The sequence below is a fragment of the Pseudomarimonas arenosa genome (genome assembly GCF_014841215.1).
GTDB classification, from domain to species: Bacteria; Pseudomonadota; Gammaproteobacteria; order Xanthomonadales; family Xanthomonadaceae; genus Pseudomarimonas; species Pseudomarimonas arenosa.
Genome location: NZ_JACYTR010000003.1, coordinates 114,062 through 171,732 on the forward strand (window position 1 = coordinate 114,062; position 57,671 = coordinate 171,732).

Genomic DNA, 57,671 nt, shown 5'->3' on the forward strand with positions numbered 1-57,671 from the left:
TTGGGGCGCTGGGTGGCGTTGATCCATCCGCGAGTCGCCGTGGTTATTCATGACCTGACCATGGTCTGGTTGGCCTGGATCATTGCCAGCCGGCTGCGCGAACCGCGCATGGTGCCTTGGTGGAGCGATGAGTTATGGGTGGTACTGATCGCCCAGGGGTTGGTGTTCTGGCGCACGGGTCTGTACCGCGGGCTGTGGCGTTTTGCCAGCCTTCCTGATCTTTGGAACATCGCCCGTGGGGCAGCCTTCGGCACCTTGGGTGTCACCCTCGGCTTGGTGCTGTTGAGTCGCCTGGAAGGCATATCACGTGGCGTGCTGGCACTGTATCCATTCATTCTGCTGGTGCTGCTCGGTACACCGCGAATGATGTATCGCTATTGGAAAGACAGTCGCTACGGTGGTGTTCGGGAGGCCGCCGAGCGCCGTGTGTTGATTCTAGGCGCTGGCCGCGCGGGCGAGATTCTGGTTCGCGATCTGCATCGTGAAGGGCGCTTCAAGGCGGTTGGGTTTCTCGATGACAATCGCGCCCTGCGCGGTGCGCGCATCCATGGCGTTCCGGTGCTTGGTGGCATCGACAAGGTGCGTGAGATTGCCAATGAAGTGGCTGCCGAGATGCTGCTGATTGCGATCCCAGGCGCCAGCAATGCGCAGATGCAGCGGGTGGTGGAATTGTGCGAGGCCTCTGAGCTGCCGTTCCGCACCGTGCCGCGACTGCGTGATGTGGTCGAAGGCCGCTCCAGTTTTGCCGAGCTGAAGGAAGTGGCGATCGAAGACCTGTTGGGGCGCGAACCAGTGGAGCTCGATTGGTCGGCGATTCGTTTGGCCTTGGCCGGCAAGCGTGTACTGGTCACCGGTGGCGGTGGATCGATCGGTTCTGAACTCTGCCGCCAGATTGCCCGGCTGGGTGTAGAACGGCTCACCGTGCTGGATCTTTCGGAATACAACCTGTATCGCTGCGAGCAGGAGTTGCGCGGCGCCTATCCTGATGTATTGATCGATTGCATCCTGGGTGATGTCGGTGATGCAGCCACGGTGGATCACGTGCTTGAGCTGGCACGCCCACAGCTGGTGTTCCATGCTGCAGCGTTCAAACACGTGCCCATTCTGCAGAATCAGGTTCGCGAGGCAGTGCGGAACAACGTGTTGAGTACGTACACACTGGCTCAGGCCTGTGTACGTCGCGATGTCGAGAGTTTCGTGCTGGTGTCGAGCGACAAGGCGGTCAATCCAGCCAATGTGATGGGCGCCAGCAAGCGTTGGGCCGAGCTGGTATGTCAGTCGATGGCGCAGACCAGCCCGACGCGCTTCGTCACCGTGCGTTTTGGCAATGTGCTGGATTCGGCCGGCTCGGTGGTGCCGTTGTTTCGCGAGCAGATTCGCAATGGTGGGCCGGTAACCGTCACCCATCCTGAGATCACGCGCTATTTCATGACCATTCCGGAGGCCTGTCAGTTGATCTTGCAGGCGATGACCCTGGGGCAGGGCGGCGAGTTGTTTGCGCTGGACATGGGCGAGCCGGTGAAGATTCGCTATCTGGCTGAACAGATGATTCGACTGGGCGGCAAGGTGCCCGATCGCGATATCGCTATCATTTATACCGGCCTGCGGCCAGGTGAGAAACTCTTCGAAGAAATCTTCCACGCCCAGGAAAGCTACAGCCAGACCAGTCATCCAAAGATCTGGTTAGCGCAAAGCCGGCCGGTGTCGTCAACGGCGCTGGAGCCGGCCCTGCAGCAGGCAGCGGTCGCCAGCCGCAAGTTTGATCAGCCTGGGTTGGACAAGCTGCTGGCCGAGTGGGTGCCCGAGTATCGCCCGGCGGCGGGCGAGGGCACGGTGTTGCCGTTTCAGCGCAACGTCTCCTGAGCCACCGCTGCAAGTTTCCTGTTAGAGAGTGTTGTTATGACTGACAAGCGCGTACGCACCGCGGTGTTTCCGGTTGCCGGACTGGGCACCCGCTTCCTGCCTGCCACCAAGACCGTGCCCAAGGAAATGCTGCCGATTGTTGATCGTCCGCTGATTCAATACGCGGTGGACGAGGCCATCGAGGCCGGTTGCGAGACCCTGGTCTTCATCACCAATCGCTACAAACATGCCGTGGCCGACTATTTCGACAAGGCCTACGAGTTGGAGCAAAAGCTGGAAAAGGCTGGCAAGTCGGAACTGCTGGCCATGATTCGCGATGTGCTGCCGGGTAATGTGCGTGCGGTGTTTGTCACCCAGGCCGAGGCCTTGGGCCTGGGGCATGCCGTGCTATGCGCCAAACCGGTGGTGGGTGACGAGCCGTTCGCGGTGCTGTTGCCCGATGATCTGATCTGGAATCGTGGCCGCGGCGCCCTCGGCCAGATGGTCGATGTGGCCCATGCGCGCGGGGCCAGCGTGATTGCCGTGCAGGACGTGCCGCGCGAACAAACGGGGAGTTATGGAATCGTCGATACCGGCGGCGATTCCAGCAACCCGGCGCCGATCAGGGCCATGGTCGAGAAGCCGCATCCGGAAGTCGCTCCCAGCACCTCGGCCGTGGTCGGCCGCTACGTGCTCGACTCGCGGGTATTCGGCCTGCTGGAAGAGACCAAGCCGGGCAAAGGCGGCGAGATTCAATTGACCGACGCCATCGCTCGTTTGGCTACCGAACAATCGGTGCTGGCCTACCAATTCGCTGGGCGCCGCTTCGACTGCGGCAGCCGCATTGGCCTGGTCGAAGCCACCATCCGCTTCGCCCTTGATCACGACGATCTGGCCGACGATGCCCGCGCCTATATGCGCGCGGCCCTTGCAGAAACGGCAAGCTAAGCTCACCCCAACCCCTCTCCCTCAGTAGGGTGGGCCTGTGGCCCACCGTCGTCCCAATATGATGGGACCAATTAAATACCAATAATTCGTAAAGTGTGAAGGAGTCCACATTTCACGCATACCAAAGTTGAACTGGTACTAGAACCAGTAGACGCTGTCTTCACATCGCGAGGGGCAGGGGGCCCCGCAGGTCAGCGCCAGTGGCTGGCCATCGCGATCTTTAGCTCATCAGATCTTTGAGCCGGGTGCATGCGAACAAGGGGATAGCGATGAAACGCGTGATCAGATGGTGCGTAGCGTGGGGAGCGCTGTTGCAGTGCTCAAGCCTATGGGCGGTGTCGTGTGCAAACGTGGCCGAATGGGATGCCAGCCGCGAGTATTGGAAGGGGCATCGCGTTCAATGGCAGAGCCAGGCCTACGAGGCCAATTGGTGGACCCGCAACCAGAATCCCGCTACCCATTCCGGCCAATGGCAGGAGTGGATGCGACTGGGCGCTTGCGATGGCGCAGGCGAACCGAATCAGCCGCCGACAGCGCGCAGCAACGGCCCGCTCACTGGAACTGTGGGGCAAGCCCTGCAATTTTCCAGTGCCGGCTCCAATGATGCCGATGGCCAGCTGGTCAGCTATCGTTGGCAATTCGGTGACGGCAACGAAAGCAGCCAGGCCAACCCCAGCCATAGTTACGCCAGTGCCGGGCTGTTCACCGTCGCCTTGACCGTCACCGACAATCAGGGCGCTACGGGTAGCGCCTCGACCACCGCCACCATCAGTTCCAGCGGTGGCGGAACGGGGTGCAGTGGGCTGCCGCGCTACCAGGCCGGCACCGGCTATGCTCAGGGCGCCCATGTGTACAACGTGGTCAGCAGCAGCGGCCAGTCGGTCGAGTATGTCTGCCAGATCGCTGGCTGGTGCTCGTCCAGCGCCGCTTGGGCTTACGAGCCCGGCAATGGCATGCATTGGCGTGATGCCTGGAGCGAAGTCGGTACCTGTGGCCCCGGCGGTGGCAATCAGTCACCGGTCGCGCAAGCCAATGGGCCTTATCAGGCTTTGCTCGGCAGTAGCATCGCCTTCAACAGCTCGGGGTCGGGCGATCCGGACGGCTCGATCGTGGCCTATCGCTGGGACTTTGGCGACGGCTCCACCAGTAGTTCCGCCAACCCATCGCATACCTATGGAACGGCCGGCCACTACACCGTTACCTTGACGGTCACCGACAATGAAGGGGCTACCGACAGCGCCGAGACAGCTGCGAATATCACCACCTCCGGCGGCGGTGGCGTACTGCCGCATCGGGTGCTGGTTGGTTATTGGCACAATTTCCGCAATGAGGCGGGTTACTTGCCGATCAATCAGGTCAGCGGCGATTGGGACATCGTTCAGATCGCTTTCGCTGAGAATTCGCATAGTGGGCCGGCCGGTAGCATGCATTTTTCCCCCGCCGAAGAATCCGACAGCAGTTTCCGCAACGGTGTCCGCCAACTGCAGGCACGTGGTCAGAAAGTATTGATCTCGATCGGTGGTGCCAATGCGCATATCCAGCTCAACACCACGGCACAGCGTGATGCCTTTGTGCAGAGCATGGGCGACATCATCGCCAGCTATGGATTCGATGGCATCGACATCGATCTCGAAGGCGGTTCGATGAGCATGAATGCCGGCGACACCGTGGCCAACCCGCAGACTCCGGCCATCGTCAACATGATCAGTGCCATTCGCAGCCTGAAACAGCGCTTCGGTTCTGGCTTCCTGCTCACCATGGCACCGGAGACCGCCTATGTGCAGGGCGGCTATGCCAACTTCGGCGGCATCTGGGGCGCCTACCTGCCGCTGATCCATGCGCTGCGCACTGACCTGACCTTGCTGCATGTTCAGCACTACAACACCGGTTCGATCACCGGCGCCGATGATCGCGTCTATCAACCGGCCACCACGGATTTTCATGTCGCTCTGTCCGACATGATGATCACCGGCTTTGCCGCCGGCCGTAATCCCAGCAACCACTTTCCCGGCCTGCGTGCCGATCAAGTAGCCATTGGCCTACCTGCATCGGCCGGTGCTGCCGGCAGTGGCCAGACCTCGGCAGCGGCGGTGCACGCCGCGCTGAACTGCCTGATCAAGCGAACCCAGTGCGGCAGCTATCAGCCCAGCTCGGCGCGCACCGACTTTCGTGGCCTGATGACCTGGTCGATCAACTGGGATGAGTTTGCTGGGCGCGCCTTCTCGGGCCCGCATCGCGCCTACTTGGACGCCAATCCTTAGCCGACTGTTCAGTCGTCATCCCGGCTTGCCCCGGGATGACGACTCAGGCGCGTCAAGTGTCACTAATCCAATCCAGTCAACGCGCCGGCAACCGGGACAGGCCTGCGCATGGGGCCGAATGCGCAGCTCTGCCCCACAGCACTGAATCATTGAGGTTTCCGCGTTGCGAGACAGGTTGCAGCTCATCGAGTTTCTGCCCCTCTCCCCTTGCGGGAGAGGGGCTCAACAGCGACCTGTTTCTCAATTCGGAAAGACAAATAGGAGATCCGCTCAATGGAAGAGCGATTGGAACATCGTCAGCCTGGCTGACCTTGGGAACTACCCAACAGCGCACTGAACGTCTGATTTGGACGCCACGCTGTCAAGCGCTCGGGGCTCATGCCCGCCACCTATCGGAGACTTCCATGTTTGCAACCGCTCTGCGAGTTCGTCCCTGGATCAGCGCACTGCTGATCTTCGGCCTCAGTGTCATCCCGATCAGCAGCCAGGCCGCCAGCTGTGCTGGTGTGGCGGCCTGGAATGCCAGCACTATTTACAGCGCCGGCGACAAGATGGTGCATAACAACCGGTTGTACCAGGCCAATATCGCCATTTGGAATGCGGCACCGGATTACTGCCCCAGCTGCGGCTGGTATCAGGATCTTGGCCCCTGCGATGGCAACCCGCCCAGCAATGTGGCGCCCACCGTAAGTCTCACCGCGCCCGCCGCCGGCCAGAGTTTCCAGGCCGGCAGCACCATCACCGTCAGTGCCAATGCCCAGGATAGCGACGGAACGGTGACTCAGGTGCAGTTCTTCCGCGGCAGCACTTCACTCGGCACCGATACCTCCGCGCCATACAGCGTCACCTGGAGCAACGCTCAGGCAGGCAGTTATTCGCTGACCGCCGTGGCCACCGACAATGGCGGCAAGTCGACCACCTCGGCCGCGGTGAACATCACGGTCAATCCGGTGAGCAATGACACCACGCCGCCCACCGTGCCGGGCAACCTGCGCTCGACCGGCAAGACCAGCAGCAGCGTCAGCCTGGCCTGGAATGCCTCCTCCGACAGCGGCAGTGGTGTCGCTGGTTATGATGTATACCGCAATGGCAGCCTGGTCGGCTCACCTGCTGCAACCAGCTACACCGATGGGGGCCTGCAGGCGTCCACCAGTTATAGTTACCGTGTGCGGGCGCGCGACAACGCGGGCAATGCCTCGGCCCAGACAGCAGCGATCAGTGTCACTACCGATTCGGTGCCACCGGTGAGCAGCCGACGCAGCATCGGCTACTTCGTGCAGTGGGGCATCTATGGCCGCAACTACCGCGTTCGCAACATCGAAACCAGTGGTTCAGCGGCGCGGCTTACCCACATCAACTATGCCTTCGGCAATGTGCGCAACAACCGCTGCGAAGTGGGTATTAACCAGCCAGCCGATCCGAACACCGGCGCCGGTGGCGATGCGTTCGCCGATTACACCAAGGCATTCAGCGCCGCCGAATCGGTGGATGGCGTGGCCGATACCTGGGATCAGAAGCTGCGCGGCAACTGGAATCAGCTGAAGAAGCTGAAAGCGCGCCATCCGGGCCTGAAGGTCTTGATCTCGCTCGGCGGCTGGACGTGGTCACGCGGCTTCGCCAGCGCGGCACGGCCGGAAAATCGTCAGGCTTTCGTTGCCTCCTGCATCGATGCCTATATTCGCGGCAATCTCCCTTCAAGTGACGGTGCCGGCGGTGCCGGGGCAGCGCTGGGTGTGTTCGACGGCATTGATCTTGATTGGGAGTATCCGAATGCCTGCGGGCTGAGCTGTGGTGGAGCGGAAGACCGGGCCAACTTCAATGCCCTGCTGGCCGAGTTCCGCCGTCAACTCGATGCGGTGCGACCGGGCCTGCTGCTGACGATCGCCTCCGGCGCCGGCATCGACAAGATCCGCGCCACCGATCCTGGCATCTATCATGCCTCGCTCGATTTCATCAACATCATGAGCTACGACTTCCACGGCGCCTGGGAACCACGCACGCACTTCCACTCCGCGCTGTTTGGCTCCAGTGATGATCCCTCCACCGGCGATGTGCGCTTCTACAACACCGATGATGCTGTGCAAGCCTTCCTCGACCGCGGCGTGCCGGCCAGTAAACTTAACATAGGCATCGGCTTCTACGGCCGCGGCTGGACGGGCGTGCCCAATATCAACAACGGCCTGTACCAGACCGGCTCGGCCGCGCACGGTACCTATGAGGCCGGCATCGAGGACTACAAGGTGCTGAAGAACCTCGGTTGGCCGAGCTTCACCCACAGCCAGGCGATGGCGCAGTGGATCTACAACGGCAACACCTTCTGGAGCTTTGACACGCCGGTCACCATCGCCAACAAGATGCAGTACGTTAAAACACGCGGTTTAGGCGGCGCCTTCGTCTGGGAGTTCAGCGGCGATGATGCCAGTGGCAGCCTGATGCGCGCGGTGCATGATGGCTTGCAGTAGCTGCAAGTAGTTCCCGCGCTTCGTTTCGCATAGGGACGTGAATCGAAGCGAGTTGAAGCCCCTCTCCCCCGGCGGGAGAGACCGATGCGCACTGATTCTCGCGCGCCGGCTGGTGCCCCGGAACTCCCTCCCCGATGTTCGGGGAGGGCCGGGGTGGGGTTAGGGAGCCGATCTTTTCCTGCCCAGCGGCCTCGCGAAGCGAGGTTCCTGGGTAGGGGTTGGGGAGAGGGGGACGCCCAGCGATTCGCGAAGAGGCTCCCTTCACGGCTACGATACCGTCTGGGGATTGCACCCTCTCATCGCCAGGTCGGACATGCCCCTATTCAAATTCCACCCCCGCTGGAAAGAGGAGCTGGTCTGTGAAGGGCCCGGTGGTCGATTCATCCTGCAACTGCCGATGGGCGTGCTCTCTGCCTATCTGCCCGGCGAGTCGGTCTGGCCTCGGGTAGCGCCTGACTGGGCGCGGGATCTCTGGCCGCAGCTGCATGCTGAACTGCAAACTTGGTGTCGTGAGAACGGCGCCGAGCTGTTGATCGACAATGACACGCCGGTACTTGAGTAGATTTCGTGTGGCTATTCGGTGCGCCAAGGCGCACCCTATCGGGCAAGAACTGTCCACGCAGAGGGGATTTCGTCATGACGCAGCACTTCGCAGGCGATGTCTACCCCAGCCTGACCTATGACGACGCGCCGCAGGCGATCGATTGGTTATGCACGGCGTTTGGATTCACCCGACGGTTGGTCGTGGAGGGCGAAAGCGGGCGCATCGAGCACAGCGAGTTGAGTTTCGGTCAGGCGGTGATCATGGTCAGCTCGTGCAAGCCAGAGTTTCGCCGGATCAGCCCGCGCCAGGCCGGCGGCTGCACGCAGGCGCTAAGTCTGTTTGTCGCCGACCCAGACGCGCACTATGCAGTCGCTCTGGCGGCGGGTGCCAAGCTGGAGCGTGACTTGCGCGATGAGGAGTACGGAGCGCGCGGCTACATGGTCAGCGACCCGGAAGGCCATCTCTGGTACTTCGGCGATTATCGCCCCGGTGCTCACTGGTAAGATTCAAACTCCCCCTGCCGAGCAATGTCATGCTGGAACTTCGCCCCAACTGCGAGTGTTGTGACAAGGATCTCCCGCCAGAATCGTCCGAGGCGATGATCTGCACCTTCGAATGCACGTTTTGCCGCGATTGTGTCGAGCAGCGGCTTGATGGCGTCTGCCCGAATTGCGGTGGCAATTTCGGTCATAGGCCGATTCGGCCGGCGCGACTGCTGGCCAAGTATCCGGCGTCGACCAGGCGCGTGCTCAAGCCAGAAGGCTGTCAGGCGCGCTAAGTGACATTATCGCGTTGCTGCGCACGCGGCGGTCACGACCCCGGTTGATGCGAATCGGGTGCGTGCAATCACATTCAAGGCCAGATCCATTCGATCAGACAGCCCGACAGGCCCGCCGCTACAATCACTTCGATCACTGAACGCCTGCGCCACAGCGCCAGGAAAGCCAGCGCTGCAATGACCACGGACCCATAGCGCAGGGTTCCAGCGAAACCCTGTGGCCAGAACGTGTGATAGGCAAAGAAGCAGGCTAGGTTGAGTATCACCCCGACGATGGCCGCAGTAATGGCTTTCAGCGGCGCCTGCAGTCGCAACTGGCCGTGCGTGGATTCAATCCAGGGGGCGCCGAGAAAGATGAACAGGAAGCTGGGCAGGAAGGTAAACCAGGTCACCACGCAGGCGGCCAGTACGCCGCTGAGCCAGGCCAGCTCAGGCCCGAACCAGGCTTGGGTGTGGCCGGCGACGAAGCCAACAAAGCTCACCACCATGATCAATGGGCCCGGCGTGGTCTCACCCAGGGCCAGGCCATCTATCATTTGCGCTGCGCTCAGCCAAGCATGGTGTTCCACCGCACCCTGATAGACATAGGGCAGTACGGCATAGGCGCCGCCAAACGTGAGCAGGGCGGCCTTGGTGAAGAACCAGGCCATGCCGGGCAGCGCATGCTGGGCATCCCACTGCTGTACCAGCAGTCCGATCGGCAGGCACCAGAGGAGCAGGGCGACGCCGCAGGTTCTAGTTGCGCGCCAAAGCGAAAAGCGCGCGTGCACGGGGGTTGGCGTGTCGTCGTCGATCAACGCCTTGGTCGGGGTTACAGCTTCTGCGGGCCCGTGGCTGCCGGACTCACCACTGAAAGCGCTCCGAAGCAGGAAGCCGATAGTTGCGGCGGCCACAACTACCACGGGGAACGGCACGTTAAGCCAGGCCAGCGCGAGGAAGGCAGCGCCTGCCAAACCCCAATGCAAGGGCGAAGTCAGCGTTCGCTGACCGATGCGCCAGCAGGCGTGCAGCACGATCGCCACCACCGCCGGCTTGATGCCGGAGAATGCCGCCGCCACCCAGACTTGATCGCCGAACCGCAGATAGACCCAGGATAGCAGGCAGAGGATCAGCAGCGAAGGCAGCACAAACAGGCCGCCAGCGATCAAACCTCCAGGCACTCTGTGCATGAGCCAGCCGAGGTAGGTGGCCAGCTGTTGCGCCTCTGGCCCCGGCAGAAGCATGCAGTAGTTAAGTGCGTGCAGGAAACGGCGCTCGGAGATCCAGCGCCGTCGCTCGACCAACTCCTGGTGCATGATCGCGATCTGTCCGGCCGGCCCGCCGAAGCTGATCAGGCCAAGTTTCAGCCAGAACCGGCTGGCTTCGCCCAGTCTAACGGCGGGTGCTGAGATCTGCGGCGAGCTGGGCGCTGAGGCAGAGGACATCAAGTTTCACCTGGCATCTGAAACTTGTAGCCCAGTCCGTACACCGCCACCAGCGGATCACAGTCCGGCTGCACAGCCTGCAGTTTGCGCCGCAGGTTGCGTACATGACTATCAACGGTGCGGTCTGATACCACTCGATGGTCTTCGTAGAGGTGAGCCACGATCTGTGCGCGACCGTGGACTATACCCGGGCGCTGACTCAAGGCGCGCAGCAGTCGAAACTCGACAGGCGTAAGGTCGAGACGTTGGCCAAACCACTGGGCAACAAATCGTGCTTCATCCAGCTGCAACACCTGCGCTTCGCTGCTTGAGGTCGGGCCAGGCCCGGAGCGGCGCAGAACGGTGCGCACTCGCGCCACCACTTCGCGTGGACTGAAGGGCTTGCAGATATAGTCGTCGGCCCCGAGGTCAAGCCCGAGCAGACGATCCATTTCCTCGACCCGCGCGGTCAGCATGATGATCGGTACCTCGCTGAAGCTGCGAATCTCGCGGCACAAGCTGAGCCCATCGCGTCCGGGCAGCATCAGATCGAGCAAGATCAAGTCTGGCGCCTGCTGCCGTACGCTGGAAACCACTTGGTTGCCGTCAGCCATCCAGCTGACACTTGCGCCATCGGCCTGCAGGTAGTCGCGCAGGACATGAGCGAGCTTAGCTTCGTCTTCCACTATCAGCACATGTCGCCCCTGCAGGCTCATCTGGGTAGCCCTCGAATCAGGATACGCAAACCGCCGAGCGGCGAGCGTGAGGCTTCGGCGCTGGCGCCATGCGCTTGGGCCAGACGTTGCACCAGGGCCAGACCGAGCCCAGCACCACCGTGTTCGCGCGAGCGCGAGGCATCGGCCCGATACAGTGGATCAAACAGCCTGTGCAATTGATCATCGGCTACACCAGGGCCGTCGTCTTCGACTATCAGGTCAACCGATTGCTTGTGCTCCACGAGTTGAATCCGAATGGTGCCTGGGGCAGGAACATAGCGCAGCGCGTTGACCAACAGGTTGTCGATCAACTGTCGCAACTGCCTGGCATCGGCATGTACATTCAACGCATCGGGTAATTCCATCTGGGCGCGCAATTCCGCCTGTTGGAAGGCCGAACTCTGAGCCTGGATGGCCTCTTGCAGCAAGCCGACCAAATCGAGTGTGCGCAGTTCTTGGTTCAGCGCTCCGGCATCGGCAGAAGCGAGCTGATACAGGTCGTCGATCAAGGCCGACAGACGGTCCACTTCGCTGGCCAGTGACTTCAGTGTGCTGCCGTCGGTGGGGCGCACGCCGTCTTGCATGGCCTCAATCTCGGCGCGCAGAATCGCCACCGGCGTGCGCAACTCATGCGATATCTCGGCGGTCCAGCGTTGCCTTGCCGTGCGCCCTTGCTGCAGGGCTTCTGCCATGCGATCAAAGCTTTGGCCGAGGGCTCCAAGTTCATCATTACGCTGCAAGTCCATGCGGGTTGCGTAGTCACCCGCGCCGACCCGGCGCGCACGTTCGGCAAGCCGAGCCAGCGGCGCTGCGAGGCGGCGCGACCACCACCAGGAAGCGGGCAACATCAGGAGCAGGACCAGTCCCGCCGCCATCGCTGCACTGCGTTGTTGGGTCTGTGCGAAAGCGAGATCGACCTGGTCGCGCATGCCGGGGCGGCTCAGGATCACCACATAACCCACCACTTCCTCGTCAACGTCGATCGCTATCCACTCGGCATCGGCCGGCGGCATGGGGGTGCCGCTGACCGAGGCCCGCTGTGCATCCATCAGGGCAAAGCGTGGCGGGCTGGCCGACGGCGGGCGCCGGCCTGCGGGGGGGCGCTGGTGGCTTCGCGGGTCGAGTTCGCCCTTGTCGTCGCCACCGCGTCTGGAGGGTGGACGCCCATCGCGCGGGCGTGGCGGTGGAGGTGGACGGTCCGAGAACTCCGGCACTGTGAGTTCGACCAGTTCATTGAAGGCATGTGGACGGTCGCGCAGCCGGTTCCAGCCAAACGTGCGGTACTCGCCACGCAGGACCTCGACCAATTTGTCTGCCGCTTCGCGGTCGCGCTGATTGATGTAGTCGACGAAGTTGCGAGTGAAAACCCACTGCTGCGCTAGCAGCAAGACGGCAACAGCGGCCAACACGGCGGCCGCGCTGGCGACAAAAACGCGATGCCACAGCTTTCCTTGGATGGTTGGGTCGGGCATACGGCGACTCTTGGGTCCTGCTCAATTCTGCCGGACTTGCCCTGCGTGGAGGGCAGTTTGCTGCGCAAATCAGGGATTTCTGCATCGTTTCTGCACAAAGGCGCGGCAAGCTGGGCCCTGTCGAGAGCAATGCTCGCGCCGCAGGACTTCAGGTGAGACCCATGAATACCCCATCGCTGATGCTAGCCGCCTTGCTAGCCATTGCAACGCCTATCGCTCAGGCCGAGCCGCCCGCCGCTCCTCCACCGTTCGGTCGGCCGCCCCTGATCGAACAGGTGTTGGCGGAACTTCGAATCGATGATCAACAGCGTGCTCAGGTTCGCGCCTTGCTGGAACGTTGGCGCACCGAGGCCGATCAGGAGCACAGCGCGCGTCGCGTGCGGCACCGTCAAGAGCTGAGCGCCATCCTGAATGACGATCAGGTCGTTGCGGTGCTGGCCGCATTGCCACCGCCACCGCACGGCAGCTCGCGTCCGACCGCACCGGCGCAATGAAAGAGGAAATGTCCATGTCTGGTTCAAAACATGCCGTTGCGTTGATGGGATTGTTGCTCTCCGGCCTTGTGGCGGCGCAAGCACCGCCGCCGGGTGGTCCGCCGCCGCCGCCCAATACCGCCCTGGGCGAGCCGCAGGCGCCCAGCGAAAACCCGCTGACGGAAGCCAAGATTCGGCTGGGCGGAATCCTTTTTTGGGACGAGCAGATCTCGCTGACCCAAACCGTCGCCTGTGGCACTTGTCACCGTGCCTTTTCCGGCGGCGGTGATCCGCGTCCGATCGTCGATGCCGATGGCAATCGCAACCCAGGGGCAGATGGCGTGTTCGCTACTGCGGACGATGTGCTGGGTTCGGCGGGTGTGCCGGCGCACGAGGCCCAGGGGCTGTACCTGCAAGATCCGACCTTTGGCACCGCGAACCAGGTCGGTGGACGCAATTCGCCCTCAGCGGTGAATGCCGGCTTCACTGAGACCTTGTTCTGGGATGGACGCGCCGGCTCGACCTTGCTTGACCCCAACGGTGGAGCGACCCTGATTGCTGACGGTGCTGCACTTGAGAATCAGGCCTTGGGCCCGATCGTCAATAGCGCTGAGATGGCGCGTCTGGGTGGCACTTTGGCCGATATCGAAGCCCGCATCGCGGCGGTCACACCGCTGGCACTGGCGACGGATGTACCGGCGGATTGGCAGTCATTCATCGCCGGTCGCGATTATGCGGCGCTGTTCAACGAGGCGTTTGGCTCCAGCGACATCACAGCAGCGCGCTTCGCCATGGCGGTGGCCAGCTACGAGCGCACCCTCAATGCCAACCAGACACCGTTCGATGCCGAAGCGTCCGGCACGCCTTCGCTCACGACGCAGGAGCGTGCTGGCCGTCAAGTGTTTGATCAGGCAGGCTGCAGGCGTTGCCACGGTGGCGCCTTGTTCAGCGATGACAATTTCCACTACATCGGCGTACGCGCACAGAACGCCGATCCCGGTCGCTTTGCCGTGACCGGCAACAATGCCCACCGCGGCGCCATGCGTACGCCAGGTCTTCGCAACGTCGAGTTAAGTGCGCCCTATATGGCTGACGGACGATTTGCCACCCTGGAGGAAGTGGTCGAGTTCTACGATCGCGGCGCTGATTTCACCGCGCCCAATCTGGCGCCGCAGATCGATCCCTTGAATCTCAGCACGCAGCAGAAAGCCAATCTGGTCGCCTTCCTGAAAAGGCCGCTGACCGACCCGCGCTCGGCTGCCGAGTCGGGCCCTTTTGCACGCCCGACCTTGTTTACCGAATCGACCAACGTGCCAGTCGAAGTTGCGCCTGGTCAGGCCGGGCCGCTGAGTGCCTTGGCACCGACACTGCGCGCCCAAGAACCTGCCATCGCCAGTGGTCGCGAGTTCACTATCGCCCTTGAGGGTGCACGTCCCGGTGCCACCGCCTGGGCGGTAGTCGATAGCAGCGACCCATCGAGTCTGGTCGCTCCCGAGGGGAACTCCTTGTTCGGCGATCAGACTTTCAGCATCGATAGCAATGGCATCGGCTCAATCAACCTCGCGCTGGGCGGCCATCAGAACCAGCTCGGCATCGACCTTTACTTGCGTGTCTACGTCGAAGAACAACCCGAACTCGGCAATGCCGGCTACGCCCTCAGCCCGGCAGTGCGATTCCGCTTGCTCGATGTTCCGCTGCCACCGGTGTTTCGCGGTGGGTTTGAGTAGGGAGGCTGGCGTAGGCGTGAAAGGCGGGCGCCAGTGGAACTTCGCAGGGCGAGACCCCGCTTTGCTCCCCTACCCAGGAACCTCGCTATGCGAGGCCCCTGGGCAGGCAAAGATCGGCTCCCTAACCCCACCCCGGCCCTCCCCGAACATCGGGGAGGGAGTTCCTGGGCACCAGCCGTCGCGCCAAAACCAGTGCGAATCTAAGAACCATGCTGCGCGAGGCCTTTGGTGGCCTACAGTCAGTCAGGTCGGTCCAGCGCTACCGCTGCCGGCTTTGCTTGATGCGACTCGCCCCCTATCTCCAGCACCTGAAGCAGCGGATGGCTCGCGCCATAGCGTTGTTGCAACGCAACCTTGTGTTCGGTGGTGAACGCCGGGGGAGCGGAGCAGTTTTGCTGGAACCAGGCCAGGGCCAATCGATCCCAGTGCTGGGGGTCAAGCAGCGGGGCCAGGATGGCATCAGCGGCCTGCGCGTGCTGGCAAGCGGACTGGTGCCGACCAAGGTGTCGCTCGATCAGGGCCAGATGGAACAGTGCCTCGCCAGCATCTGGATGCTTGGCGTGGGTGGCAGCGATCAGCGATTCGAGCGCCTGTTCGGCGGCAGCTGCATCGCATTGTCCCTGCAGGCAGCGCAGCAGCGCCGCGCGCATGCCGGCTTGCAGCACGAAGGGATGCGGCTTGTCAGCGGCACCTTCACGCAACAACTCGTCATTGAAGTGCTGGGCGGCATCGAAACGATGGGTGGTGAAGTACAGGGCGACCAGGTTTCGCAGATCATTCAACGTATGCGGATGCGAAGGACCCGCCGCCTGGCGATGGGTTTGCAGTGCTGCCAGCAAGGCCGTTTCGGCGGCTGCGTAGTCAGCCAGGGCGAACTGGTTGTAGGCCAGATTGCCGAGCGCGGTAGCGGTGGCCGGGTGCTGCTCTCCAAACACCTTGCGCCGTATATCCAGGGCCTGCTGTTGCAGCTGCATGGCCGCCTGCCAGTCACCACGCCGGCCCTTGACACTGGCCAGGTTGCCCATGGCGGCTGAGACGATCACGTGCTCATCACCAAGCATCTGTCTCATGATTTCCAGTGCCTCTTGGAACCCACGTTCGGCCTTCTCCATCTCGCCGCGGTCACTGGCGATCACCGCGAGGTTGTTCAGCACTTTTGCCTGACTCCAAAGGTCAGCACGGTTTTGCTGCAGCTGTTCAAGGGCGCTCTGGTAAATCGGCTTGGCCTTGTCAGGCTGACCTTTGTCACGCCATACGCTGCCTAAGGCCACCAAGGCCTCGGCCACTTCGCGCGAGGGTTCGCCGAACACCTGGCGACGCAGACGTACGGCCTCCTCCAACGGGGCAATGGCCTCGTCAAGACGACCTTGGCGCAGCGCAAGTTCGCCCTCGAAGTACGCGATGCGTGCTCGGGCATCGACGGCATTGGGTGCACCTTCGCGTTGTCTGCCTGCCGCACGGGTTAACACTTCGGTCCCGCGCTCGAAATTGCCGCGCTCGATCAGCAGGCCGGCCAATACCGCTTCGGCCTGCGACTTATCGGCGGCCAGCTGATCGGGAAAACCAGCGACCGCTTCGTCCAACAGCTTCTCTGAGTCTTCCAGCAGGCCAAGTTGACGATACACCTGTCCGATGGTTTGCATCATGTGGGCTCGCACTTCGGCGGGCAGCTGCGCATCGCGGCGCAGGCTGTCGGCACCGCGATCCAGCACCTCGCGCACGGTAATCGAGTTTCCGCGTGATTCGCTGGGATCAGCGATGCGGAACATTTCAGTCATGAATTCGGCGGCTCGACTGGCCTTGTCGCGTTCGACTGCGGTCTCCTTTAGCTGTGCCTGCATTGACACGATGAAACCAGCTGTTAGCGCTACAACGGCTGTGGCGGTGCTCAAAGCTGCCCAGTGTCTTCGAGCAAATACCCGCAAGCGATAGAACTGACTACCGCGTCTGGCCGAAACCGGCAGGCCGTCCAGGAAAGCTTCGAGATCCGAGACCAAGGCCTCCATACTGCTGTAGCGCTCGTTGGGGCGCTTGCGCAGGCACTTCATTACGATCGCATCGAGATCGCCTTTCAAACCGCGGGCGATCCGCTGACGGTTTGCCTGATCCTGATCCGCACTGCCGCCCGAGTGCGTGCTGGGCAGACTCGGTTGACTGTCGCAAATGGCTTGAGCCAGACGATGCGGACGCGATACCACGTCACCATACGGCGAGCGTCCACTCAACAACTCGTACAGGATGACACCCAGCGCATAAACATCCGTCGCTGTGGTGATGAGTTCGCCGCGAATCTGTTCCGGCGCGGCGTAGCGGGGGGTAAGCAGGTGCAGGCCGGTTTGGGTGTCGGCCTTGGTGACGCCTATATCGGCATCGCCGACCAGCTTTGCGATGCCGAAATCGAGCAACTTGGGCTCACCGTGGGCATCGACCAGGATATTGGTTGGCTTGAGGTCGCGATGCACCACCAGGCGTTGATGCGCTGACTGCACCGCGCGGCACACCTTGATGGCCAGGGTGACCAATTGCCGAATGGTTGGTTGTCGAGTTCGACACCAGCTATCGATGCGCTCACCCTCGACATACTCCATTACCAAGTATGGAGTTCCATCACTCGTGGTTCCACCATCCAACAGTCGCGAGATATTCGGATGGTCGAGCGTTGCCAGTATTTGCCGTTCAACCCGAAAGCGCCGCTCGGCCTCCGGATCATGCCGCGCGTGCAGGCTGAGCAGCTTCAGTGCAACGCGTTGTTGAAACTCGCCTTCGTTGCGCTCGGCCAGGTACACCACGCCCATACCGCCGCGCGCGATGGGGGAAACAACGCGGTACCCGGGTATTTCTGCCGGAGGTAGTTCCGCGCTGGCTGGAAGGTCGGCCGTATGTTCGCCCAACGAAGCTGCCAGCAGCGCTTCCACCTCGCCGCGCAAGGCATGATCATCAGCACAGGCTCGGTCGAGAAAGGCAGCACGGCTCGTGGTCGGCTGCTGTGCCGCCGACAGAAACAGCTGTTTGGCGCGACGATAGCGCTCCGACTCGCCGCTCATTGCAGCGCCCGCTTCAACCAGGCCCGTGCGTGGGCCCATTCCTTGCTCACCGTGGCTGGATGGATGCCCAACACGTCGGCGGTCTCATCCAGAGTCAGGCCCGCGAAGTAGCGCAGCTCGACGATGCGCGCCGCCTGCGCATCCAGGCTATCGAGCCGCGACAGAGCTTCATCCAGGGCCATAAGTTCGGTGACATCGGCCACTGGCAAAGCCTGCGCCAACTCCAGGCTGGTGAAATCGATGTCGCCGCCGCGCTTTTCGGACTGCTTGCGCCGAAAATGATCGACCAGGACCTGGCGCATCGCACGTGCCGCACTGCCGAAGAAATGCCGTCGGTCCTCGAATACCGAGGTGTTGCCGAGCAACTTGATCAGGGCCTCATTGACCACCGCGGTGGGCTGCAAGGTAACTGCGGCCGCAGCTCCAGCACCCATCAGGCTTCTGGCCAATTGACGCAATTCGGCATAGACCGAGTCGATCAAGCGCTCGCGTGCGCTGTCGTCGTCGGCCCATTGGGCGAGCAGGGCGGTGACATCAGGCGGCGCCTCATTCATCACGAATCCTCCACATCGGCAAAGGCTACCCCGCGGCCAGCCGGCTGTCACTCCGTCGTTTGCTGAGCCACTGGCAGCAAGTTCGGCGGTAACTCGTCGCCGTTTTGCGTATGAGCAGGTATCGAAGGGGAAGAGTTGTCGAAATGCGAGTACCTCATTGGGCGCAGATCGCCCTGCTGCTGATCGCGGGCCTCGGCTTGAGTCCGTTCTGTCAGGCCAAGACCAGCGTTGAATCCAGTGCTGTGCCGGTGCCATCCAATCAGACCAGCCGGCCACAGCTGCCACTGCTGTTCGAGCAGAACCAGGGTCAAAGCGACTCGAGCGTACGATTTCTGGCCCGTGGTCCTGGCTACCTGGTCTTCCTCACTGACAGCGAGGCCGTGTGGAAACTGCGTACTGCCGATGGCCAGCCGCGCGTGCTGCGGATGCGCTTGCAGGGCGGCCAGGCGGCTGAGGTCCTTGGCGAGCAACCCAGTACAGTGAGCGGGCACTACTTCGATATCAACCGGGCGGAGGCTGCTCCGACGGCGCTGATTCGCTTTGAGCAGGTGCGGCTAAAGAATGTGTGGCCTGGGGTCGATCTGCTCTACTACGACGGCGGTGGGGTGCTGGAATTCGATTTCGAGCTGCAGCCGGGTGCTGATCCGAGCGCCGTTGTTTGGCGCCTGGAAGGCGCCGATGCGGTGAAATTGGATGATGAAGGCGCGCTTGAACTGCGTGTAGCGGGTGAAGCCGTGCGTTTTCGTCCGCCGGTATCGTACCAACGCAAGAGCGGCAAGCGGGTCGCGATTGCGAGCCGCTATCGCCTGCTCTCTGAGCAACGAATCGGCATTGAGCTTGATGCGTACGATCAGCAGTTGGCACTCACCGTTGACCCTGTATTCGTCTACTCAACCTTGCTTGGCGGCAGCTTGGGTGAATTCGCAAGCGACATTGCCATTGATTCGGCCGGCCAGGCGGTGGTGGTCGGTTCCACCGAGTCGAGTGACTTTCCCTTGAGCAATGCATTGGATTCTACCTACGACGGTGACGGCGATGCCTTTGTAGCCAAGTTCAATGCGGACGGTAGCGCCCTGCTGTTCTCCAGCTTTCTTGGCGGGGCCAAGTTGCAGGCAGCTGATCAAGTGGAACTGGCTCCCAATGGCGACATCGTTGTCGCCGGGCGTAACCATCTGTTAGACGACGATGGCGATGCGTTTGTGCTGCGCCTGAACGGCAGCGCGAATAGCCTCATCTACTCCCAGACGTTCGGCAGCAGCTATGGCGATACCGCTGCGGGCCTGGCCGTTGACGGCAGCAATAACGCCTATGTGTTCGGCCATGCCGGCACCTCCGACTTTCCCAGCATCAACCCGCCACAGGCCAGCTGCAATGGCACCTCCAGCTATCTGCGCAAGGTCGACGCCAGCGGCAATGTGGTGTACAGCTGGTGCATGGGGGGCGGTGCCGGACCGGACATCGCCCGGGGCATGGCGATTGATCTGGCCAGTCGACTGCACATCGTCGGAATGAAGGCCAACAAGGCCTACGCCGCTCGTCTGAACAATGCGGCCACCAGCTTTCACTATCAAACGACGTTCGGAGGTAGCCACTACGATGAGGCAACCGCCGTCACCACCGATGGCGCCAGCAACCCCTACATCGTAGGCACCACGAGCTCCAACGATTTTCCGGTCGTCAATGGCATCCAGCCGAACAATGGTGGCGGCACCGACGCATTCTTCGCCCGGCTCAGCAGTGCCGGGGCTCTGGAGTATTCGACCTACCTCGGTGCCGCTCAGACCCAGCGCGCCAATGACGTGGCCCTGGGGCCCAACAACAGCGCCTTTCTGACCGGGGAGAACTATCTTGACTCGCCGTTCGGCAACGCCAACCTGTTTGTGCTCAGACTTGATCGTCTGGCCAATGGCACCTATTCGCTGGGCTATAGCACGACGCTGAAGCTTGACCTCTATGCACAGAGTGAATCTGCCGCAGCGATTGCAGTGGATGCGGCAGGCAACGCTTTCGTTGCCGGAAATGCCTTCAGCGGATTCGTGACGACCGAGGATGCGTTTCAGACGAGTACGGCTGGCGAACGAGGTGACGCATTCGTGTTCAAACTCTCGCCCGCCAATCCGACCTTGTCGATGCCCGATGTTCAGCTGAGCGAAGGTACCGGGAGTTCCACGCACTTCAGTATTCGGGTTGAGTTGTCTGCGCCCAGCAGCGAGACGGTCACTGTCGACTACACCACGGTGAACGGCACCGCGCTGAGTGGCGCTGACTATACCGCGAAGTCCGGAACCCTCACGTTTTACCCGGGCCTGCGCTACGCATGGATCTATCTGATCGCGAACGCCGACAGTCTTGTCGAAGCCGACGAAACGTATCAGGTCCAACTCAGCAACCCGAATGGTGTCACGATCGTCGACGCTACTGCGCAGATAACGCTGCAAAATGATGATGTAGGCGGCAGCCTGCGACTAGCCTCCGGCTCGTATGTGGTTGACGAAGACGCCGGCACCGCCAGCGTCGTGGTTCAGCGCATTGGCGGCGCTGCAAGCGGCGTTACCGTGCAGTACTCCACAGCCAACGGCAGTGCCACTGCGCCGGCAGACTACACCAGCAGCAGCGGCAGCTTGAGCTTTGCCGCCAATGAAACCAGCAAGACGGTCACCATTCCGATTGTCGATGATGCGATCGATGAACCCAACCAGACCTTTGTCTTGAGTTTGAGCTCCCCTGGCGGAGGAGCGAGTCTGGGAACACCCAGCTCGACCACCCTAACCATTCAAGACAACGATCCCAGCCCCAACATCTCGATTGGCGATGCCCAGGTCACGGAAGGCACGGGGGGCAGCAAGAGCATCGCATTCACCGTCGCATTGAGTCACGCATCGTCCAGTGCCATCAGCGTGGATTGGGCGACCGTCAATGGCACTGCAGTGGCGCCGGCGGACTACGCCGCTGGTTCCGGCACCCTGACGTTCAGCGCCGGGCAAACCTCCAGAACCATCACTCGATCCGTAGTGACTGATTCGATCGACGAGCCGGATGAGAGTTTCCTCATCAGGCTTTCAAATCCAGTCAATGCGGGCATTGCTGATGCAGAAGCGCAGGGCAGCATCATCGACGACGATGCGGCACCCAGCCTTTCAATTGACAGTGGCGGTTGCAGCGTCACTGAGGGCGACAGCGGCTCGACGGGCTGTGCCTTTGTGCTGAGACTTTCGAGCGCGTCCGGAAGAACGGTGAGCTTCAACACGGCGACCACCGGAGGAACCGCCACCGCCGGCGTTGACTTCAGCGCCCATAGTTCAACAGCACGTAGTATCGCTGCTGGTCAAACCAGCTTGACCGTGAATGTGCCCGTACTCGGCGACACGCTGGACGAGGCAGATGAATCGTTCGGGTTGACAGTCACTGGCATCAGCAATGCATCACCCGGCAGTCTGAGCGGGCAGGGCACGATCATCGACAATGATGCGGCCCCCGTACTCTCCATCGACAACGGTGGCTGCTCGGTGACCGAGGGCAATAGCGGCTCGAAGAACTGCACGTTTGTGCTGAGGCTTTCGAGCGCTTCTGGAAAGACGGTGAGTTTCACCACGGCGACCGGTAGTGGAACCGCCCTGACGGGTGATGACTTTAGCGCCCACAGCGTAACGCCACGAAGCATTGCGCCGGGACAGTCCAGTCTAACCGTGAATGTGCCAGTGCTCGGCGACACCCTTGACGAAGAGGACGAGTCGTTCGGCTTGTTCGTCACTGGCGTGAACAATGCAACGCCAGGCAGCCTGAACGGGCAGGGTAATATCCTCGACAACGATGCAGCGCCTGTGCTTTCGATCATCGATGGCGGCTGCACGGCAACCGAGGGAATGAGCCACGAGGAACGCAAGATCGATCTCGATCAGTGTGTCTTTGTGATGGAGTTGTCAGAAGCCTCCGGCAAGACTGTCAGTTTCAATAGCTCGACCCGAGACGGCACAGCGATTGCCGGAAGTGATTACACATCACATAGTTCAACCACGCGCAGCATCTCCCCGGGGCAGACCATGGTCGCGGTGTCGGTGCCGATCATCGGCGATCTCGAAGTCGAGAATGAGGAGCAGTTCTACCTCGACATCACTGCGGTTAGCAACGCCACGCCGGGAAGCTTGAGTGGGCTTGGAACGATAGTTGACGATGACAGCCGGCCGACGCTGACGGTGAGCGGATGCTCGGTGTCTGAAGGTAACGATGGAAGTCGGCAGTGCGGCTTCGTGTTTCAGCTTTCCGACCTGAGCGCGGACACGGTGAGATTCACCACCTCCACTCAGGAAGGCAGTGCCACGCACGGAATCGACTATCAGGCTCACGCCAGCATGGATTGGGAGATTCCTGCCGGACAAACCGCAGTCACCGTCTCAGTTCCAGTGTGGGGTGACCGGCTATACGAACCTCAGGAGTATTTCCAGTTGCTGGTTGTTGATGTTTCCAACGCGAATCTGCTTACCTCCAGCGCCGAGGGCTTGATTGACGACGACGACCTGCCGCCAGACGTCAGCATTGATCCATGCCTCGTGTTGGAGGGCGACGAAGGCTCAGCGGGTTGCGCAACGCGTATTCGACTCAGCGAAGTGAGCGGGCTGCCTGTGGTGGTGAATCTGGCAACCGAGTCTGTATCTGCCAATGCGCTGAACAATGGCGACTTCGAATGGCCGAACCTCGCTGGCAGTCCGATGATGTTTGGTCCTGGTCAGTCGATTGGCGGCTGGCGCGTGGTGGCCGGCAACGTGGACTTGCGGGAGAACGCGCCATCCGCCTACGCGGGGGCACAGGCGGTCGATCTCAACGGTACCGAGCCTGGCCTCTTAACTCAGTCCTTCAGCAACCCAGCGGGGGCGCGTCTGGGGCTGGTGTATCGAGCCAACCCCGATTGCCCCGGGCAAGAGCAGCGCATGGAAGTGTTGCTGAATGGACAGCGCCTGGCTTTGATCGCCACCGCTGCGGCGGACTGGGCGCGAACCGAAATGAGCACCGAATTGCCGCCGGGCGGCGCGACCGTCGCCTTGATGAGCCTCAGTGATGGTGGGTGCGGCCTGCTGGTCGATGACATCCAGATCGTGCCGGGCAATACAGCCATTCCGCAGGTGGATTTTCTTCGCTTTCCGCCGCGCCGATTCGAGGTGCCTGCCGGCAAGACCGAGAGCGAACCCTTCTCCCTTTCCGTATGGGGTGATCAGGTGCAAGAACGAGATGAGCAGTTCGGCATTCGAGCCACTGACGGCTCTGGGTTTGGCGTTGCCCAAGCGGGCGTGGCAACCATACTCAATGACGATCAGGGGCCGCGAATCTTCTGTGCAGGCTTTGAAGATGCGGAATGCCGCTGATCACAGCCTCAACGGAGCCAAGTACGGCTATGAAGTCTACACAACCAACCACTGTCGAGAGGAACGTCCGATGGTCAGCTACTATCTGATTCGGTGTGAGGGGAAATTCGCTGTTAAACGTGAGGGCACATTGAAGGGCTGCTATGACGACCTCTCTCGAGCTATGAAATCAGCGAGGTTTCAGGCCAGCATCGAAGCCACGCGGCTTGGCATCACGGCCGAAATCCATCTGGAGCGGCAGAGAGGTCGCATGATGCATCTGGAAACGGTCCGCCCGTCGTCCAGTGGCGAATCTCATCCGGTCAGCAGATCGACATGGGCATGGTAGCTGCTGCTGTCGGCTTTGAGCGGGAGGAGGATCATTGATTCGGCAGCGTGCAGTTTGAACATCCTGTTCAAACTGCAAGTCCCTCGTGTCCGGTACCGTTCCACACGCACACGACGAGCCTGCCCGCACGTGAGGGCGCTTCACAGCGACTGCGTCGCTGCGCGCGTGCCGCCCATCCATGCTTTCTTGCCCACTTCACAATCGCCGTGCATTGCGTTTGTCGAGCCGGCTGGCTGGCAGACGCGGTTCGTTCCGCGCTGGTGCTGGTGATGTACGTTGTCGTCGTGTCTGTGGCGATAGAGGTCACCAGTGACGCGGCGCACTGAAAGTCACGGCCAAATGGCCATGTGCAGCAGAAAGGCAGCGAGGATCGACGCGCCGGTTCGCTGGGAGTTCAAGCGCGTCCAGCCTTCGACGTAGTCGTTCCAGATCTGCTCCGAGTCCGGCCCCTCGGGCGCCTGCCGCGCCAACTGATCATTGAGCGGCACGTTGCCGCGCACCGTCACCCCCCAGGTGCCGCCGAGATAGGCCACGGCAGCGCCAAGCAGGTAAGGACTTTGAGCCGCGCTCCAGTCGAGCAAGGCGACAGAAGCCAGCACCACGAAGATCAGGGCCGTGCCCATGAACAGCCCGAGAAACCCGGGGTTGAGCACCTTGATATTGATCGACTGCATGGCCTGCAAGCCGGCAGGTGACGGCACTGACGCCAGCGCCCGCATGATGAAGTTCGAAAAAGCGAAGAAGATGCCGCCGACCAGCGCCGCGCCCAGGAGCGCGGCAATGGTCAAGATGGAGACGAACACGCTCATGCGGCAACTCCCGCATCGTTTCTAGCCCAGGTCCCTCGCTGAAGCTGGCGTTCCACGAAGTCGCTGAAATCGGCCGGCTCACGGCCGAGGGCACGCTGCACGCCATCGCAGAGATGGGCATTGCGGCCGTCCAATACGGTGGAGAAGAGGTAATTCAGGAGCCAGCGGATGTCCTCGGGCAATCCGGAGTCCAGCAGGGCGGCGTCGAAGTCGGCCTGCGGAATGGCCTGGAAACGAACCGAGTGCCCGGTCTGTCGAGACAACTCCTCAGCCAACTCCTCAAGAGTCAGCAAACGCGGCCCGGTCACCTCGTAGATCTCGTGCGCGTGACCGGGCTCAGTCAGCGCCGCGACAGCCACATCTGCAATGTCGTTGACGTCAATGAACGGCTCGGGGATGTCGGCCGCCGGCAAGGTCAACATTCCTTCGTGCACCATGCCGGCAAACTCGCCTTCCGAGAAGTTTTGCATGAACCAACTGGCGCGAACGACCGTCCACTCCAGATCCTGGGCCTGAACGATCCGTTCGCAGGCCTGAGCCTCTTCCTCGCCCCGGCCGGAGAGCAGCACGAGGCGGTCTACGCCGGCCGCTGCGGCCGTATCGACAAACGCCTGAATGCGGTCCGTGGCACCGGGAACGGCCAGATCGGGAGCGAAGGTGATGTACACCGCCGAGATGCCGTCCAGTGCGGCGCCCCAGGTCCCCTCGTCGTGCCAGTCGAAAGCAGGGCTTGTTGATCGAGAGACGACGCGAGTTTCCACACCGCGGTTTATCAAGCGCTCGGCCACGCGTCGGCCGGTCTTGCCTGTGCCGCCGATCACCAGCACCTTCATACCTGTGTTCGATTCATTTCCAGTGTGCAGTTGCATGTTCCCATCTCCTGAATTTGGGTGGCGGATTAGCAGGCAGGAGCCGCTTGAATCCCGTGCCATCGACTTTAGAAAGCCGACTAGATTCGAGCCATGCGCCGGTGAATCGAATTCATACGCATTCGTCTACAATCGAGTGATGGACACGCTGGCAGGCCTGCTTGATGCCCCCCGAGCGCGCGGTGCCTTCGCCTTGCGCACGGTGATGTCCCCACCCTGGTCGCTGCGCATACAGGCCGAATCGCCGGTGACCCTGATCGCCGCGATCAAAGGGGAGTTCTGGATTCTTCCGGACCAGGGCGAGCCCATCCGCATGGCCCCAGGCGATGTGGCCCTGACTCGGGCACCCGATCACTACAACGTCGCCGACTCGTGCTCGACCCAACCACAGGTCGTCATTCATCCCGGCCAGGAATGTCGCGACCTCAACGGCCAATCGATGCTTGAGGAGATGACTCATGGTGTGCGCACCTGGGGCAATGACCCCAACGGCCGAATCGTGTTCATCGTGGGCGCCTATGAGCACCTGAGCGATATCAGCGACCGCCTGCTGCGCGCCCTGCCGCCGGCGCTGTCGATTGCCGGCGAGAGCTGGGACACGCCGTTGATTCCGCTGTTGAGCGAGGAAGTGACCAAGGACGAAAACGGCCAGGCCGCGGTTCTTGATCGCCTGCTTGATCTGTTGGTCACAGCCGTGCTCAAGACCTGGTTTGCACGCCAGGATGCGACTCGGCCGGATTGGTGGCGACATCAGGGTGATCGGGTCGTGGACCGGGCGTTGAAACTGATGCACGAACGGCCGGCGGAGCATTGGACGGTCGACCTTCTGGCGCAAGCTTCTGGTGCCTCGCGCGCCGCCTTCGCCAAGCGTTTTCAAGAACTGGTTGGCGAAGCGCCGATGACCTTTCTGAAGCATTGGCGCATGGCGCTGGCGGCCGACCTCCTCAACCAACCCGACCAGACTGTCACGACCGTCGCCGAACATGTCGGCTACGCCACCCCCTACGCCTTCAGCGCCGCGTTCAAGCGCGTCCGCGGCATCAGCCCGCAGGCCCACCGCGATGCCAGCAGGCAATCGGCGTCGGTGGGCGTCGGCTAGATGGCGTCGACGGCCGGCCTCGGTAGTCTGCGACGTCCCCTCGGTATTGAGTAGCACGTTGATGTGGAGTCCAAGCCCTCCTCAGGGGCAGAAGACACACGTACTCGGCGAATGTCCGTAATCGTGATGCGAAGGATTGTCGCGACCGTCCGCTTCGGGTCGATCTCGACCAATTTCTTTGCCGGGAGCCCTGCTCTTGCCGTAGTCCCAAAATGGGACTATCATGCATTCAATGAAGGTCGTCGCCGTCAGCACCTTGAGGAGTTTTTGGGAGTCCCATCCCGACTCCGAACAGCCCCTCAAGGCTTGGTACGACGAAGCCAAGCATGCTGAGTGGGCCACGCCCCAGGACATTCGTGATCGCTACGCCAGCGCCAGCTTTGTCGGGCGCAACCGTGTGGTGTTCAACATCAAGGGCAATGATTACCGGCTCATCGTTGCGGTGGCTTACCGCTTCCAGGCCGTCTACATCAAATTCATCGGCACGCATGCCGAGTACGACCGTATCGACGCAGCCACTGTGGAGGAGCAATGAACATCCATCCCATCCGCACCGAAAGCGACTACAAGAAGGCACTGCGCGAGTTGTCCGCGTATTTCGACGATGAGCCGGACCCGGGCACGATTGAAGGTGACCGCTTCGAAATTCTCGCCACACTGGTCGAGGCGTACGAAGCCAAGCACTTTCCCGTCGAAGCCCCCGATCCCATCGAGGCGATCCGCTTCCGGATGGAACAGGCGGGCCTGACGGTCAAAGACTTGGTTCCATCGATCGGACAACCCAACCGCGTCTATGAGGTCCTCAACCGCAAACGCGCCCTCACAGTCCAAATGATTCGCAACCTGCACCGGAATCTGGGCATTCCAGCAGAGAGCCTGATCGGGGTGTAAGCGCACGCTGATCGGATCATGAGAATCCGTCGCAGGTCCGTTGCGGTGAACGGAGCAAGGTCCGCAACGGGTCGACTCCGCCCATTGGCGCGAACGAGTGGCTCGATTGGCTTGCGCAGACTGGCATCGGCCAGAAGCCGCCGGTCGACGCGGTTGGGGCGAGCTAGAAGATCGAGCCGGCTCTAACTGCGGAGCGATTCGGCAGCGAGCACGGCGCCAATCACTGCTCAGTCCACGAAGCGGCCAGCCGCAAGTGGTCGAACCCGTGTGCGGGCGGTGGATCACTTGGTGTCGACCGCGCGAGCTTTCGGGTGACATTCACGCTCAGCCGCCGGCACGCTTATGAAGAGTTCCCTGAGCTGCGGAAGAAGCGTGCCGTAGTCGAGCTCGGTCAGATTTGCGGCGGAAGCAATGACGAGTTGGTCGCCGGGAAACAGCCAGAACTGGCTTGTACCACCGATGGAACCGCCGCCGTGCCCGATCCAGCGGTTTTCGTCGGCGTCCGAGACTATTCGCCAACCCAGGCCGTAGCCGCTCCCCGCCCCGTCGGCGGTCCGCTGCTCGGTCCAGAGTAGGTTTCGCATGTATGCCGACACATGTCGATCATCGAAGTGAGCGAGGCCGAATCGAGCGAGATCGTCTGTCGTCGAAAGGAAGCCGCCGCTCGCCCACTTGTTGCTGTTGTCGACCTCGGGCTCGTTGTGCACGACGCCGCCCCGACGAACGTAGTATCTGCCACGCCCGGGAATGATCCTGTCGATATGATCAGGCACGGTGTCACGCATGCCAATCGGCGCGAGGATGGCTTCTTCCATGTATGTCAGGAACGGCTTTCCCGAAGCGGACTCGATAACTGCGCTTAAGAGGTTGTAGCCGTACGATGAGTAATTCCATTGCTCGCCTGGGACGGCAACGAGAGGGTCGTCCTTGAAGATGGCCAGCGCTTCATCCACGCTGGAATAGCGATTGCGGCTGTAGGCTTCATCCCCACGGTAATGGCGTATGCCGGCCAGATGCGCGGCAAGTTGGCGCACGGTGAACGCGTGCGCCTTGTGCGGGAAATGCGGCACAAGGCTATGGACGGCGGCATCCAGATCCAGGCGGCCTTGGGTGGCCAGCTTTGCCAGTGCCAGCGCTGTCATCGGCTTGGCGACGCTTCCTGTCCTGAACTTGGTTGCGGCTGGATCGACGGGCACCTGCTGCTCGATGTCAGCGAAGCCGAAACCGTCGGACCAGACTATCCGGTCACAACGTCCCACCGAGATCGAAATGCCGGGTGCGCCACTCTGCCCGGCAAACTCTCGGAAGATCCGTTCCGCCTCGACGACAGGCTCGGCGGCGGAACCGTTGAGGCTCAGAAGCGCCATCAGCGTCGTCGCGGTGATCCTCAGGGGTGAAAGCGCGCAGTGCATGCAACCTCCTTTTGCGAAAGGAACTACGGTATGCCGGCATGAGAGCTCGTGCTAGCCCGGCGCCCCCCGAAGCAATTGATCAAAGCGTCGAAGATGTTGGTCGGGATCGGAGTGCCTTCCGAATGACCGCTTTGGTCGATTCGAGCCGTTCAGCGCAGAGTGCAGGGTGGTGCGAATCCGACTTGGTTGCTGGTTGGGACGGTTTGCCGAACACCCGTGTGCCCCGCACGATTGACGGCAAACCCTCTGCTGCAAATGGTTGACTTGTAGAGCGGCGGCCTTTCGGACGTCCGAAAGGCAAACAGAGAACAGAGACTGGGTGCGCGCCAGATTTGGGCGATTTCGCCGGTTTGGGCCGCTGGCTACCCGAAAGCCGAGTGCCGAGAGGTCCGCGTGGTGCGGGGCCCGGAGCCAAGAAAAAAGGCCCGGAGAAATTCCGGGCCTCTTGGGATGGTGGAGGTGGGGGGAGTTGAACCCCCGTCCGAAGGCACGCCATCTCCGGCACTACATGCTTAGCTCGTTGTTTGGTCTCGGCTGACGGCAACACAACGTGCGAAGCACACCGTCAGACATACCCGCTTTGATTCGCTACCGGTTGGCGGGTCGCCGCCGGCTACTATCCCGTGATAATGACCCTACATCCACGAGCACAGGCACAAGTGGGTTCGGGGCTAGGCCTTAAGCGGCCAGAGCGTAGACGTCGTCGTTGGCGTCTGATTGTTTGCAGCTGGATTTACGAGGAAAGCTACCCCCTCGGCATGCGCCAGTCGACTTTGCAACCCCCGTCGAAGCCAGGACACCCCCGGAAACTCGCAGGTCGTAAAACCACTGTCGGTGCTAAGTATGGGGACGCGGTGGTCGGCTATCAAGCCTGGCGTCATGGCGGCGTTCAGCTGCCCCCGCGGGCGGGCGCCTTGTTGCAGCATCTTGGCGCAATTGCTTGAGCGGGGCCGGGCGGGGCGCTAGCCTCTGAGCATGAGGCCACGATCGTCAGGAGGCTTGCTTGCGCCACGGATGGGTGGACGGGCGGCTTTCGGCCTTCGGCGCAGCGCTTTCTTCTGGGGTCTGAAAGGGCTGTGTCTGGTCTGCCTGCTGGCTGTGGCATCGCCCCTCTGGGCCTTGAATCATGCCGGTTTCGAGTCGGTCAGGTTTCGTCATATTGGCGTCGACCAGGGCTTGCCGCAGTCGACCGTACGATCGCTGAGTCAGGATAGCCTCGGTTTCGTCTGGTTGGCCACGCAGGATGGGCTGGCGCGCTACGACGGCTACGAAATCCGCATCTTTCGTTTTGACAGCCGCGATCCGCTGTCCTTGCCGGACAACCATATTCTGGCGGTGGAGAGTTCGGGGGATGGCGGGCTCTGGGTGGGCGGGCAGAACGGTGGCCTCAGCCTGTGGGATCCGGTCAGCGAGCGCTTCACCAGCTGGCATCGTGGCGACGGGTTGGGCGATGGTCTGGCCTCGGAATCTGTCAGTGCTCTGCTGGCCGACAGTCACGGAGGCCTATGGATCGGATTCTTCGGCGGTCAGCTGCAGCGCCGCGCCGCAGACGGCGTGATCACCGATGTGCATCGCGATGCCTGGTCGGCAATGGGCAGTATTCGTGCGATTCGCTCCGAGGCGCAACGTGGTGTTCTGGTGGCGGGCTCCGGTGGCGTGTGGTGGATGGATGCCGACAGCGGTGAGATCCGACGTGTGTTCAGCCGCTGGAACAATCAGCCGGTCGACGCTCACGATGCACGGTTTGGGCCGGACGGTCGGATCTGGGTGGCTACCGAGCAATCGGGTGTGCTGGTGGTGAATCCCGATACTGGTCATGTTGATCAGCGACTCGGAGTAGCTCAGGGGCTCAGCCATGATGGTGCGCGTGCCCTGCTGTTTGATCGGCGCGGTCGCGTCTGGATCGGCACCTTTGCCGGTTTGAATCGACTCGATCTGCGAACCGGTGAGCTGCATCGCTGGCTAGGTGACAGCAGTGCCGTTGATGGCCTGTCGGCTGCTCGCGTGCAGGCCTTGATGGAAGATCGCGAGGGTCTGATCTGGGTAGGGACCTGGGTCAATGGCATCAGCTTGCACGATCCACGATCAGAAGCCTTTGTGGTCGCGCGCCCATCGCCACACAGCGCGACGGCATTACCCGGAACGGTGATAGTCGACGTCAACCCGGCCGAGAACGGACAACTGTGGGTCACCATGCACGATCGGCCCGAGCTCGCCTTGCTCGACCCGCAGAAAGGCGTGGTCAGACGCATTCCAGTCAGTATTCCTGGCACCGAGGGCCGGCTGCAGATCCGCTCAACCGTGCAGCGCGCCAACGGCGAGTTGTGGTTGGCGATGGGCGCGCTGGGAATTGCCCGGATCGATCCGCACGACGGAACAACCCAGTGGTTCTTCGAGGGCGACGACAGTGGCTGGAACGCACCGGGCGGTGAGCTGTATGACCTCATCGTCGACTCAGAACAGACCCTCTGGGTGGCCTCGATCGGCGGCGGCCTGGCGCGGCTATGCGCCAGCTGCACGCGCTTCGAGCGGTTTCGTCATGATCCGGAGAACCCCCGCAGTCTGCCGGGTGACGAAGTGCAATCACTGAGCGAGAGCCAGCGCGGTGGTATCTGGGTAGGCACTCGGTTCAGCGGCATGGCTTTGTTTGACCCACTTAACAGTACGTTTACACGATACTCCGCCGAGCCGACGAATCCCCACGGGTTGGGCCACCCAGCGGTGACCTGTTTTCTCGAAGATAGCCAGGATCAGCTGTGGTTGGGTACGCAGGGCGGCGGCTTTTATCGTGCCGAGCGTAATGCCGAAAACCAGATCCTGCAGTTTCATCGTGTGGATCGCGCCGACGGGCTTTCGGCTGATGCGATCGGGCGAATCATCGAAGATGCGCAGGGCACCCTGTGGATTTCCTCCACGGCCGGCATCAGCAGCTATCAGCCCAGCACAGGCCGCATCCGCAATTTTGGCGCGCGTGAAGGAGCCCAGGCTTCGGGCTACTTCATAGGCTCTGGCGTGAAGCTTGATGACGGCACGATTGGTTTCGGCGGGCTGCGCGGCCTGACCTTGTTTGATCCTGCCGCGGTCGAACCGGCGCCAGCGCCGGCGCGCGTGCAGATCAGCGATATTCGGCTCGCCGGTGGCGAGCGGGCGCAGATGCGTGAATCGCCGCTGCAACGCGATGCCGAGGGCGGGCTGCAATTGGTGCTCGACACTCAGGCCAACGATGTGTTCATCGACCTCACAGCGCTGACCTTCGCCTCGCCCGATACGCTGCGCTACGAGTACATGCTGGAGGGCCTGGATGGCGAATGGCGTGTCACCGAGGCGCGTCGACGCTTTGCCGCCTATACCAATCTGCCCGCCGGTGACTATCTGTTCCTTGCCCGAGTCTCGCGTCACGGTGAGCCCGTCGGCGAAGAGCTGCGGCTGCCGGTACGGGTGATGCAGATTCGCACGACCATGGACTGGTTGGCCCTGATAGCGGTGCCATTGGCGGCGCTTGCCATGGCGGGGATGCTGGCGGTCGGCCTGTTGCGTCATCGCGATCGTCTGCGGGCGCAGCGGAGCGAGCGTGCGAGCCAGGAGCGATTGAAGCTGGCGTTGTGGGGCACCGGGGATGAACTATGGCGCTATGAACTGGGCAGCGGGCTGATGTACCGCGAGAACCCGATTCACAACGTGCACGAAATGCAGGGTAAACCGGCAGTGCCGGTATCCCGCCTGATGCCCTTGGTGCATCCCCAGGATCGAGATGAAACCAACCGCGCGTTGAGAGCTTTGATCGCTGGCGAAGTCGAGACCATGGATGTGACCTATCGGGTCAGACATGAGGACGGCCATTGGCTGTGGCTGCGCTCACGCGGACGGGTGCTGGAACGTGATGATAAGGGTCGTGCCAGCGTGCTGGTCGGTACCAGCAGTGATGTCACCGAGCTCAAGACCAGTCAGGAGTCCCTGCGCGAGGTGAACCGCGAGCTGGAAGACCGCGTTGCCGAGCGCACCTCAGAATTGATGCGCTCCAATCTGGAGCTGTCGTCGGCGTTGGGCGACCTGCGCATGGCCCAGGATCAGCTGGTGGAACAGGAAAAGATGGCAGCACTCGGTGGCCTGGTGGCGGGCATCGCGCATGAGATCAATACGCCGATCGGCATCGGCGTGACGGCGGCCTCCCACCTACAGGAGGCAACCATTCAGTTCGAGACGGCTTTGGCCAGCAATTCCATCACTCGAAGTGCCTTGCAGCGCTTCATGGAGGCGGCGCGGGAGAGTGCTGATCTGGTCATGCGCAATCTGCTACGGGCCGACAAGCTGGTGAAGAGTTTCAAACGGGTGGCGGTTGACCAGTCCAGCGAGGCGCGACGGACCATTGACCTGGCGGAATACCTCGACGAAGTCGTCACCTCGCTGTCGCCGAGTCTGCGCCGCGCCAATCATCAGGTCGTGCTGGATGTTCCAACAGGTATACAAATGGAGAGCTATCCAGGCGCGATCTATCAGATTCTCTCCAATCTGGTGCAGAACTCACTTAACCATGGGTTTGCGGGATGGCAGTCAGGCGGTAAAATTCGCGTCAGCGCGGAACAACAGGGCGCCAAGGTCAAGCTGAGTTACATCGATAACGGCCAAGGCATGTCGGAGGAAGTGCGCAAGCATGTGTTCGATCCATTCTTCACCACGCGTCGCGGTGAGGGCGGCAGCGGACTTGGCATGCACATTGTCTACAATCTGGTGACTCGGGCTATCGGTGGAACGATCAGTTGCACTTCCTCACCCGGACAGGGCGTTGAGATTCAGATTCTGATGCCAGTCATCGCGCCGATGCCCGAGGAAGAGCCCGAGCCGCAGACGACGCCATAGTGGCCATCAGACCGTGACGGTACGCTACCCTTGGTTGATGGGCAGAATCAGTGGTTCGTATGTCCACGCTTTTCGCGGGAATGAAGGTTCTACTGCAGGGCTTCGTCAGCCATGGACCAGGGCGAGGGTTCGCGGGAACTGAAATCTGCTGAGTAAGTCTGACGGTTGCCAACCCTCAGTCGGGAAACTGCAGGCGCACCTCGGTCAAGCGTTCCCAGTTCGCCAGCGCCAACCCAACCAGGCCCGGATCAAACTTCAGCCCGCTTTGCTCCTGGATGTGAGCTCGAATCTGTTCGTCCGACCAGGGCTCCTTGTAGCAGCGCTTGCTGCCGAGGGCGTCGAAGACGTCGGCCAGTGCGACGATGCGGGCACTCAACGGAATCTGCTCACCGTGGAGTCCTTTCGGATAGCCACTACCGTCCCAGTTCTCGTGGTGGCTCGCGGCGATGTCGGCAGCCATTCGAATCAGTGGCCGACGCGACTCGGCCAGCATGCGCGCGCCCATCACGGAGTGCTCGCGCATCGCGGCCATTTCAGCCTCATCGTGCTTTCCGGGCTTGTTGAGCACCGAGTCGGCAACGCCAATCTTGCCTATGTCGTGTAGCGGCGCGGCAAAACGCAGCGCCTCGCAGGTGTGCGGATCAAGGCCGCGCAATTCACCGAGAACCTGCGCCAACATACCGACACGCTTGACATGGTTGGCTGTCTCCTTTGAGCGTGTCTCCGCGGCGCCAGCGAGCAGGCAGATCATTTCAAGCTGCGACTCGAACAGTTCCTGGTTCAGATGCAGGTTTTCGTAGGCGATGGTGACATTGGTGCAGAACAGTTCGACCAGACGCATGTCCATCTGAGTCATGTTCCAGGCGTCGCCCACATAAAGCAGGCTTTCGCCGTGCTGTGAGTCGGAGAAATGCAGAACATAGTGATCGCGCTTGAACACATGGGTTCGCGCATCGAAAGCATCATGCAAGGTATGCAGCAGTTCGCCGGGCAGGGCTTGATGCTGGGTCTCATTGGGCAGATAGCGCTCGAATTCGCCAGTCGCGGCAGACACCCGAACGGTGTCAGGGAAGTGCCGCAGTTCGGGCCGCTCCGGTGGCGGTACCCGCACGTAAAAGGCGCCTCGTTCGAGGCCGACCAGGCTGCCCAGTTGCAGCAGCACGGCGGAAGCAAATTCGGCGGACTGCTGGCGTGAAAAGATGCAGGCCGAGGCCTGAATCACTCGCTCCAGCCCATCGCGCGCGCGCTCGATCACCATGATGTCGCGATAGCCTCGCAAGGCCACGCGCACGGTGGCGGTGAGCTTCTGGGTGGTGAGGTCGGTCTTTTCCTTGTAGTCGTTGATGTCGTATTCCGTGGTCACACGCTGCTCCGGCGCGTGGCCGGGCTGGCCGGTGCGCAGCACGATGCGAATGAAGTGATTCTTCAATTCGTCGCGGGTCCAGCGCGCAAGATCCAGCCCGGCGTGATCGGTTTCCATCACCACGTCTAGCAGCATCAGGGCGATGTCAGGGTGGTCTTGCAGAGCCTGCTGGCCCTGTTCGCCGGAATAAGCTGAGAGAAACAACAGCGGCCGGTTCTCGAAGGCAAAGCCGCCAAGCACCAGCTTGGTGACCGAATGTACCTCGGGTTCGTCGTCGACGATCAGGACCTTCCACGGGGCCAGCGGCTCGCTGGCAATGTTTTCCTCAGGATCGTCGCCGAGTGCAAGCAGATCGTCCACAGTCCGTCCCCATTGACCCCAGGAGGAAAGCTGCGCCTATCGCCTCACGCGGTCAACGCTGAAAACCGAGCTCGATCCGTTTTTTCTTGACGACCGATCGAAAGCGTGAAATTGCTCACACTTTGACACTGAGTGTCTTCAACTGCTCTTCACTTGCCCAGCATCAACTCACGGCCAATCAGCATGCGCCGGATCTCGTTGGTGCCCGCGCCGATGGCGTACAGCTTGGCATCGCGAAGCAGACGTCCCGTTGGGTACTCGTTGATATAGCCATTGCCGCCCAGGGTCTGGATGGCTTCCAAGGTTACCTGCACAGCAGACTCCGAGGCCTGCAGCAGGCAACTGGCAGGATCAATGCGCGAACGTCCGCCGCGATCGTAGTCCATCGCCACCATGTAGGCGTAAGCACGGGCCGACTGCAGCGCAGTGTACATATCGGCCAGCTTGCCCTGCATCAGCTCGAAGTGGCCAATCGCCTGACCGAACTGCTTGCGCTCGCGGGCGTAGGGCAGGGAGATGTCCAATGCAGCCTGCATCAGCCCCAAGGGACCACCGGTCAACACCAAGCGCTCGGTGTTAAGGCCACTCATCAGCACCTTAACGCCCTGGTTCACTTCTCCGAGCACGTTTTCATTGGGGATCTCGCAGTTCTCGAACACCAGCTCGCAGGTGTTGGAGCCGCGCATGCCGAGCTTGTCGAGCTTCTGCGCGGTGCTGAAGCCCTTCATGCCACGTTCGATGATGAAGGCAGTCATTGCCCGACTGCCTTGCTCCTTTGGCGCGGTGCGCATGTACACCACCAACACATCGGCCTCGGGCCCGTTGGTGATCCACATCTTGTTGCCATTGGCAATCCACACGCCGTCCTTCAGCTCGGCGCGGCAGCTCATCGAGCCCACCACATCCGAGCCGGCGCCCGGCTCGCTCATTGCCAGCGCGCCCTTCCACTCGCCGCTGCACAGCTTGGGCAGATACTTTTTCCGCTGGGCATCGTTGGCGTTGTAGTACAGGTTCTGAACACAGAGATTGCTGTGCGCGCCGTAACTCAGGCCAACCGAACCCGAAGCGCGGGAGATTTCCTCCATCGCCACCAGATGCGCCAGATAACCCATCTCCGAACCGCCGTACTCCCCCGGCAAGGTGATGCCGAGCAAGCCCATCTCCCCCAGCTTGGGCCAAAGATCCTGCGGAAACTCATTCGCCTCATCGATCGCCCCCGCACGCGGAGCAATTTCAGTGTCTGCAAACCGCCGCACTGCATCGCGCAATGCATCGATATCGTCGCCTAGAGGGAATGGGGTCATTGGGGAGAGCCGTGATTGGTGATGGGTGATTTGTGATTGGTCGCCTCAGGCAAGGTTAGCGCGTTCGGCGCAAACCAGCCTGATCGACCCTTCGAAATCCGGGAGATTGAGATGCCGAGGCGATTCGGGACGCGCGCCTCTAACGAATCACGAATCCCGAATCACGAATCACGGCTGTTAGGCGCCTCGCATGCGCCCCAGGAAGCGCGGTGCCGAGTTGCCCATGTGCGGCAGCTTGATCTTGCCGATCGAGGCGATGCGCTCTTCGGCCATGCGGTCGGCGGCCTTGAAGGTGGGGATGCCGTCGCGCTTGGAGATCTGGAAGATCTTGCCGAGGTTGTAATAGATGGTGCGCATCATGCGCATGGCGCGTTCGCGGTTGTAGCCGTCAAACTCGATCGAGACGTTCATCAGGCCGCCGGCGTTCACCGCGTAGTCCGGCGCGTACAGCATGCCGCGACGCTCGACTTCTTCGCCGATTTCGTCGGTGGCCAGCTGATTGTTGGCAGCACCGCAAATGATCTTGGCTTTCAGACGCGGCAGGGTCTTTTCATTCACCGTGCCGCCGAGGGCGCAGGGGCTGTAGACGTCGACGTCGCAATCGTAGATTTCATCCAGGCCAACCGCTTCGCAGCCGAGTTCATCGACGCAGCGCTGCACCGCTTCCTGGTTGATGTCGGTGACAAACACCTTGGCGCCGTGCTCGCGCAGCAGCTTGACGTACTCCATGCCGACGTGGCCGACGCCCTGCACGGCGTAGCTGTACTTGCCCACGTCTTCGTTGCCAAAGCGCACGTTAAGGGCCGCCAGCAGGCCCTGCATGGTGCCGTAGGCAGTGAACGGCGAGGGGTCGCCCGAGCCGCCATGGACCTGATGCACACCGGTGACGTATTCGGTTTCCTTCAGCACCCACTCCATGTCGTTGACGTCGATGCCGACGTCTTCGGCGGTGATGTAACGGCCGTTCAACGAATTCACAAAGCGGCCAAAGGCGCGGAACAGAGCCTCGCTCTTGTCCTTGTTCGGATCACCAATGATCACCGCCTTGCCGCCGCCCAGATTCAGGCCGGCCACGGCGGCCTTGAAGGTCATGCCACGCGACAGGCGAAGCACGTCGTTCAGCGCGTCCTGCTCGGTGGCGTACGACCACATGCGCAGACCGCCCAGGGCAGGGCCCAACACCGAGTTATGGATGGCGATGATGGCCTTCAGCCCGGCGTCGCGGTTGTGGCAGAAAACGACTTGCTCGTGGCCAGTGTGACCGATGGTTTCGAAGATCATGAACGGCTCCAGGGAAAGGTTAGGTCGAGCATTCGCGATGCAGATGCGCGGCCTGTGCTCCCAAGCGATAGAGTTTGAGGGTGAATTCGCGGGGTTCGCCGTGCGGCGTATCGGTCAAGCCGGGCTGATGGGCCGACGAACCTTCGCCAGACGCCAATTCGCCCCCCGCACCGAGCCTCAACCGAGATTCGGCGGCGCGCATTTTAAAGCATTAGCTCTAGCGAATCCTCCTTTTGGGGCAGATCGGTTGGGTTTTGTGCAGAAAAGGGCGGACAAGGGGGCAGTGCGGGGACCGCCAATGGTGATTGGCAAGCCGGCGAGCTGAGCTGGCGCTTGTCTCGGTCGGCAATTAGGATGTGGGCGGATCGAACCGGTTCGACCTCGAAGATTTTCGCGGGTTGGATTTATTAAGTGTTTGATTTGTCGAGCAGGATGCGCGGCGTCGCCGCCGTCCTGTGGGCCTGAATGCCGCATCGTCGGGGCATTTTGATCATCAGCTGGGGACGTTTGAATGGGTACCTTGAATGCGTGTGCAGGCTTGTTTGGTCTCGCTGCCCTGCTGGGCGCGTCGACTGCGCTGGCCGGGCCGAAGGAAGACGTGGTGGCGGCCTACACCAAGGCGTTCGAGCGTGGCGCCTATCGCGCCGAGATCACCACCGAAGTGCGTGGAAAACCCTATGTCATGCAGATTGATGTGAAATGGCCCGACCATTTCCATATGAAGAACCCAGACACCGAAATGATCATCCTGCCCGGTGCCACCTGGATGAATGCCGGCGGCCAATGGATGAACATGCCGATGGACATGAGCAAGATGATCCAGGCCTACAGCAAGCCGGCGATGGAGGAAGGTGTTCGTGGCATGGGCGAGGTGACTGAGCTCGGCCTGGAAGAGATCAATGGCTGCAGCAGCCAGCTCTATAGCTATTCCACTAGCGGCAAGTTCATGGGCATTGATGGCGCCAGCCAGGCCGAGTTGGCCATTTGCAAGGACAATGGCCTGCCGGTGCGTTTGGTGAGCCGCGACAAAAAGGGCCAGCCCCAGGCCACCATCCACTACGATTTCGAAGCCGACATCAACATCGTTCCGCCGCGTTGACGCATGTTGTCCAGTAGTACAGCCACTGTATGACGCTCGACGCGAGTGATCTCGAGGCTGAGCAGCCGCAGCTCTGGCTGAGTCAGGTGCTGCGCGGCGAGCAGGTCGGACTGTCCTGCCTGTTCGATCACTTCTCCTCGCGGGTGTATGCCATCGCCTTGCGCATCCTGCGCAATGAACAGGATGCCGAAGAGGCAGTGGCCGATGTGTTTGCCCAGGTCTGGCGGCGCGCGGCGGATTTTGATCGCGCCCGCGGCAGCGTTGCTGCCTGGGTGCTGCGCCTGGCCCATAGCCGGGCCATTGATCGTCTGCGCCGACGTCGCGCCCGTCCAGATCTTGACACCACGCTGCATCCTGACGATCCCGATGCGCCGTATGAGGTAGCAAGGGATCCCGCACAGGAGTTGCTCACCGGACTCGAAACGCAATCGCTGGTGCGCCACGCGTTTGCGATCTTGAAGCCCGAACAACAGCGCTGCGTCGCGTTGGCCTTTCTTGAAGGCTTGAGCCATCAGGAAGTCGCCGAACGCACCGGGATGCCCTTGGGCACCGTCAAGTCGCATGTTCGTCGCGGCCTGATGGCGATGAGGTCGTTTCTGCAGGAGCGGGGGCATGACCGCGCTGATGAGTAACCCAGCCCGCCGGATGGAGCACGTCGTGCAGAGCCGCATCGTGGTTGCAGCGGCAAATTGCGCACTGCCACAACGTCGCCCGCGCCCGCGGTGTGCAAAATGGTGAGGATGACTCCCCCCAAGGCGAAACGCCGGCCCACCCAGGGCCCAGGACCGGCTGCGCCCGTGTTGCCCGAAGATCTGGTGGCCCAGCTGCTGGCTGCCCAGACCGCAGTCGAACTGCCCGCCGCGCGGGCGGCTCGCCTGCGTGCCCGCGTGATGGCGCACTGCGACGACTCGCCTTATGCCATCGTGCCCCATCGCGCCGAAGACTTCCGCCCCTTTATCCCCGGGGTGAAGATCCGCCCGCTGCGTGTTGATTGGGAGGGCAAAACCCAAACCAGCCTGTGGCGCCTCGAACCCGGTGCATCCATCCCGCCGCACCGCCACACCGCCGAAGAAGAATGCCTGATCATGGAAGGCTCGCTGATCTGGGGCGGCAAGGAATACGGCCCCGGCGACTTCCTGCTCGCCCGCCCCGGCGCCCACCACGAAGAGTTTCGCTCGCCGAAAGGCGCACTGCTGATGATTCGCAGCGAACTGAGCCAGCCCTTGGCCGCGCTGTTTGCTGCGGCTGCGCGGTAGCGGTTCTGGCTCCGGCCGCGTTGGCCGGGGACATGGCCGGTGGGCGGCACGCCCACCCTACGAGAGCCCACGCGCCGCTCTCATCAGACAGGTGTCGCCGGTAGGGTGGGCCTGTGGCCCACCATCGCCCCCTACGTCGCAACGCAAAGCCTTGTCAGGCCGTGCGGGGAAGGTGTCTCGTGGCGAAATGACCAGCTAAGTGCTGTGGGCCTCCCTTCTGCCTGTACGCTGGCGTACGGGAGCGTGTTCACGCCCGCCCGCTATAATGGCCTGCTGCCTCGCCATTCTGGCGAAGCCCCGTTCACTCGCCTGGAGCCACGCATGAGCACGACCGCCGCCACCGTTCTGCCGGAGAACACCGCCGACACCACGCCGCTGCGCTTCGTCACGGCCGCCAGCCTGTTCGATGGCCACGACGCAGCAATCAATATCATGCGTCGGCTGATTCAGGGCCAAGGCGCCGAAGTGATCCACCTCGGTCACAACCGTTCGGTGGAAGATGTGGTTCGCGCTGCCCTGCAGGAAGACGCCGACGCGATTGCCCTTTCCAGCTACCAGGGCGGTCATGTTGAGTACTTCAAGTACATGGTCGACATGCTGAAGGAACGCGGCGCCAGCCATATCCGCGTGTTCGGCGGCGGTGGCGGCACCATCACCCCGGAAGAAATCCGCGAACTGCAAGACTACGGCGTCGAACGCATCTACCACCCCAATGACGGCATGCATATGGGGCTGGTGGCGATGATTGAGGATGTGGTGCGCCGCGCAAGCGCGGCGCGTGATTCGTCATTCGTGATTCGTGATTCGTCAAAAGCCAGCGTGCCCGGTATCGAGGACGAAATCGGCATCGGTCGAGTCTTGAGCGCCATTGAAGACGGCGCATTCAGCGAGTCTGAGCTAGCCCTGCTCCGCAAGGGCTGGGAAAGCCAAAGCTCTCACCAATCACCAATCACCAATCACCAATCACGAATTCCCACCACCCCAGTGGTGGGAATTACCGGCACCGGCGGCGCGGGAAAATCCAGTGTCACCGACGAGTTGATCAACCGCTTCCTGCAGCACTTCCCGGAGATGCGTATTGGGGTGGTTGCGGTTGATCCGACTCGGCGCCGCACCGGTGGGGCCTTGCTTGGCGATCGCATCCGGATGAACTCGCTGCGCTCCAAGCGGGTATTCATGCGTTCGATGGCGACTCGGCGTCAGCATGTCGCCACCAATGTGGTGCTGAAGGACTGTATCGCCTTTATGAAGGCGGTCGGTTATGACCTGATCATTGTCGAAACGGCCGGTATAGGTCAGAGCGATTCGGAAATCGTCGACCTGGTGGATTTTCCGACCTATGTCATGACCAGTGATTACGGCGCCGCCAGCCAGCTGGAGAAGATCGACATGCTCGATTTTGCCGAACTGGTGGTGTTGAACAAGTTCGACAAGCGCGGTGCAGAAGATGCGCTGCGCGACGTGCGCAAGCAATGGAAGCGCAACCGCACCGCCTTCAGCATGAAGGACGAAGACGTGCCGGTGTACCCCACCATTGCCAGTCAGTTCAATGACCCCGGCGTAAGCTGGATGTTCAGTAACTTCTGTCGCCTGCTGCGCGAGAAACACCAAGCCAAGGCCGCCCACTGTGACTTCAACCCCGACATCGACACCTCACTAAGAGAACCGCGCGCCACCGTGCTGATCCCCGGCGCCCGAGTGCGCTACCTGGCCGAGATTGCCGAGCAGGGCAGGGCGATCAACAAGGCGATCGAAACCCAGGCCGAGGTGGCTGATCGAGCGCAAAGCTATTGGCAGAGCCTGAAGGATCTGGGTGACCAGGCATTGCCGAAAGCCTTGGATTTGTACAACGACGACCAACTCGTAGCCCGCCATTCGGATGTCGACGACACCAAGAACGGCGGGCCAGGGCCCGCCCTGCGACACGGCGTCGACCGCACCCTGCTCACCCTGCGCCAACGCTACAACGACGCCGTCCAGTCCTTAACCAGCGAAAACCTCAAGGCGCTGCGCGAATGGCCGGCGCGACTGAAGTCGATTACCGAGGAGGTGAACGAGTACAAGGTGCGGGATAAGACGATCCGGGTCGAAAACTACCGCGAGTCGCTGTCGCATCAACACGTACCCAAGATTGCCGCACCCACTTACAAGAGCTGGGGCGAACTGCTGGTATTCCTCGGCAAGGAAAACCTGCCCGGCTACTACCCGTATACCGGCGGCGTGTATCCGTATCGCCGCAGTGGCGAAGACCCGATCCGCATGTTTGCCGGAGAAGGGCACCCCGAGCGCACCAACCGTCGCTTCCACTATCTGAGCCAGGGTCTGCCAGCCGCGCGACTGTCGACCGCCTTCGACAGCGTCACCCTGTACGGTGAAGACCCGGCCGAGCGGCCGGATATCTACGGCAAGATCGGCAACTCCGGTGTCTCGATCGCCACCCTGGATGATATGAAGAAGCTGTATTCCGGCTTCGATCTCTGCGCGCCGACCACGTCGGTATCGATGACCATCAATGGTCCAGCGCCGATCATCCTCGCCATGTTCATGAACACCGCGATTGATCAGCAGGTGGAGAAATACCTGCGCGCCGATCAGGCGCGCTGGGACAAGGCGCACGACGACATGGAGGCCTTCTTCAAGGACAAGAAGCGTCCCGAATACAGCGGCCCGCTGCCCACCGGCAATGAAGGGCTGGGCCTGGGCTTGCTCGGCGTCACCGGTGATCAGCTGCTGGAGCCCGAGGTGTACGCCAAGATCAAGGAAGAAACCCTGCGCACGGTGCGTGGCACCGTGCAGGCCGACATCCTGAAAGAGGATCAGGCGCAAAACACCTGCATCTTCAGCACCGAGTTCGCCCTGCGCATGATGGGCGATATCCAGCAGTACTTCGTCGACAAGAAGGTGCGCAACTTCTACTCGGTGAGTATCTCCGGCTACCACATCGCCGAAGCCGGTGCCAACCCGATCAGCCAGCTCGCCTTCACCTTATCCAACGGTTTCACCATCGTTGAATACTATCTGGCGCGCGGGATGAATATCGATGATTTCGCGCCCAACCTCAGTTTCTTCTTCAGCAATGGCATGGACCCCGAATACACCGTGATCGGTCGGGTCGCCCGCCGCATCTGGGCGCGCGCCATGCGTGAGCGCTACGGCGCCAACGAGCGCAGCCAGATGATGAAGTACCACATCCAGACCTCCGGTCGCTCGCTGCATGCCCAGGAGATCCAGTTCAACGATATCCGCACCACCCTGCAGGCCCTGTACGCCCTGTTCGATAACTGCAACAGCCTGCATACCAATGCTTATGACGAAGCCATCACCACGCCCACCGAAGAATCGGTGCGTCGCGCAGTCGCCATCCAGATGATCATCAACAAGGAACTGGGCCTCAATTTCTGCGAGAACCCGTGGCAGGGCAGTTTCATCGTCGACAAGCTCACCGACATCGTCGAAGAAGCGGTGTACAAGGAATTCGAGGCGATCAGCGAACGCGGCGGCGTGCTCGGCGCGATGGACACCATGTACCAGCGCGGCAAGATCCAGGAAGAAAGCCTGTACTACGAGCACAAGAAGCACGACGGTTCACTGCCGCTGATCGGAGTCAACACCTTCCTGCCGAAAGAGCACGCTGGCGACATCGTTACCGAGATCGAATTGATCCGCTCGACGCCGGAAGAAAAGGGCGCACAGATCCACAACGTGCAGGCCTATCAGCAAAACCGCAACGCCGTAGCACTCCCCTCGCCCCTGGCGGGAGAGGGGCAGGGGGAGAGGGGGAAGAGCATGCCGGGACTTCACTTCCTGCAAAACACCGCCCGCCGCCGCGAAAACGTGTTCGCCGCCCTGATGGAAGCGGTGAAAACCCACAGCCTCGGCCAGATCAGTCACGCACTGTACGAGGTGGGCGGCGAGTACCGGCGGAATATGTAGTTTTGTCGCGGTTGGTTGATCAGGTTGGTGAAGATCAAAAGGACCAGCCCCTTTGCCCGCTGGCGGGCGAGGGCGGTGTTCAGTATCGAGCTTCGCTGTCCGATGACCCAATCCAAGATTGGATCGACCTGATGGAACTGGTCGAAACTCCTGGTTTCTGCATTCCGCGCAGATGTAGGGTGGGCCTGTGGCCCACCATTGGCTCCACGATGGTGGGCCACAGGCCCACCCTACAAGTCTGCGGGATCGGTCGCCAGAGCGCCGAACGTCGGTTGCCCGGAGTTTTGCTTCGCAATCCGCACGCGGTCCTTGATCTGAAGCGATTTAAAGCCCCTCTCCCCTGGCGGGAGAGGAGTTGGGGTGAGGGGGATCTTCACTTCGTCCCTTTTCCCCCTCTCTCCCGCGAGGGGAGAGATCGATGCGCACTGATTTTCGCGCGCCGGCTGGTGCCCCGGAACTCCCTCCCCGATGTTCGGGGAGGGCTGGGGTGGGGTTAGGGAGCCGATCTTTGCCTGCCCAGGGGCCTCGCGTAGCGAGGTTTCTGGGTAGGGGAGCAAGCGCGGCGCCGGCGAATCAACACGTTACCCCATCGGTTCATGGAGAGGGCCTGAGTGTCGAATGGCGTCTGATCGGTGCGTTCAGCCGCAGCACATCACAGCACTTGCCGCCACCTGCCAGGCAAAGGTAGTTTGCTACCCCATGAAAACCTCACTCTTGCCGGCGACCACACTCGCCACCGCCTTCCTGCTCGCCGCCTGCGGCCAATCCAACGCTCCGTCGCCCACCACGGCTGCCCCTGCTGTTGCCGAGCAGCCGACGGTGGAACCCACTGTTCAAGCGGTCGACACTTTCCTGGACGCCATCCGCCAGCACTGCGGCCGGGCCTATGTCGGCCGGATCATCGCCGACCAACCGCCGCCCAACGGCGATGATCCCTTCGTGGGCAAGTCGCTGATCATGCATGTGCGCAGCTGCGATGACGCTGAGCTGCGGATTCCCTTCCATGTCGGCGAAGATCGCTCGCGCACCTGGGTGCTTACCCGAACCCAGACCGGTTTGCGACTGAAGCACGATCACCGACATGAGGACGGTTCGCCCGATGCCACCACCCTGTACGGCGGCGACACCGCCAGCGCAGGCACCACGAGTCGGCAGGAATTCCCGGTCGATGCCGAGTCGATTGCGCTGTTCGAAGCCGAGGGCAGAAACGTCTCGACCACCAATACCTGGGCCATGGAGATAGAGCCCGGCAAGCGATTCCTGTACGAACTCTCGCGCCCCGGCGGTCGCCTGTTCCAGGTCGAGTTCGATCTCACCCAACCCATCGATCCACCGCCAGCGCCCTGGGGTGCCGAATAGCCCTGAGGTTCGGAGAGATACGATGCACGACAGGCCTGTGGCCTACCAGCTGTCACTCATCATTCATCGCCAGGCTTGAAGCCCACACCTGTTCGCTCTCAACCGCTGCTGTATATTCGCGAACCAACAAGCGCTGCCCGGTGTTGGGCGGGCGAGTGTCGTAGGGTGGGCCTGTGGCCCACCATTCACCACCCACACCCGTGACTCATCATTCATCGCCAGGCTTGAAGCCCACACCTGTTCGCTCTCAACCGCTGCTGTTCATTCGCGAACCAGCAAACGCGGCCCAGTGTCGTAGGGTGGGCCTGTGGCCCACCATCCACCACCCACACCCGTCACTCATCATTCATCGCCAGGCTTGAAGCCCACACCTGTTCGCTCTCAACCGCTGCTGTATATTCGCGAACCAACAAACGCTGCCCGGTATGGGGCGGGCGAGAGCAGGGCAGTAGTGCGTCCAAGGCGCACCCTGTAGTTAAGGGGGCGTCTTCATCCAGCCACCCTTTTTGATTTTCACCCACCACCTGGAGCAGTATCGAGGCTTTCAAGCAAGGCTCGAACATGAAACGCAGCGGCTTGCTGATCTGCTTCCTGCTCTGCGCCTGCGCTGCGCCGGAGCGACCAAACATAGAAGACATAGCCGCTGCGGAAGCCATCATGGGCGTGCCAATGAACTCGGCCGAGCGCGAGCTGATGCTGGATGCGGTGCGCGAGCAGCGCGCTGCTTTCGATGCCTTGCACGGCTTCGATCTGCCCAACGATCTGGCGCCGGCTCTTGTCTTCACACCGGGGTTCAGCCCGCCCGCCGTTTCGCTGACACCTGGCTGGTCTCAACCCGACGACATCCAACGGCCTGCCAACAACGATGAACTGCCCTTCTTGTCGGTGGCGGAACTCGGCGTACTGCTGCGCAGCGGTCAGCTCACCTCAGTCGAGCTGACCACGATCTGTCTCGATCGCATCCGTCGTTACGATGCCGAGCTGCATGCCCTCATCACGGTCACCGAGCCGCTGGCGCTGCAGCAAGCAAAGCAGGCCGATGCCGAGTTTGCCGCCGGCATCGATCGTGGCCCGCTGCAAGGCATTCCCTACGGCCTGAAGGATCTGTTCGCAGTCGAGGGCTATCCCACCACCTGGGGCGCAATGCCGTACAAGAATCAGCGGATCGAATCCAACGCCACCGTGGTGCAACGTCTGCAAGCCGCCGGAGCGGTACTGATAGCTAAGAGTAGCGTCGGCGCACTGGCCTGGGGCGACGTCTGGTACGGCGGCAAAACCCGCACGCCATGGAACCCAGAGCAAGGCACCAGTGGTTCCTCGGCTGGGTCGGCGGCGGGCGTGGCAGCAGGATTCTTCCCGTTCGCTATCGGCACCGAAACATGGGGTTCCATCGTCTCGCCATCCTTGAAGAGCGGCGTCACCGGGCTGCGTCCCACCTTTGGACGGGTCAGCCGCAGTGGCGCCATGGCTCTGGCCTGGTCAATGGATAAGGTCGGGCCCATCTGCCGCTACGCTGAAGACTGCGCCATGGTGCTGGATGCCATTCGTGGCCCCGATGGCAAAGATCTCAGCGTGCAGCCAGCCGGCTTTGCGTACGACCCACAACTCGCCATCGCCGATCTCAAGCTCGCGTACCTGAAGCAGGATTTCGAGTCGCCCTACGACAACGAAGATGAACAGGCCGGCCGCCTCGCCCAACAAAACGACCAGCGGCTGCTCGCCGCCCTGCAAGCCTCCGGAGTGAAACTGCAGGCGGTGTCGCTGCCCGAATTCCCGGCCGATGCGCTCGCCTTCATCCTCAGTGCCGAAGCCGCCGCCGCCTTCGATACGCTCACCCGCTCCGGCCAGGACGACACCATGGTGCGACAGATCAAGCATGCCTGGCCCAACGTATTCCGCGCCGCGCGCTTCATCCCCGCCGTCGAATACCTGCAAGCCAACCGCTTGCGTCTACGTCTCGTGCAGCAGATCAACCGAATGCTGGCCGACTTCGACGTGGTGTTCAGCCCGTGCTGGGCCAACGACCAATCCCTGATCACCAACCTCACCGGCCACCCCTCGATCTTCGTGCCCCACGGCATCGGCGCCAATAACCTGCCCACCGGCATCTGCCTCATCGCCAATGCTTTCGATGAAGGGAGGTTGATCACCGCCGCGCGTAGTCTGCAGCAACTCAACACGTTCCATCACCAGCGCCCGCCAGGGTTTGCCCCATAACGCCGGGTTTGATCATGCGCGGCGTCTCCTGAGTCTGAGTGCAGAGTGGTGGGCCACAGGCCCACCCTACGGAGGGGCGTTGTCGTGGGGAGTGGTGGGCCTGTGGCCCAAGCCCATCAACGCTTCCGTCACGCCGACAAAGCCCCTCTCCCCTCGCGGGAGAGGGGTTGGGGAGAGGGGGCTTCATCAGTGGCCGCCGTACTCTGAACCTGTCGATGAGTTACAACCGCAGCAACATCCGGTGAAATCATCTGTTCAGAAATCGGACCCAGCCAAGCACGCACTCATCCGCTAGCCAAAGTCGAGTCATCAATACGCACCACGACCATTGGCACAGGCCAGCAGCGGTGCATTGAATCACCATCGTCGCTCACCAAGACGGGTTGCTCCACCCATGGGTCTCAATGCTTTGCCACCCGCCACCCGAATGCGCTGCTTCATTGCATTCATCGTCGGCTGCGTGCTCTGGCTTGCTGCGACTGTCCTGTCGCACGTCGTGCCGACGGTCGCCCTGGGCTTGGAACTGGTCGGCCTCACCTTCGCCATCGTCGCCGCCATTCAACTCGTGCTCGGCCCACTGGCGGTATGGCTGGCGCTACGCATCCCCGGCTGGACGTTGGCCGACATCGGCCTCAGACGCGCGCATTGGCGCGCCGATGCAGCCATCGGTTTCGCCGTCGCCGCCGTGTTTGCGGTGTTGCAGTTCGGGCTCATCATCCCGGCCACCGGCGGCGCCGAGCGCAGCGATGTAGTGGCCAATGTGGCTCAGCTGGGTCACAGCGTGCCGGGGCTGCTCGCTTTCATTGCCTTGGCCTGGGCGGGCTCCCTCAGTGAGGAGCTGTTCTTTCGCGGCTTTCTGCTTAACGTCTTGCGCCGACTGTTCGGCTCCGGCCGCCTGGCCATCATCCTCGCCAGCGCCTTCGTCATCGTGTTTTTCGCCGCATTGCATGGTTATCAAGGCTGGGCCGGCATGATCGACACCAGCCTCTACGGCGGCCTCACCATGACCTTGCTGTACCTATGGCGCGGCGGTCGACTCACCGCCTGCATCGTGGCCCACGCCGGATGGAATACGATCGCCTGCATAGCGCTTTGGGGCTGGTTTTAGCCCGCGTTTCTCATACGCCTCACTGCGACCTCACTACCGATGGGTATGACACATGCGGGCTCGCCGTGGCCCGTAGGATGGGCCTGTGGCCCATCAAAGTCGTTCGCAAGGCTCGACTTGATTTGACCGACTCTTCGCTTAAACCGACATCGCCCAGGCCCGATTGTGCAAAATGTCACCCAGCTGATGAGCCGCGCGTGGCCCAAATGACCGCCCAAAGCGCTACGATCCGGAAATCACTCGCAACACTGATTCCCTATGCGCAACGCCCTACAAGAACAACTCCTCAAGGCCGGCCTGGCCAAGAAATCCAAGATCGACGCCGTCGCCCGCGAGCAAGCCAAGCAGCGCAGCGCCAACGCCGCCGCTCCCAGTGCCGAGCAAGCCGAAGCCGAACGCCAACGGCGTGAGAAAGCGGAACGCGATCGCCAACTCCAGGCCGAACGCAACGCCCAGGCCCGCATCCAGGAACAACGCGCCCAGGCCCGGCAAATCATCGAACAGAACAAACTCAAGCTGGAAGGCGACAGCGACTACCGCTTCACCGACGGCAACGCCATCCGCAGCATCCTCGTCACCGATTCGTTGCGCAAACAGCTGGCTAAGGGCTCGGTGGTGATTGTGCGGTTCGATGATAGCTACGCGGTGGTGCCGCGGGCTGTGGTGGAGAAGATTGAGTCGCGGGATGCGGGGATGATTGTCGTCGATCACGGCCGTGGGGGAACGGCGGGTGGTGGCGAAGCTGAGGATGAGTATTACAAGCGGTTTGTGGTGCCGGATGATTTGGTTTGGTAGGGGGCGCCACAACCTCCATCGCTGGAAATCCGGTGCACGTCTGACTGCCAACAACCAATCTCGACGGGTTGAAACCAATCTGCTGACGCTGAACTTCTCGGCCTATGTGCCTGTTTCTCGATGGGAGAATTTGGCGAAGCGATTGGTGACTCGGCGGACTCGTTTGCTGAGGGGGCCTTCGATCTGATTAGTATGTTGGCCTACGGTGCGCCGTTCTTGCCGGTGGCGTTTCCGCTGGCCCTTTTGTGGCGTTGGTCGTGGCGCCGTGCCACGTGGGGAAAGCGTTCGGCCTCGGACAAATAGCTGCGTGTTGTTGCGGCGCGCGGTGTTCAACCGCATAGCCCGGGCGTCCAAGACGCACCCCATGACACCTTAACCATAGGGTGCGTCTTGGACGCACCTCCCTCGGACTACGAAGACGACGCTCAACCGCGCGCATGGCGAGTTGGAACAGATGCGTGCCGAGTTGCTGCCGCATGTATCGGTCGGACAGATTCCCTTACTGCTGAATGGGTGATTGCCGATTCGCCGTGCTGCGGCGAGTCCGGATCAATCAGTGGCGATAGCGGCAGGTCGCCACGCACCAGGGTGTAAGGAATCTGCTGGCGTCGAAGTTCGGCTAACCAATGCGCATAGACCTCGCGCGGTTCAATGGCATCGATGAGGGCCAGCCAGTAGTCATTGGGGTAGGCCGCCTGCTTGTCTGCGCCGATCAAGTCGGGCTCTACCCAGCGCCGTGTGCTCATGCGACGGCGCAGTTCCGCTTCGGCGGTGACGATGACGACGGCCTGTTTAGGCGCCGGGTGGGCCAGCAGAGTCTGCCAGGCCTCATCGTGGCAGAAGCGGGGAGTGGGGCGGGCAAGCGGGTGGCGGCGCTGCTGTCCGGCGGCTGAGCGCAGAATGTTGTAGTGATAGAAGCAGTTCTTGGTAAGCGATTCGTCTGTCGCGGCAAACGGAAATACCACGGGCCTGTTGGGAAGGCCGATGCGCTGATCAGCGCGTTGCTGCGCGCCGATATAGGTGCTTTTTCCGGCGCACGAAGGGCCGCAAACGATGTGGATCACGTTGGCTTAGTAAACAGAACCGCGGCGATCATACGCTGCGAGGGATGAGCATGCCTAGCGGAGAGCGAAGGCGTCGTGCGAGTTGCCGACCGTGATCGGGCAGATTGCCGGCATTTTCTCGGCGTGCCGCTTCCATTGCTCAAACAATCAATGGCTTGGCGATTGGCGCGGAGCGTGCTCAAGTAAAGGGCGAGTCATTCCGACATTGGGATTCGTAATTGACACGAGGCCTGTGAGCACGCTATGAGCCAGACCATTTTCGAAACATTGCGCCAGGACCACGATCGTCAACGCCGGCTGGTTGAGCTGTTGGAAAAGACGGAAGGTGACAGTCGCGCCCGTCGTGAGCTTTTCGCCATGCTCAAGGCCGAGCTTTCGAGTCATGCCGCGGCGGAGGAGCGTCATTTCTACGCGCCGCTGATTGCCTGCGACCTGACCCAGGAGAAGGCGCGTCACAGCATCGCCGAGCATCATGAAATCGACGAGTTGGTCGAATCGCTGGAGGAGGTGGATATGTCGAGCAGTGCCTGGCTCAGGCGGGCAAAGCTGCTATTCGATCGGGTGAAACACCACCTAGAAGAAGAAGAGCATGAAGTCTTTCAGCTGGCCAGGAATGCCTTGAGTCGAGCCCAAATTGTCCAACTGGGCGACGAGTACGTTGGCTCAATGGAAGAGTTTCGTGCCGAGACGGCGTAAGTTTGAGGTCAGTTCACACAGGCAGTATCACTATGCCTACCCATCGCACGACACTAGCCACGCTGATGCGTTCCCTGGCGGATCTCCCCGTGATCAACACGGCCAACCAAGAACAAGCAGGTCCGAGCGCTGGATCTTGCACAGGCAGAGGTGGGCTTGCGCCGGGATGACCGTTGGTAGGCCGAAGGGTCAAGGATCACGTGTTAGGTGCCGATCGCGCGGGATGAGTTGGGTGTTAGTTGAATCCGAACCCGGGGCGTAACGACTAGTTGCTGGAATAGGAAGGAATGAGGATGCGAAGGATCTTGCGGCGCTTTGGGCTGGTCGTTGTGTTGCTGATGGCTGGCTGGGCCAGTGTCGGGCTGTACTTTGAGTTCAGCGATCGGGGGCCGTGGCCGGCACGGGCCGAGGTCGAGCCAACCGGGGCTTTCGAGAGGGAGACGACGTGTTATTTCGGCGGTGGCTACGACGAGTGGAGCGCATTGCTGCGACAGAAGAACGGCAGCTGGAATCCCAAGAGCTGGTTGCTGTCGGTCTGGGCATCACGCGAGAAGTACGACACGGCGGTCGCGACGGTGGATTGTCGCTTTATTACCTATGAAAGCGACGGCCTGAAGATTTCCGGTTTCATGATCGCACCCAAGGGCGAGTCGGGCCGTCGCCTGCCTGTGCTCATATTCAATCGCGGCGGTAACGGTGGGTTCGGCGCGATCAGCTTCGCACTTGCCCTGCAACGCTTGGTGCCGTTTGCCCAGGACGGCTTCCTGGTACTAAGCAGTCAGTATCGCGGCTTGAATGAGTCGAATCCTGAGCAATTCGGTAGAGATGAATTCGGTGGTGCCGACGTACGCGACGTTGAGCGGTTGCTTGAACTGGTTGATCGACTTCCGCAGGCCGATCCGGACAACATCTTCATGCTCGGCGCAAGTCGTGGCGTGATGATGAGCTACTTGGTAGCGCGCGGAAGCGACCGAATCCGCGCGCTGGCCTCGGTCAATGGCGACGTCGATCTTGAGTTGGAACTGAAGTTTCGGCCCGAAATGGAGCGCGTCTACGCTGCCCGTATCCCCAACTATGCCAGTCGCAAGCAGGAAGCGTTAGCCGAGCGATCGGTCATGCACTGGGCCGAGGAGTTGCCACGCGACATGCCCATTCTGCTGCTTCATGGTGGCGAGGACGATCGCGTCGATCCGAACAACGGGCCACGATTCAAGGCTCGACTGGATGCACTGGGGCATCCGAGCAAATTGATCATGTACCCCGACGACGGTCATTCGCTGGGGCGGAGCTGGGAACAAGCGCACCAGGAGATCGTGACCTGGTTCCGCGACCATGCCCGCGCTCCTCACTCGGCACAGCTTGGACAGCCTTAACATGCCGATTGCACATAGGCTCTTTCCATGAGCCGATATCATAACCTGTTGATTAGTCTAGATCGTGCTCTACTCCCCTCTCCCCTGGCGGGGGAGAGATCGATGCGCACTGACAACGCGCGCCGGCTGGTGCCCCGGAACTCCCTCCCCGATGCTCGGGGGGGCGGGGTGGGGTTAGGGAGCCGATCTTTGCCTGCCCAGGGTCCTCGCATAGCGAGGTTCCTGGGTAGGGGGCGAGCCCGCGAAGTGAGCATCCCCCCTCACCCCAACCCCTCTCCCGCCAGGGGAGAGGGGCTTTAAACCGCTACGGCGAGGGGAGAGGGGGAGGCAAGTCCACTCGGTTCAGGGCTTGATTGGTTTGAGACGAAGGCTCGCAGGCCGACGCTGGACGCAGCCGGCATCCAGGATGGATAGAATCGACCCATTGCACAGCCGGAGCGGGTGATGATTCAGGGCAACTGCAACTGCGGCGCGGTTCGTTACGAAATCGATACAGAGTTGACCGACGTGTACGTTTGCCATTGCTCGATCTGCCGCCGCTTTAGCGGCGCCCAGGGCATCGCGGTGGTGCTGGTACCTAATCACCAGTTCAGATGGTTGGCCGGCAAGGAGCAGGTGGCGATGTGGAAGAAGCCCGACGCTGATTGGGAATCCTGGTTTTGCCGCACCTGCGGCTCGGCCATGCCTGGCACCAATGACAGTGAACGCATGTTCGTACCGGCGGGTTCGATCAGCATTGGCGGTGAGCAACTGCGCGTCGCGCATCACGTATGGGTCGATTCACGTGCGCCCTGGGATGTGATTGGTGATGCAGGGAAGCGACACAAGGCAAGGTTCGCTCCGAGCTAGCAGGTTGCTGAAATGCCTCCATCCTGGAGGTTTTCAGCGCAACCCTTCGACAAGATCAGGGATCGCCGTTCGGCAGGCTCACGGCAAGCCGGTCGCGGCAAAGCCGCGCCACACCTGCCGTGGGCCTGTCGAACGGTTTGCCGGAAATCAACCACTTGCGTGTTCGATTTCCGCGCGCGCCGTCCGTGGCGCGCAAAATCAGGCTGCTGAAATGAGTCTCAGCAGCCTGCCAGGCCGCACTGCCAAGAAGAGCTTTCGACCACGAGGAGTCTGCGATGCCGTTCACACCGATTCATATGGGGCCGGGCATGGCGCTAAAGGCGCTCACAGGACGGCACTTCAGTCTGGTGGCGTTCGGTTACGCGCAGATCGCCATGGATATCGAGCCCTTGGTGCGCATTCTGCGCGACGACGAAGTACTGCACGGGGTTACCCATACCTATGTCGGCGCCTTGGCAATCGCTGTGCCGACCTTACCCATCGTTTGGTTTTCATATCCGCTGTTCAGTCGCTGCTGGCGATGGCTGATCGAAGGGTTCGAGTGGCCGTGGCTGCGGATGTTCGCCACGCCCGATCGACCCTCATTCTGGCCCGTTGCGACCGGTGTTGCCGTGGGTACCTTCAGCCACGTCGTGTTCGACAGCATCATGCATTCCGACATGCATCCTCTGTGGCCGTTCTCAATCGTCAAACCCATCTACAAGCTGATCAGCATAGAGGACCTGCATGCGCTGTGTTTGGCGTCCGGCGTAGTGGGTTTGGCAATATTCGCCGTGGTTTGGTTGCTCAGCAAGAAGCGAGCGTAGGGCGGGCCCTGGCCCGCCAAGAAATCACCGCGCCCGTGCGGGCGCCATCGTGAAGGAGAGGGCGATGGCCAAGGCCATCATCAGTGGCGACCCGATCCTGTTGCCTTGCGTGCTGCGCATCGACCGATCTCCTTAGTGGGTGCTGAAATGCGTGCGTAGCCCACGCCGTTCTCCGCCGGCTTGGAAGCTGCGTCTGAGCACTGGTCGCAATTGGGCATAATGGACTATCGAGGCTGCTTGGATCTGTGCAGACAATGCAAGCATCGAGTGCCATGCGCTGGCTGGGGGCAATCATGTCGGCCGCCGGGTTTGCCGTGATCGGTGGTCAGGTGCTGCGTTTGTGGCTCGACACATCGGCCTGGGGCGATGAGCGCTGGGTCGGTTATGTGCCGCGTCTGCTGATCACCGAGTTCGTTCTGTTGGGGGTCACTCTGGTGGCGGCGAGCTTGTGCAGCAAGACTCGACGATGGAGCAATCGGGCGCTGATTGTGGCCGGATTTCTCTTCGCTTTCTTCGCGCCTTCGATCTATGTGGCTGGCAGGCTGGGCGACGATCCGCTGGTCGACTACCTCTTGCTGTTGATCGGCCTGCGGTTTCTGTTACTGGTCACCAGCTCGGCGGCTGGGCTGCAGCATTTGATTGGGCAGACTGCGGTCTCGATCTGCATCTTGATATTGGTGATCCTGTCCATGCTGGTGCTCACCGCCTTGGTACCCATGCCGCTGGGTGATATCGACACCGCCTTGCTGGATCGGCTGATTCCTTGGAACGCCAGCACTGGCTGGGAGCGTGAGCCGCAGCGAGCGATGGCTACCGTGCTGGTCTATTGTCTGGCGATGGTATGCGTTGAATTGCTGCTGATCGGGCCGGGTGTGCGACCGCTGCCGCGGAGGCGGAGGTGAAGCTGGCTCACCGCGCAGCCTTGAGGAGTAAACTGTCAACACGATTCAGAGCGCGGACTCTACGCGGGGGGCGATCATGAACGTATGGATGGTGGTGGTGTTGTGCCTGCTTGCCGGTCAGGCCGGTGCGCAGAGTGTGTTCAAGTGCAAGACGCCGCAGGGAGTGGTGTACAGCCAATCGCCTTGTAGCGATGACGCGGAAAGACGTGAGGTGAAATCGCCCGGTCCCGCGTCAGCGGAGGTCGCCAGTGGCCCATTTGTCGAAGTCACGCGAGAAGAGTTGTCCTCCATCGGCAGCTCGGCTGCCGAGCTACAAGAGCGTTGGGGCCCGCCCGCTGCGCGGTACTTCGAGGGGAAGGAAGAGCGCTGGTTCTATCCCAATCGGGGCCTGATCGAGGACGGAGTGCGCAAGTGCTTCGAAGCGCATGTCGACGGTGACATCGTCTATCAGTTCAACTACTTGCCAGAACCGGTGATGGCGAAATCGGTGCAGGCGGCACGCCGAATCGGCAACTGGCGCCCACCGTCACCGCCGCCGCGGCGCAACTTCTACATGACCGGAAATAACGATCCGCGCGGCAGCAGCAGAGCCAGCGTCGTCGCCCGATTTGGCGAGCCGGATCTGAAGAAGGTGTTCTTCGGCACTGAGATTTGGGAGTACCACAATATTCCGATGGCGCCGAACGATCCGCAAACCCTTACCTTGTTCATCGAGTTTGACGGCGATCGGGTAGGCGAAACGATGGGCAACTGAACGTGTGATTTCACTGAATCATGTGTCGATTGTAGAAATGGAACAATGTGTTAGTAGGCCGCCGCCTGTTGATTTTCGCTGGCCCATTTCGGTGCGTGTGGATTGACAGCGGGGGTAGTCTTGGCCACTCTCCTCGGATCTGCATGCTGAGTCAGAGTGGGGCAGCGCCATCGTATGTCTAACCCGGCTGGACGTGCTCGAGCGAAGCAATCCCCCAAGAGGCGTCGGCTGTGGCGTTTTTTTCTCGTGTTGCTGGCCCTGCCGCTGCTTCCTTTGTTGGCTCTTGTGCTCTACAACCGCATCGATGAAGCGCCGAACAGCGATGTGCGCTACTTCGAATCTCTGTCCCAGCGCCAGGTGGCGGATCAGGACAACGCCTGGCTGCATCTCATGGGTATCGGCGCAGCAGTTGAGGGTGACCCGGTCGCTTACGGCCGGCAGCGCTGGCAGGCGTACGAGCAATGGTTGGAGCAATCAAAGAGCAGGGAGGCGTTCCTGCCGGCGCCAGAAGCGCTTCCCGTGCAAGCGCCGAGTCTCTCCACGCATGGTTTCGACAACTATTGCGATGATCGCAGCGACGACTGCCTGGTCTGGGCCCTGACAAACGGGGCCGCGCTCTACACCCTTGCCGACGCCAACCGAACTCGGCTGCAGCGATTCGAGCAATTGCTGGCGCTCAGCGAATGGCAGGATCTGGCTACGCCGTCTCTGGAAGAGCCTTTCCCGGCTATCACCGAGGCCGCGCTGCGCTCCGGCTTGATCGCGCTCGAGTTGGCTCGTGGCGGCGTGGATGATGGCGAGGCCTTGGCCTATAGCCTGAATAGGCTGGCCCAGGAAGTCGAATTCTGGCATCGGGTTACGGCGCAGCCGCAGGAACTGGTCACCGTGCTGCGCGCCGCTCGCCGTATCGAACAGTTGCAGCGGATAGCCGGCTCGGTGCTGGATCGACTCGATGTGCTGGAAAGCCCCGCACTGAATGGGCACTTCGATCGCATATTCGCTGCACGCGCGTTGCCGGCAGATTTTTCGCTAGCCATCGGCCGCGAATATCGTTTGACCGAACTAGGATTCAGGCAGGCCATTCCCGGTCTGATCAGCTCGGTGGGTCAGTGTCTGGATGGCTCAGCACAGGAAGGTTGTCTCAAAGGTCTGATGATTTCGGCAACCTACAATCACTCAGCGACCATGAATCTGCATGCTATCCACAAGCGGCTGATACTGCGTCTGCTGCAGGCACCGGCGGCCGAGATTGATCAGGTCAAGGCGCAGATCGCGCCGCGCTTTGAAGCGACCTTTGTCAGTTTTG

The 57,671-nt window shown here is 61.5% G+C and carries 43 protein-coding genes and 1 other RNA gene (2 of these 44 running past the window's edge); 29 read left to right on the forward strand and 15 right to left on the reverse strand.

Translation table 11 applies throughout. The features are described 5' to 3' along the window. From IFO71_RS02435 to IFO71_RS02465, 7 genes are all read left to right on the forward strand, one after another. On the forward strand, positions 1-1,863 hold the 3' portion of the coding sequence (locus tag IFO71_RS02435) for a polysaccharide biosynthesis protein (protein WP_192027934.1). It extends 9 nt beyond the left edge of the window; the window shows 1,863 of its 1,872 coding nt (coding positions 10-1,872); its start codon lies off the left edge, out of view; it ends in the stop codon at positions 1,861-1,863. A 36-nt stretch (positions 1,864-1,899) separates the two neighbouring features. Next, positions 1,900-2,790 (forward strand): UTP--glucose-1-phosphate uridylyltransferase GalU, encoded by an 891-nt coding sequence (gene galU, locus IFO71_RS02440; RefSeq protein WP_192027935.1) that lies wholly within the window; start codon positions 1,900-1,902, stop codon positions 2,788-2,790. A 311-nt stretch (positions 2,791-3,101) separates the two neighbouring features. After that, on the forward strand, positions 3,102-5,051 hold the full coding sequence (locus IFO71_RS02445) for a PKD domain-containing protein (protein ID WP_192027936.1): 1,950 nt from the start codon (positions 3,102-3,104) through the stop codon (positions 5,049-5,051). A 404-nt stretch (positions 5,052-5,455) separates the two neighbouring features. Then, positions 5,456-7,513 carry a glycosyl hydrolase family 18 protein gene (locus IFO71_RS22430; protein WP_192027937.1) on the forward strand — a complete coding sequence of 686 codons (2,058 nt, stop codon included), beginning with the start codon at positions 5,456-5,458 and terminating at the stop codon, positions 7,511-7,513. A gap of 313 nt (positions 7,514-7,826) precedes the next feature. After that, positions 7,827-8,075, forward strand: a complete 249-nt coding sequence (locus tag IFO71_RS02455) for a hypothetical protein (RefSeq protein ID WP_192027938.1) — start codon at positions 7,827-7,829, stop codon at positions 8,073-8,075. A gap of 74 nt (positions 8,076-8,149) precedes the next feature. Beyond that, complete coding sequence (locus IFO71_RS02460; RefSeq protein WP_192027939.1) at positions 8,150-8,560, forward strand: VOC family protein; 411 nt, start codon at positions 8,150-8,152, stop codon at positions 8,558-8,560. A 29-nt stretch (positions 8,561-8,589) separates the two neighbouring features. Beyond that, entirely contained in the window at positions 8,590-8,835 is a 246-nt protein-coding gene (locus tag IFO71_RS02465; protein WP_192027940.1) for a DUF1272 domain-containing protein, read from the forward strand. A 74-nt stretch (positions 8,836-8,909) separates the two neighbouring features. Here the strand turns inward: IFO71_RS02465 and chrA are convergent, their stop codons facing one another. The 3 genes from chrA to IFO71_RS02480 are packed head-to-tail and all read right to left on the reverse strand — an operon-like array spanning position 8,910 to position 12,426. After that, a complete protein-coding gene (gene chrA / locus IFO71_RS02470; RefSeq protein WP_192027941.1) occupies positions 8,910-10,259 on the reverse strand; it encodes a chromate efflux transporter in 1,350 nt (449 codons plus the stop codon). Beyond that, positions 10,259-10,954, reverse strand: coding sequence for a response regulator (locus IFO71_RS02475; protein WP_192027942.1), 696 nt, complete (start codon positions 10,952-10,954; stop codon positions 10,259-10,261). Before IFO71_RS02475 ends, chrA begins: the two co-directional genes overlap by 1 nt. Then, the gene (locus IFO71_RS02480) at positions 10,951-12,426 is read right to left on the reverse strand and encodes an ATP-binding protein (protein WP_192027943.1); all 1,476 of its coding nucleotides are present in this window, start codon (positions 12,424-12,426) and stop codon (positions 10,951-10,953) included. Before IFO71_RS02480 ends, IFO71_RS02475 begins: the two co-directional genes overlap by 4 nt. A 161-nt stretch (positions 12,427-12,587) precedes the next feature. Here IFO71_RS02480 and IFO71_RS02485 point away from each other — a divergent pair, with 161 nt between their 5' ends. Together IFO71_RS02485 and IFO71_RS02490 are read left to right on the forward strand one after the other, a co-directional pair. Then, the gene (locus IFO71_RS02485; protein WP_192027944.1) at positions 12,588-12,920 is read left to right on the forward strand and encodes a hypothetical protein; all 333 of its coding nucleotides are present in this window, start codon (positions 12,588-12,590) and stop codon (positions 12,918-12,920) included. A gap of 14 nt (positions 12,921-12,934) precedes the next feature. Continuing rightward, the gene (locus tag IFO71_RS02490) at positions 12,935-14,626 is read left to right on the forward strand and encodes a cytochrome-c peroxidase (RefSeq protein ID WP_192027945.1); all 1,692 of its coding nucleotides are present in this window, start codon (positions 12,935-12,937) and stop codon (positions 14,624-14,626) included. Positions 14,627-14,865: 239 nt separating this feature from the next. On the opposite strand, the gene IFO71_RS02495 is transcribed toward IFO71_RS02490, so the two are convergent. Together IFO71_RS02495 and IFO71_RS02500 are read right to left on the reverse strand one after the other, a co-directional pair. Next, positions 14,866-17,709 carry a serine/threonine-protein kinase gene (locus IFO71_RS02495; protein ID WP_192027946.1) on the reverse strand — a complete coding sequence of 948 codons (2,844 nt, stop codon included), beginning with the start codon at positions 17,707-17,709 and terminating at the stop codon, positions 14,866-14,868. Further along, positions 17,667-18,224 carry an ECF-type sigma factor gene (locus IFO71_RS02500; RefSeq protein WP_192027947.1) on the reverse strand — a complete coding sequence of 186 codons (558 nt, stop codon included), beginning with the start codon at positions 18,222-18,224 and terminating at the stop codon, positions 17,667-17,669. The genes IFO71_RS02495 and IFO71_RS02500 overlap by 43 nt, the downstream gene beginning before the upstream one ends. A 143-nt stretch (positions 18,225-18,367) precedes the next feature. On the opposite strand from IFO71_RS02500, the gene IFO71_RS02505 reads away from it, so the two are divergent. Next, positions 18,368-23,581, forward strand: a complete 5,214-nt coding sequence (locus IFO71_RS02505) for a Calx-beta domain-containing protein (protein WP_192027948.1) — start codon at positions 18,368-18,370, stop codon at positions 23,579-23,581. A 657-nt stretch (positions 23,582-24,238) separates the two neighbouring features. Here IFO71_RS02505 and IFO71_RS02510 read toward each other — a convergent pair. Further along, complete coding sequence (locus tag IFO71_RS02510; protein ID WP_192027949.1) at positions 24,239-24,718, reverse strand: anthrone oxygenase family protein; 480 nt, start codon at positions 24,716-24,718, stop codon at positions 24,239-24,241. Next, positions 24,715-25,587: an SDR family oxidoreductase gene (locus IFO71_RS02515; protein ID WP_192027950.1), complete on the reverse strand. Its 873-nt coding sequence runs from the start codon at positions 25,585-25,587 to the stop codon at positions 24,715-24,717. Before IFO71_RS02515 ends, IFO71_RS02510 begins: the two co-directional genes overlap by 4 nt. Positions 25,588-25,726: 139 nt before the next feature. On the opposite strand from IFO71_RS02515, the gene IFO71_RS02520 reads away from it, so the two are divergent. The 3 genes from IFO71_RS02520 (at position 25,727) to IFO71_RS02530 (ending at position 27,577) form a co-directional block, all read left to right on the forward strand. Continuing rightward, entirely contained in the window at positions 25,727-26,686 is a 960-nt protein-coding gene (locus IFO71_RS02520) for an AraC family transcriptional regulator (RefSeq protein WP_192027951.1), read from the forward strand. A gap of 223 nt (positions 26,687-26,909) precedes the next feature. Further along, positions 26,910-27,221: a type II toxin-antitoxin system HigB family toxin gene (locus IFO71_RS02525; protein WP_225444312.1), complete on the forward strand. Its 312-nt coding sequence runs from the start codon at positions 26,910-26,912 to the stop codon at positions 27,219-27,221. After that, positions 27,218-27,577, forward strand: a complete 360-nt coding sequence (locus tag IFO71_RS02530) for a helix-turn-helix domain-containing protein (RefSeq protein ID WP_192027952.1) — start codon at positions 27,218-27,220, stop codon at positions 27,575-27,577. Before IFO71_RS02525 ends, IFO71_RS02530 begins: the two co-directional genes overlap by 4 nt. A 281-nt stretch (positions 27,578-27,858) precedes the next feature. Here the strand turns inward: IFO71_RS02530 and IFO71_RS02535 are convergent, their stop codons facing one another. Continuing rightward, on the reverse strand, positions 27,859-28,989 hold the full coding sequence (locus tag IFO71_RS02535) for a serine hydrolase domain-containing protein (RefSeq protein ID WP_192027953.1): 1,131 nt from the start codon (positions 28,987-28,989) through the stop codon (positions 27,859-27,861). 451 nt (positions 28,990-29,440) lie between these two features. Then, positions 29,441-29,793: a transfer-messenger RNA gene (gene ssrA, locus IFO71_RS02540) on the reverse strand. Between the two features lie 210 nt (positions 29,794-30,003). Between ssrA and IFO71_RS02545 the strand changes: the two genes are divergently transcribed. Beyond that, complete coding sequence (locus IFO71_RS02545) at positions 30,004-33,846, forward strand: two-component regulator propeller domain-containing protein (RefSeq protein ID WP_192027954.1); 3,843 nt, start codon at positions 30,004-30,006, stop codon at positions 33,844-33,846. A 175-nt stretch (positions 33,847-34,021) separates the two neighbouring features. Here IFO71_RS02545 and IFO71_RS02550 read toward each other — a convergent pair whose 3' ends face one another. From IFO71_RS02550 to IFO71_RS02560, 3 genes are all read right to left on the reverse strand, one after another. Beyond that, positions 34,022-35,569 carry a DUF3369 domain-containing protein gene (locus IFO71_RS02550; RefSeq protein ID WP_192027955.1) on the reverse strand — a complete coding sequence of 516 codons (1,548 nt, stop codon included), beginning with the start codon at positions 35,567-35,569 and terminating at the stop codon, positions 34,022-34,024. A 149-nt stretch (positions 35,570-35,718) separates the two neighbouring features. Continuing rightward, positions 35,719-36,873: an isovaleryl-CoA dehydrogenase gene (locus IFO71_RS02555; RefSeq protein WP_192027956.1), complete on the reverse strand. Its 1,155-nt coding sequence runs from the start codon at positions 36,871-36,873 to the stop codon at positions 35,719-35,721. 177 nt (positions 36,874-37,050) lie between these two features. Then, positions 37,051-38,154, reverse strand: a complete 1,104-nt coding sequence (locus IFO71_RS02560; RefSeq protein WP_192027957.1) for a Glu/Leu/Phe/Val dehydrogenase — start codon at positions 38,152-38,154, stop codon at positions 37,051-37,053. 511 nt (positions 38,155-38,665) lie between these two features. On the opposite strand from IFO71_RS02560, the gene IFO71_RS02565 reads away from it, so the two are divergent. From IFO71_RS02565 to IFO71_RS02585, 5 genes are all read left to right on the forward strand, one after another. Then, entirely contained in the window at positions 38,666-39,253 is a 588-nt protein-coding gene (locus IFO71_RS02565; RefSeq protein WP_192027958.1) for a hypothetical protein, read from the forward strand. A gap of 29 nt (positions 39,254-39,282) precedes the next feature. Further along, complete coding sequence (locus IFO71_RS02570) at positions 39,283-39,885, forward strand: sigma-70 family RNA polymerase sigma factor (RefSeq protein WP_192027959.1); 603 nt, start codon at positions 39,283-39,285, stop codon at positions 39,883-39,885. A gap of 183 nt (positions 39,886-40,068) precedes the next feature. Beyond that, a complete protein-coding gene (locus IFO71_RS02575; RefSeq protein WP_192027960.1) occupies positions 40,069-40,509 on the forward strand; it encodes a cupin domain-containing protein in 441 nt (146 codons plus the stop codon). A 321-nt stretch (positions 40,510-40,830) separates the two neighbouring features. Beyond that, complete coding sequence (locus IFO71_RS02580) at positions 40,831-44,442, forward strand: methylmalonyl-CoA mutase family protein (protein ID WP_192027961.1); 3,612 nt, start codon at positions 40,831-40,833, stop codon at positions 44,440-44,442. A gap of 699 nt (positions 44,443-45,141) precedes the next feature. Then, entirely contained in the window at positions 45,142-45,801 is a 660-nt protein-coding gene (locus tag IFO71_RS02585) for a hypothetical protein (protein WP_192027962.1), read from the forward strand. Between the two features lie 335 nt (positions 45,802-46,136). On the opposite strand, the gene IFO71_RS02590 is transcribed toward IFO71_RS02585, so the two are convergent. Beyond that, positions 46,137-46,439, reverse strand: coding sequence for a hypothetical protein (locus IFO71_RS02590; RefSeq protein WP_192027963.1), 303 nt, complete (start codon positions 46,437-46,439; stop codon positions 46,137-46,139). 19 nt (positions 46,440-46,458) lie between these two features. On the opposite strand from IFO71_RS02590, the gene IFO71_RS02595 reads away from it, so the two are divergent. The 3 genes from IFO71_RS02595 (at position 46,459) to IFO71_RS02605 (ending at position 49,921) form a co-directional block, all read left to right on the forward strand. Then, the gene (locus tag IFO71_RS02595) at positions 46,459-48,018 is read left to right on the forward strand and encodes an amidase (RefSeq protein WP_192027964.1); all 1,560 of its coding nucleotides are present in this window, start codon (positions 46,459-46,461) and stop codon (positions 48,016-48,018) included. Between the two features lie 394 nt (positions 48,019-48,412). Next, positions 48,413-49,126 carry a CPBP family intramembrane glutamic endopeptidase gene (locus IFO71_RS02600; protein WP_192027965.1) on the forward strand — a complete coding sequence of 238 codons (714 nt, stop codon included), beginning with the start codon at positions 48,413-48,415 and terminating at the stop codon, positions 49,124-49,126. 258 nt (positions 49,127-49,384) lie between these two features. Then, positions 49,385-49,921, forward strand: coding sequence for a DUF2058 domain-containing protein (locus IFO71_RS02605; protein WP_192027966.1), 537 nt, complete (start codon positions 49,385-49,387; stop codon positions 49,919-49,921). A gap of 425 nt (positions 49,922-50,346) precedes the next feature. On the opposite strand, the gene IFO71_RS02610 is transcribed toward IFO71_RS02605, so the two are convergent. Continuing rightward, entirely contained in the window at positions 50,347-50,985 is a 639-nt protein-coding gene (locus tag IFO71_RS02610) for a hypothetical protein (RefSeq protein ID WP_192027967.1), read from the reverse strand. A gap of 243 nt (positions 50,986-51,228) precedes the next feature. Between IFO71_RS02610 and IFO71_RS02615 the strand changes: the two genes are divergently transcribed. The 3 genes from IFO71_RS02615 (at position 51,229) to IFO71_RS02625 (ending at position 53,903) form a co-directional block, all read left to right on the forward strand. Continuing rightward, positions 51,229-51,681, forward strand: coding sequence for a hemerythrin domain-containing protein (locus IFO71_RS02615; RefSeq protein WP_192027968.1), 453 nt, complete (start codon positions 51,229-51,231; stop codon positions 51,679-51,681). Between the two features lie 293 nt (positions 51,682-51,974). After that, complete coding sequence (locus tag IFO71_RS02620; RefSeq protein ID WP_192027969.1) at positions 51,975-53,054, forward strand: alpha/beta hydrolase family protein; 1,080 nt, start codon at positions 51,975-51,977, stop codon at positions 53,052-53,054. Between the two features lie 444 nt (positions 53,055-53,498). Continuing rightward, positions 53,499-53,903 (forward strand): GFA family protein, encoded by a 405-nt coding sequence (locus tag IFO71_RS02625; RefSeq protein ID WP_192027970.1) that lies wholly within the window; start codon positions 53,499-53,501, stop codon positions 53,901-53,903. A gap of 55 nt (positions 53,904-53,958) precedes the next feature. Here the strand turns inward: IFO71_RS02625 and IFO71_RS02630 are convergent, their stop codons facing one another. Further along, positions 53,959-54,189: a hypothetical protein gene (locus IFO71_RS02630; RefSeq protein ID WP_192027971.1), complete on the reverse strand. Its 231-nt coding sequence runs from the start codon at positions 54,187-54,189 to the stop codon at positions 53,959-53,961. Here IFO71_RS02630 and IFO71_RS02635 point away from each other — a divergent pair. The 4 genes from IFO71_RS02635 to IFO71_RS02650 form a co-directional block, all read left to right on the forward strand. Further along, the gene (locus tag IFO71_RS02635) at positions 54,179-54,709 is read left to right on the forward strand and encodes a DUF4184 family protein (protein ID WP_192027972.1); all 531 of its coding nucleotides are present in this window, start codon (positions 54,179-54,181) and stop codon (positions 54,707-54,709) included. The two genes, IFO71_RS02630 and IFO71_RS02635, sit on opposite strands and share 11 nt — an antisense overlap. Positions 54,710-54,963: 254 nt before the next feature. Then, positions 54,964-55,611, forward strand: a complete 648-nt coding sequence (locus tag IFO71_RS02640) for a hypothetical protein (RefSeq protein WP_192027973.1) — start codon at positions 54,964-54,966, stop codon at positions 55,609-55,611. 76 nt (positions 55,612-55,687) lie between these two features. Further along, positions 55,688-56,365 carry a DUF4124 domain-containing protein gene (locus tag IFO71_RS02645; protein ID WP_192027974.1) on the forward strand — a complete coding sequence of 226 codons (678 nt, stop codon included), beginning with the start codon at positions 55,688-55,690 and terminating at the stop codon, positions 56,363-56,365. A 246-nt stretch (positions 56,366-56,611) separates the two neighbouring features. Continuing rightward, positions 56,612-57,671, forward strand: the 5' portion of a protein-coding gene (locus tag IFO71_RS02650) for a hypothetical protein (RefSeq protein ID WP_192027975.1). Its footprint extends 323 nt past the window's final position; only the first 1,060 of its 1,383 coding nucleotides appear in the window; the start codon lies at positions 56,612-56,614; the stop codon falls past the right edge of the window.

Bases quoted from the DNA above. Each gene is read 5' to 3' on its own strand.
- galU (WP_192027935.1), top strand. From the start codon at position 1,900: ATGACTGACAAGCGCGTACGCACCGCGGTGTTTCCGGTTGCCGGACTG.
- IFO71_RS22430 (WP_192027937.1), top strand. From the start codon at position 5,456: ATGTTTGCAACCGCTCTGCGAGTTCGTCCCTGGATCAGCGCACTGCTG.
- IFO71_RS02455 (WP_192027938.1), top strand. From the start codon at position 7,827: ATGCCCCTATTCAAATTCCACCCCCGCTGGAAAGAGGAGCTGGTCTGT.
- IFO71_RS02460 (WP_192027939.1), top strand. From the start codon at position 8,150: ATGACGCAGCACTTCGCAGGCGATGTCTACCCCAGCCTGACCTATGAC.
- IFO71_RS02465 (WP_192027940.1), top strand. From the start codon at position 8,590: ATGCTGGAACTTCGCCCCAACTGCGAGTGTTGTGACAAGGATCTCCCG.
- chrA (WP_192027941.1), bottom strand. From the start codon at position 10,259: ATGTCCTCTGCCTCAGCGCCCAGCTCGCCGCAGATCTCAGCACCCGCC.
- IFO71_RS02475 (WP_192027942.1), bottom strand. From the start codon at position 10,954: ATGAGCCTGCAGGGGCGACATGTGCTGATAGTGGAAGACGAAGCTAAG.
- IFO71_RS02480 (WP_192027943.1), bottom strand. From the start codon at position 12,426: ATGCCCGACCCAACCATCCAAGGAAAGCTGTGGCATCGCGTTTTTGTC.
- IFO71_RS02485 (WP_192027944.1), top strand. From the start codon at position 12,588: ATGAATACCCCATCGCTGATGCTAGCCGCCTTGCTAGCCATTGCAACG.
- IFO71_RS02490 (WP_192027945.1), top strand. From the start codon at position 12,935: ATGTCTGGTTCAAAACATGCCGTTGCGTTGATGGGATTGTTGCTCTCC.
- IFO71_RS02495 (WP_192027946.1), bottom strand. From the start codon at position 17,709: ATGGGCCCACGCACGGGCCTGGTTGAAGCGGGCGCTGCAATGAGCGGC.
- IFO71_RS02500 (WP_192027947.1), bottom strand. From the start codon at position 18,224: ATGAATGAGGCGCCGCCTGATGTCACCGCCCTGCTCGCCCAATGGGCC.
- IFO71_RS02505 (WP_192027948.1), top strand. From the start codon at position 18,368: ATGCGAGTACCTCATTGGGCGCAGATCGCCCTGCTGCTGATCGCGGGC.
- IFO71_RS02510 (WP_192027949.1), bottom strand. From the start codon at position 24,718: ATGAGCGTGTTCGTCTCCATCTTGACCATTGCCGCGCTCCTGGGCGCG.
- IFO71_RS02515 (WP_192027950.1), bottom strand. From the start codon at position 25,587: ATGCAACTGCACACTGGAAATGAATCGAACACAGGTATGAAGGTGCTG.
- IFO71_RS02520 (WP_192027951.1), top strand. From the start codon at position 25,727: ATGGACACGCTGGCAGGCCTGCTTGATGCCCCCCGAGCGCGCGGTGCC.
- IFO71_RS02525 (WP_225444312.1), top strand. From the start codon at position 26,910: ATGCATTCAATGAAGGTCGTCGCCGTCAGCACCTTGAGGAGTTTTTGG.
- IFO71_RS02530 (WP_192027952.1), top strand. From the start codon at position 27,218: ATGAACATCCATCCCATCCGCACCGAAAGCGACTACAAGAAGGCACTG.
- IFO71_RS02535 (WP_192027953.1), bottom strand. From the start codon at position 28,989: ATGCACTGCGCGCTTTCACCCCTGAGGATCACCGCGACGACGCTGATG.
- IFO71_RS02545 (WP_192027954.1), top strand. From the start codon at position 30,004: ATGGGTGGACGGGCGGCTTTCGGCCTTCGGCGCAGCGCTTTCTTCTGG.
- IFO71_RS02555 (WP_192027956.1), bottom strand. From the start codon at position 36,873: ATGACCCCATTCCCTCTAGGCGACGATATCGATGCATTGCGCGATGCA.
- IFO71_RS02560 (WP_192027957.1), bottom strand. From the start codon at position 38,154: ATGATCTTCGAAACCATCGGTCACACTGGCCACGAGCAAGTCGTTTTC.
- IFO71_RS02565 (WP_192027958.1), top strand. From the start codon at position 38,666: ATGGGTACCTTGAATGCGTGTGCAGGCTTGTTTGGTCTCGCTGCCCTG.
- IFO71_RS02570 (WP_192027959.1), top strand. From the start codon at position 39,283: ATGACGCTCGACGCGAGTGATCTCGAGGCTGAGCAGCCGCAGCTCTGG.
- IFO71_RS02580 (WP_192027961.1), top strand. From the start codon at position 40,831: ATGAGCACGACCGCCGCCACCGTTCTGCCGGAGAACACCGCCGACACC.
- IFO71_RS02585 (WP_192027962.1), top strand. From the start codon at position 45,142: ATGAAAACCTCACTCTTGCCGGCGACCACACTCGCCACCGCCTTCCTG.
- IFO71_RS02590 (WP_192027963.1), bottom strand. From the start codon at position 46,439: ATGTCTTCTATGTTTGGTCGCTCCGGCGCAGCGCAGGCGCAGAGCAGG.
- IFO71_RS02595 (WP_192027964.1), top strand. From the start codon at position 46,459: ATGGGCGTGCCAATGAACTCGGCCGAGCGCGAGCTGATGCTGGATGCG.
- IFO71_RS02600 (WP_192027965.1), top strand. From the start codon at position 48,413: ATGGGTCTCAATGCTTTGCCACCCGCCACCCGAATGCGCTGCTTCATT.
- IFO71_RS02605 (WP_192027966.1), top strand. From the start codon at position 49,385: ATGCGCAACGCCCTACAAGAACAACTCCTCAAGGCCGGCCTGGCCAAG.
- IFO71_RS02615 (WP_192027968.1), top strand. From the start codon at position 51,229: ATGAGCCAGACCATTTTCGAAACATTGCGCCAGGACCACGATCGTCAA.
- IFO71_RS02620 (WP_192027969.1), top strand. From the start codon at position 51,975: ATGCGAAGGATCTTGCGGCGCTTTGGGCTGGTCGTTGTGTTGCTGATG.
- IFO71_RS02625 (WP_192027970.1), top strand. From the start codon at position 53,499: ATGATTCAGGGCAACTGCAACTGCGGCGCGGTTCGTTACGAAATCGAT.
- IFO71_RS02635 (WP_192027972.1), top strand. From the start codon at position 54,179: ATGCCGTTCACACCGATTCATATGGGGCCGGGCATGGCGCTAAAGGCG.
- IFO71_RS02640 (WP_192027973.1), top strand. From the start codon at position 54,964: ATGCAAGCATCGAGTGCCATGCGCTGGCTGGGGGCAATCATGTCGGCC.
- IFO71_RS02645 (WP_192027974.1), top strand. From the start codon at position 55,688: ATGAACGTATGGATGGTGGTGGTGTTGTGCCTGCTTGCCGGTCAGGCC.